At 61.5% G+C, this 55877-nt stretch carries 59 protein-coding genes, 1 tRNA gene and 1 pseudogene (1 of these 61 running past the window's edge); 25 read left to right on the forward strand and 36 right to left on the reverse strand.

Going from position 1 to position 55877, the window contains the following annotated elements; all coding sequences use genetic code 11:
- Positions 1-84 precede the first annotated feature (84 nt).
- Positions 85-660: an S-type pyocin domain-containing protein gene (locus tag HU766_RS19035; RefSeq protein ID WP_186659725.1), complete on the forward strand. Its 576-nt coding sequence runs from the start codon at positions 85-87 to the stop codon at positions 658-660.
- Entirely contained in the window at positions 657-908 is a 252-nt protein-coding gene (locus tag HU766_RS19040) for a bacteriocin immunity protein (RefSeq protein ID WP_186659727.1), read from the forward strand. The genes HU766_RS19035 and HU766_RS19040 overlap by 4 nt, the downstream gene beginning before the upstream one ends.
- Positions 909-1140: 232 nt before the next feature.
- On the opposite strand, the gene HU766_RS19045 is transcribed toward HU766_RS19040, so the two are convergent.
- From HU766_RS19045 to HU766_RS19055, 3 genes are read right to left on the reverse strand one after another with little or no spacing between them, the layout of a single operon-like run.
- Positions 1141-2163, reverse strand: a complete 1023-nt coding sequence (locus HU766_RS19045) for a histone deacetylase family protein (RefSeq protein WP_186659729.1) — start codon at positions 2161-2163, stop codon at positions 1141-1143.
- On the reverse strand, positions 2163-3404 hold the full coding sequence (locus HU766_RS19050; protein WP_186659730.1) for a Zn-dependent hydrolase: 1242 nt from the start codon (positions 3402-3404) through the stop codon (positions 2163-2165). The genes HU766_RS19045 and HU766_RS19050 overlap by 1 nt, the downstream gene beginning before the upstream one ends.
- A 30-nt stretch (positions 3405-3434) precedes the next feature.
- Positions 3435-4739 carry an MFS transporter gene (locus HU766_RS19055; protein ID WP_186659732.1) on the reverse strand — a complete coding sequence of 435 codons (1305 nt, stop codon included), beginning with the start codon at positions 4737-4739 and terminating at the stop codon, positions 3435-3437.
- 167 nt (positions 4740-4906) lie between these two features.
- Here HU766_RS19055 and HU766_RS19060 point away from each other — a divergent pair, with 167 nt between their 5' ends.
- On the forward strand, positions 4907-5827 hold the full coding sequence (locus HU766_RS19060) for a LysR family transcriptional regulator (RefSeq protein WP_186659734.1): 921 nt from the start codon (positions 4907-4909) through the stop codon (positions 5825-5827).
- A 76-nt stretch (positions 5828-5903) separates the two neighbouring features.
- On the opposite strand, the gene HU766_RS19065 is transcribed toward HU766_RS19060, so the two are convergent.
- Complete coding sequence (locus tag HU766_RS19065) at positions 5904-6149, reverse strand: type II toxin-antitoxin system Phd/YefM family antitoxin (RefSeq protein WP_033697101.1); 246 nt, start codon at positions 6147-6149, stop codon at positions 5904-5906.
- Positions 6150-6318: 169 nt separating this feature from the next.
- On the opposite strand from HU766_RS19065, the gene HU766_RS19070 reads away from it, so the two are divergent.
- Positions 6319-6861, forward strand: a complete 543-nt coding sequence (locus HU766_RS19070; RefSeq protein WP_186659891.1) for a WYL domain-containing protein — start codon at positions 6319-6321, stop codon at positions 6859-6861.
- A gap of 13 nt (positions 6862-6874) precedes the next feature.
- On the opposite strand, the gene HU766_RS19075 is transcribed toward HU766_RS19070, so the two are convergent.
- Complete coding sequence (locus tag HU766_RS19075) at positions 6875-7609, reverse strand: hypothetical protein (RefSeq protein ID WP_186659736.1); 735 nt, start codon at positions 7607-7609, stop codon at positions 6875-6877.
- A 201-nt stretch (positions 7610-7810) separates the two neighbouring features.
- Here HU766_RS19075 and HU766_RS19080 point away from each other — a divergent pair, with 201 nt between their 5' ends.
- The gene (locus tag HU766_RS19080; RefSeq protein ID WP_186659737.1) at positions 7811-8434 is read left to right on the forward strand and encodes a glutathione S-transferase; all 624 of its coding nucleotides are present in this window, start codon (positions 7811-7813) and stop codon (positions 8432-8434) included.
- A 54-nt stretch (positions 8435-8488) separates the two neighbouring features.
- Here the strand turns inward: HU766_RS19080 and HU766_RS19085 are convergent, their stop codons facing one another.
- Both HU766_RS19085 and HU766_RS19090 read right to left on the reverse strand, forming a co-directional pair.
- Complete coding sequence (locus HU766_RS19085; protein ID WP_047582014.1) at positions 8489-9253, reverse strand: hypothetical protein; 765 nt, start codon at positions 9251-9253, stop codon at positions 8489-8491.
- Positions 9254-9359: 106 nt separating this feature from the next.
- Complete coding sequence (locus tag HU766_RS19090; protein ID WP_186659739.1) at positions 9360-10535, reverse strand: MFS transporter; 1176 nt, start codon at positions 10533-10535, stop codon at positions 9360-9362.
- 94 nt (positions 10536-10629) lie between these two features.
- Between HU766_RS19090 and HU766_RS19095 the strand changes: the two genes are divergently transcribed.
- The 5 genes from HU766_RS19095 to HU766_RS19115 all read left to right on the forward strand — a co-directional run bounded on the left by HU766_RS19095 (position 10630) and on the right by HU766_RS19115 (position 16662).
- Positions 10630-11559: a LysR family transcriptional regulator gene (locus HU766_RS19095; protein WP_033699968.1), complete on the forward strand. Its 930-nt coding sequence runs from the start codon at positions 10630-10632 to the stop codon at positions 11557-11559.
- 114 nt (positions 11560-11673) lie between these two features.
- Complete coding sequence (locus HU766_RS19100; RefSeq protein ID WP_033697094.1) at positions 11674-12405, forward strand: helix-turn-helix transcriptional regulator; 732 nt, start codon at positions 11674-11676, stop codon at positions 12403-12405.
- A 246-nt stretch (positions 12406-12651) separates the two neighbouring features.
- Positions 12652-14007, forward strand: a complete 1356-nt coding sequence (locus HU766_RS19105) for a TolC family protein (RefSeq protein WP_238338637.1) — start codon at positions 12652-12654, stop codon at positions 14005-14007.
- Positions 14004-15158 (forward strand): HlyD family secretion protein, encoded by a 1155-nt coding sequence (locus tag HU766_RS19110; protein ID WP_186659743.1) that lies wholly within the window; start codon positions 14004-14006, stop codon positions 15156-15158. Before HU766_RS19105 ends, HU766_RS19110 begins: the two co-directional genes overlap by 4 nt.
- Entirely contained in the window at positions 15148-16662 is a 1515-nt protein-coding gene (locus tag HU766_RS19115; protein ID WP_186659745.1) for a DHA2 family efflux MFS transporter permease subunit, read from the forward strand. The genes HU766_RS19110 and HU766_RS19115 overlap by 11 nt, the downstream gene beginning before the upstream one ends.
- Before the next feature lie 61 nt (positions 16663-16723).
- Here the strand turns inward: HU766_RS19115 and adhP are convergent, their stop codons facing one another.
- The 9 genes and pseudogenes from adhP to HU766_RS19165 form a co-directional block, all read right to left on the reverse strand.
- Positions 16724-17734: an alcohol dehydrogenase AdhP gene (adhP, locus tag HU766_RS19120; protein WP_186659747.1), complete on the reverse strand. Its 1011-nt coding sequence runs from the start codon at positions 17732-17734 to the stop codon at positions 16724-16726.
- 123 nt (positions 17735-17857) lie between these two features.
- Positions 17858-18625 (reverse strand): annotated as a pseudogene (locus HU766_RS26230) (HipA domain-containing protein).
- The gene (locus tag HU766_RS19135) at positions 18600-18851 is read right to left on the reverse strand and encodes a helix-turn-helix domain-containing protein (protein WP_047582004.1); all 252 of its coding nucleotides are present in this window, start codon (positions 18849-18851) and stop codon (positions 18600-18602) included. Before HU766_RS19135 ends, HU766_RS26230 begins: the two are co-directional and overlap by 26 nt.
- 62 nt (positions 18852-18913) lie before the next feature.
- Complete coding sequence (locus tag HU766_RS26585) at positions 18914-19417, reverse strand: hypothetical protein (protein ID WP_309475612.1); 504 nt, start codon at positions 19415-19417, stop codon at positions 18914-18916.
- A 495-nt stretch (positions 19418-19912) separates the two neighbouring features.
- The gene (locus HU766_RS19145) at positions 19913-21394 is read right to left on the reverse strand and encodes a GIY-YIG nuclease family protein (RefSeq protein ID WP_186659749.1); all 1482 of its coding nucleotides are present in this window, start codon (positions 21392-21394) and stop codon (positions 19913-19915) included.
- 132 nt (positions 21395-21526) lie between these two features.
- A complete protein-coding gene (locus HU766_RS19150; protein WP_033697085.1) occupies positions 21527-21856 on the reverse strand; it encodes a hypothetical protein in 330 nt (109 codons plus the stop codon).
- Between the two features lie 85 nt (positions 21857-21941).
- Positions 21942-23612: a hypothetical protein gene (locus tag HU766_RS19155; RefSeq protein WP_033697082.1), complete on the reverse strand. Its 1671-nt coding sequence runs from the start codon at positions 23610-23612 to the stop codon at positions 21942-21944.
- A gap of 273 nt (positions 23613-23885) precedes the next feature.
- Positions 23886-25373, reverse strand: a complete 1488-nt coding sequence (locus tag HU766_RS19160) for a hypothetical protein (protein WP_186659751.1) — start codon at positions 25371-25373, stop codon at positions 23886-23888.
- 52 nt (positions 25374-25425) lie between these two features.
- Complete coding sequence (locus HU766_RS19165; protein WP_033697079.1) at positions 25426-26304, reverse strand: WYL domain-containing protein; 879 nt, start codon at positions 26302-26304, stop codon at positions 25426-25428.
- A 359-nt stretch (positions 26305-26663) separates the two neighbouring features.
- Between HU766_RS19165 and HU766_RS19170 the strand changes: the two genes are divergently transcribed.
- Both HU766_RS19170 and HU766_RS19175 read left to right on the forward strand, forming a co-directional pair.
- Positions 26664-26909: a hypothetical protein gene (locus HU766_RS19170; RefSeq protein WP_033697075.1), complete on the forward strand. Its 246-nt coding sequence runs from the start codon at positions 26664-26666 to the stop codon at positions 26907-26909.
- 59 nt (positions 26910-26968) lie between these two features.
- Positions 26969-27976 (forward strand): 5'-nucleotidase, encoded by a 1008-nt coding sequence (locus HU766_RS19175; protein ID WP_186659754.1) that lies wholly within the window; start codon positions 26969-26971, stop codon positions 27974-27976.
- Here HU766_RS19175 and HU766_RS19180 read toward each other — a convergent pair.
- From HU766_RS19180 to HU766_RS19190, 3 genes are read right to left on the reverse strand one after another with little or no spacing between them, the layout of a single operon-like run.
- Complete coding sequence (locus HU766_RS19180; RefSeq protein ID WP_186659756.1) at positions 27963-29009, reverse strand: hypothetical protein; 1047 nt, start codon at positions 29007-29009, stop codon at positions 27963-27965. The genes HU766_RS19175 and HU766_RS19180 overlap by 14 nt on opposite strands.
- Before the next feature lie 22 nt (positions 29010-29031).
- Positions 29032-30195: a hypothetical protein gene (locus HU766_RS19185; protein ID WP_186659758.1), complete on the reverse strand. Its 1164-nt coding sequence runs from the start codon at positions 30193-30195 to the stop codon at positions 29032-29034.
- An 18-nt stretch (positions 30196-30213) separates the two neighbouring features.
- Positions 30214-33729: a hypothetical protein gene (locus HU766_RS19190; protein ID WP_186659760.1), complete on the reverse strand. Its 3516-nt coding sequence runs from the start codon at positions 33727-33729 to the stop codon at positions 30214-30216.
- Between the two features lie 237 nt (positions 33730-33966).
- Between HU766_RS19190 and HU766_RS26240 the strand changes: the two genes are divergently transcribed.
- The gene (locus HU766_RS26240) at positions 33967-34137 is read left to right on the forward strand and encodes a hypothetical protein (RefSeq protein WP_238338634.1); all 171 of its coding nucleotides are present in this window, start codon (positions 33967-33969) and stop codon (positions 34135-34137) included.
- Between the two features lie 114 nt (positions 34138-34251).
- On the opposite strand, the gene HU766_RS19200 is transcribed toward HU766_RS26240, so the two are convergent.
- Positions 34252-34890 carry a hypothetical protein gene (locus HU766_RS19200; protein ID WP_186659762.1) on the reverse strand — a complete coding sequence of 213 codons (639 nt, stop codon included), beginning with the start codon at positions 34888-34890 and terminating at the stop codon, positions 34252-34254.
- A 79-nt stretch (positions 34891-34969) separates the two neighbouring features.
- Positions 34970-35443, reverse strand: coding sequence for an anti-virulence regulator CigR family protein (locus HU766_RS19205; protein ID WP_186659771.1), 474 nt, complete (start codon positions 35441-35443; stop codon positions 34970-34972).
- Positions 35444-35552: 109 nt separating this feature from the next.
- On the opposite strand from HU766_RS19205, the gene HU766_RS19210 reads away from it, so the two are divergent.
- Complete coding sequence (locus HU766_RS19210; protein WP_186659773.1) at positions 35553-35921, forward strand: hypothetical protein; 369 nt, start codon at positions 35553-35555, stop codon at positions 35919-35921.
- A 79-nt stretch (positions 35922-36000) separates the two neighbouring features.
- On the opposite strand, the gene HU766_RS19215 is transcribed toward HU766_RS19210, so the two are convergent.
- The 4 genes from HU766_RS19215 to HU766_RS19230 form a co-directional block, all read right to left on the reverse strand.
- Positions 36001-37074, reverse strand: a complete 1074-nt coding sequence (locus HU766_RS19215; protein WP_186659775.1) for an aldo/keto reductase — start codon at positions 37072-37074, stop codon at positions 36001-36003.
- 60 nt (positions 37075-37134) lie between these two features.
- The gene (locus HU766_RS19220; RefSeq protein ID WP_186659777.1) at positions 37135-37362 is read right to left on the reverse strand and encodes a hypothetical protein; all 228 of its coding nucleotides are present in this window, start codon (positions 37360-37362) and stop codon (positions 37135-37137) included.
- A gap of 41 nt (positions 37363-37403) precedes the next feature.
- Positions 37404-37733 carry a hypothetical protein gene (locus HU766_RS19225; protein ID WP_186659779.1) on the reverse strand — a complete coding sequence of 110 codons (330 nt, stop codon included), beginning with the start codon at positions 37731-37733 and terminating at the stop codon, positions 37404-37406.
- A 366-nt stretch (positions 37734-38099) separates the two neighbouring features.
- Entirely contained in the window at positions 38100-38816 is a 717-nt protein-coding gene (locus HU766_RS19230) for a hypothetical protein (RefSeq protein ID WP_186659781.1), read from the reverse strand.
- A gap of 363 nt (positions 38817-39179) precedes the next feature.
- On the opposite strand from HU766_RS19230, the gene HU766_RS19235 reads away from it, so the two are divergent.
- Together HU766_RS19235 and HU766_RS19240 are read left to right on the forward strand one after the other, a co-directional pair.
- Complete coding sequence (locus HU766_RS19235; protein ID WP_186659783.1) at positions 39180-39422, forward strand: hypothetical protein; 243 nt, start codon at positions 39180-39182, stop codon at positions 39420-39422.
- Positions 39423-39832: 410 nt separating this feature from the next.
- Positions 39833-41878 (forward strand): TonB-dependent receptor, encoded by a 2046-nt coding sequence (locus HU766_RS19240; RefSeq protein WP_186659792.1) that lies wholly within the window; start codon positions 39833-39835, stop codon positions 41876-41878.
- A gap of 72 nt (positions 41879-41950) precedes the next feature.
- Here HU766_RS19240 and HU766_RS19245 read toward each other — a convergent pair whose 3' ends face one another.
- Entirely contained in the window at positions 41951-44116 is a 2166-nt protein-coding gene (locus tag HU766_RS19245; protein WP_186659794.1) for a methyl-accepting chemotaxis protein, read from the reverse strand.
- A gap of 458 nt (positions 44117-44574) precedes the next feature.
- Here HU766_RS19245 and HU766_RS19250 point away from each other — a divergent pair, with 458 nt between their 5' ends.
- From HU766_RS19250 to HU766_RS19270, 6 genes are all read left to right on the forward strand, one after another.
- Complete coding sequence (locus tag HU766_RS19250; protein ID WP_186659796.1) at positions 44575-45399, forward strand: AraC family transcriptional regulator; 825 nt, start codon at positions 44575-44577, stop codon at positions 45397-45399.
- Between the two features lie 72 nt (positions 45400-45471).
- Positions 45472-45858, forward strand: a complete 387-nt coding sequence (locus HU766_RS19255) for a cupin domain-containing protein (RefSeq protein WP_047581975.1) — start codon at positions 45472-45474, stop codon at positions 45856-45858.
- 138 nt (positions 45859-45996) lie between these two features.
- The gene (locus HU766_RS26250) at positions 45997-46233 is read left to right on the forward strand and encodes a hypothetical protein (RefSeq protein WP_238338635.1); all 237 of its coding nucleotides are present in this window, start codon (positions 45997-45999) and stop codon (positions 46231-46233) included.
- 178 nt (positions 46234-46411) lie between these two features.
- A complete protein-coding gene (locus HU766_RS19260) occupies positions 46412-46663 on the forward strand; it encodes a hypothetical protein (protein ID WP_186659798.1) in 252 nt (83 codons plus the stop codon).
- Complete coding sequence (locus HU766_RS19265) at positions 46660-46902, forward strand: hypothetical protein (protein ID WP_047583051.1); 243 nt, start codon at positions 46660-46662, stop codon at positions 46900-46902. The genes HU766_RS19260 and HU766_RS19265 overlap by 4 nt, the downstream gene beginning before the upstream one ends.
- Positions 46899-47204 (forward strand): hypothetical protein, encoded by a 306-nt coding sequence (locus HU766_RS19270; RefSeq protein WP_238338636.1) that lies wholly within the window; start codon positions 46899-46901, stop codon positions 47202-47204. Before HU766_RS19265 ends, HU766_RS19270 begins: the two co-directional genes overlap by 4 nt.
- Positions 47205-47288: 84 nt before the next feature.
- Here HU766_RS19270 and HU766_RS19275 read toward each other — a convergent pair whose 3' ends face one another.
- Positions 47289-47759: a lysozyme inhibitor LprI family protein gene (locus HU766_RS19275; protein WP_186659800.1), complete on the reverse strand. Its 471-nt coding sequence runs from the start codon at positions 47757-47759 to the stop codon at positions 47289-47291.
- A 276-nt stretch (positions 47760-48035) separates the two neighbouring features.
- On the opposite strand from HU766_RS19275, the gene HU766_RS19280 reads away from it, so the two are divergent.
- The 3 genes from HU766_RS19280 to HU766_RS19285 all read left to right on the forward strand — a co-directional run bounded on the left by HU766_RS19280 (position 48036) and on the right by HU766_RS19285 (position 49955).
- Complete coding sequence (locus HU766_RS19280; protein ID WP_186659802.1) at positions 48036-48254, forward strand: hypothetical protein; 219 nt, start codon at positions 48036-48038, stop codon at positions 48252-48254.
- A gap of 250 nt (positions 48255-48504) precedes the next feature.
- Entirely contained in the window at positions 48505-48906 is a 402-nt protein-coding gene (locus tag HU766_RS26590) for a hypothetical protein (RefSeq protein ID WP_238347530.1), read from the forward strand.
- Positions 48828-49955 carry a tyrosine-type recombinase/integrase gene (locus tag HU766_RS19285; protein WP_346656696.1) on the forward strand — a complete coding sequence of 376 codons (1128 nt, stop codon included), beginning with the start codon at positions 48828-48830 and terminating at the stop codon, positions 49953-49955. Before HU766_RS26590 ends, HU766_RS19285 begins: the two co-directional genes overlap by 79 nt.
- Before the next feature lie 69 nt (positions 49956-50024).
- Here HU766_RS19285 and HU766_RS19290 read toward each other — a convergent pair.
- The 9 genes from HU766_RS19290 to thrS form a co-directional block, all read right to left on the reverse strand.
- Positions 50025-50101, reverse strand: a tRNA-Pro gene (locus HU766_RS19290).
- 98 nt (positions 50102-50199) lie between these two features.
- On the reverse strand, positions 50200-50556 hold the full coding sequence (locus tag HU766_RS19295) for a MerR family transcriptional regulator (protein ID WP_186659806.1): 357 nt from the start codon (positions 50554-50556) through the stop codon (positions 50200-50202).
- On the reverse strand, positions 50537-50839 hold the full coding sequence (gene ihfA, locus HU766_RS19300) for an integration host factor subunit alpha (RefSeq protein ID WP_003250679.1): 303 nt from the start codon (positions 50837-50839) through the stop codon (positions 50537-50539). Before ihfA ends, HU766_RS19295 begins: the two co-directional genes overlap by 20 nt.
- Positions 50840-50843: 4 nt before the next feature.
- Positions 50844-53225, reverse strand: a complete 2382-nt coding sequence (gene pheT / locus HU766_RS19305) for a phenylalanine--tRNA ligase subunit beta (protein ID WP_186659808.1) — start codon at positions 53223-53225, stop codon at positions 50844-50846.
- 33 nt (positions 53226-53258) lie between these two features.
- Positions 53259-54275, reverse strand: a complete 1017-nt coding sequence (gene pheS, locus HU766_RS19310; RefSeq protein WP_047581971.1) for a phenylalanine--tRNA ligase subunit alpha — start codon at positions 54273-54275, stop codon at positions 53259-53261.
- A 109-nt stretch (positions 54276-54384) separates the two neighbouring features.
- On the reverse strand, positions 54385-54741 hold the full coding sequence (gene rplT / locus HU766_RS19315) for a 50S ribosomal protein L20 (RefSeq protein WP_009394046.1): 357 nt from the start codon (positions 54739-54741) through the stop codon (positions 54385-54387).
- A 28-nt stretch (positions 54742-54769) separates the two neighbouring features.
- Positions 54770-54964 carry a 50S ribosomal protein L35 gene (gene rpmI / locus HU766_RS19320; RefSeq protein WP_028696462.1) on the reverse strand — a complete coding sequence of 65 codons (195 nt, stop codon included), beginning with the start codon at positions 54962-54964 and terminating at the stop codon, positions 54770-54772.
- 60 nt (positions 54965-55024) lie between these two features.
- Positions 55025-55576, reverse strand: coding sequence for a translation initiation factor IF-3 (gene infC, locus HU766_RS19325; protein WP_177326478.1), 552 nt, complete (start codon positions 55574-55576; stop codon positions 55025-55027).
- On the reverse strand, positions 55576-55877 hold the final stretch of the coding sequence (thrS, locus tag HU766_RS19330) for a threonine--tRNA ligase (RefSeq protein WP_033696945.1). The gene runs 1621 nt beyond the window's last position; only the last 302 of its 1923 coding nucleotides appear in the window; the start codon falls outside the window, past its right edge; its stop codon occupies positions 55576-55578. The genes infC and thrS overlap by 1 nt, the downstream gene beginning before the upstream one ends.

Consider the following 55877-nt stretch of genomic DNA (forward strand, 5'->3'; position numbering starts at 1 on the left):
ACTTTGCTGTCGGGACGCATCATGGCGGACTGGCTCCAGAAAGAAATCGGGAGCGCAGCATCGGGCTTCAGGTAGTCGCTTGGAATGTGGGCTTCATGGAGCGGACACGATACACCTATTTACAAAGGGGCAACGCTCAAGCCCATAGAAATCAGGATCGACAGCTATCCAGGCGTTGCCGATGCAAGCTGGGATGACTACGTCATCATCTTTCCGGCAGACTCCGGATTGCCGCCTATCTACACGATGTTTCGGGATCGTCGAGAGGAAATGGGAACAGCCAGCGGCTTAGGCGTTGAGGTCGACGATCATTGGGCCACGAGTGTTGAAACACGTGAGGGAGCGCCCATACCCAGGCAAATTTCTGATTTATTGAGAGGGCAACAGTTTCGAAACTGGAGAGCCTATCGAGAAGCACTGTGGAAGGCCGTGAGTAGTGACGCTTTCCTCGCCGCTCAATTCGACCCTGTCAGCATCGGGAGGATGAGGAAAGGCTTTGCTCCTTTTGCGCGTTTGCATGAGCGCGTTGGAGCGCTCGCCTCTCTTCAAATTCATCATAAAACTCCTATATCCGAGGGCGGAGATGTATATAATTCAGAAAACATTGTAATTGTTACACCAAAGCAGCACATCAACATTCATCACGGAGAAATCGAATGAAAAAGACAATCACTGATTTTACCGAAGCTGAATTTTTAAATTTTGTAAAGCGCATTTATGAAGTAGATTACCCAACTGACAAATCCCACACTGACGCGATATTTGAATTCGAACGACTTTCTGAGCACCCTAAGAAATCAGATTTGATATTTTATCCGGAGCCCGGAAAAAGCGGCCCGACGACAATTGTAGAGGAAGTGAAAACTTGGCGACAGGCTAATAACAAACCTGGATTCAAAGCCGAGTAGCACAGAGAAGGCTATCAAACAAAGCTCCGTACAAATGCTACGGAGCTTTGCGCCTCTCTTTTCAGGGATTATCTGTTGCGTTCGCCGCGGTTTGTTGTCGGTATTTCTGCTTTCTTTGCCGTCAAAACGGACGGGGAAACCATACCCTCACGGGTGCGATTCCTCACCGTTTCATACTACGCACAACGAAACATATATACCGCCACTACTGCGGCTACCGGCCTTTACAGGCTTACAGCCATTGCGCTTTCTCAGCAAAAAACGCCTGCGCATTCGCCTCCAAACTCTTCAGGTGATACCCCCCCTCCTGCACTATCACACACGGCAAGCGCAGCGCCCGAACCCGCTCACCCAATGCCGCAAACCCGTCGGTGGTCACCGCCACCTTGCTCTGCGGGTCCAATTCGTAGATATCGAACCCCAGCGACAACACCAGCACCTCGGCACCAAAGTCCTTCACCGCACTCAGCGCAATCTCAAGCTGATTCATGAAATCCGCCTCACTGGCCCCATGCGCCATCGGCAGGTTGAGGTTGTAGCCCTCCCCCACACCCTCGCCGCGCTCGTCCGCGAACCCGGCCACCCCCGGGTAGAAGTTGGTCGGGTCACCGTGCACCGACACATACAGCACATCACTACGGTCGTAGAAAATCTCTTGAATCCCCTGCCCATGGTGCATGTCGGTATCGAGGACCGCCACGCGGCGATAACGGCTGCGCAAGGCCTGGGCCGCGACGGCGGCATTGTTCAGGTAGCAGAAGCCGCCGGCCGCATCGAAACGCGCATGGTGCCCCGGTGGGCGGCATAGCGCATAGGCCGCAGGCTCCCCCCCGAGAATGGCCTTGGCGGCGGCCACTGCGCTTTGCGCCGACCAGTAGGCCGAGCGCCAGGTGTTCTCACCCACGGGGCAACTGCCGTCGGCCAGGTAGCGGCCAGCCTGGGCGAGAATGCCGCGCAGGGCATTGGGCTCGCGCACGAAAATGTTGGACATGACCTCGTCGCCCCACTCCTCGGGCACCTCCTTCCAGCGTGCATGGGCCTCTTCGAGGAACGTCAGATAGGCCTCACCGTGTACCGCCATGAGCGGGCCCAGGCCGGCATCTTCGGGCTGACGAATGTCGAAGCCAAGGTCCTTGGCCGCCTGCAACAGGCGCTGGGCACGCTCAGGGACTTCCTGCGGGGTACGCATGGCGCCGCGCGAGTAGTAGCTGCGCGGGTGATGCAGCAACTGTTCGGGGTGAAAGTAGCAACGCATCAGGCTTCTCCTTGTTCGACCCGGCCGGCACGGGCCAGCACGGCGTTGAGCAGTACATCGGCGCCCTGGCGGGCATCGTCGGGCAGCACGTCTTCAGCCTCGTTGTGGCTCAGGCCACCGACGCAGGGGATGAACACCATGGCTGTCGGGCAGTAACGGGCGAGCATAATAGCGTCGTGGCCAGCGCCACTGACAATCGCCTGCTGGGCATAGCCCAGGCCGTCCACGGCCTGTTGCACGGCGGCCACACAAGCGGCGTCGAAGGGCGTCGCCGGGCTCATCCAATGGCGCTCGATGCGTACCTGCAGGCCACGCTGCGCGGCGATGGCCTGCAGTTTCAGACCAAGCTCTTGCTCCATCGCCTCAATGGCCTGGTCACGGTGGTGGCGCAAGTCGACGGTGAAGCGCAGTACACCTGGGATGGTGTTGCGCGAAGACTTGGCAATCGACAGCTCGCCCACCGTGGTCAGGCCTTCGGGGGCGAAATCGGCGGCCAGTTGCTCCACCGCCTGGATCATTCGTGCCGCGCCGTACAGGGCGTCCTTGCGCAGCGGCATCGGCGTGGTGCCGGCGTGGGCGGCCATGCCTTCGACCGTCACGTCGAGCCAGCGAATCGCCTGGCCACCACTGACCACACCAATGCATTTGGCGTTGTCTTCAAGGATCGGGCCTTGCTCGATATGCGCTTCAAAATAAGCATCGACCTTGCCGCCCAAGGGGCGCTGGCCGGCATACCCCGTGCGTTGCAGCTCATCGGCGACGCTGATGCCCGCAGCATCGCGAATCGCCAGCGCCTGCTGCAGGTCAAGGGTACCGGTGAACACTGCCGAGCCGAACATGGCCGGCGTGAAACGTGCGCCTTCCTCGTTGGTCCACACGGCAATCTCCAGCGGCTTGCGAGTGCGGATGCCGAGGTCGTTGAGCCGGCGTACCACCTCAAGGCCCGCCAGCACACCGTACACACCATCGAAACGGCCGCCTTCGGGCTGGGTGTCGAGGTGGCTGCCCATCATCACCGGTGCAGCCTGCGCATCGGTGCCTGCGCGGCGGGCGAACAGGTTGCCGATGGCATCCACCGACAGGGTCAGGCCGGCCTCGCGGCACCAGTGGCTGAACAGTTCTCGGCCGGCCTTGTCTTCATCGCTCAGGGCCAGGCGGCAGCTGCCACCACGGGCCGTGGCACCGACTTCGGCCATGGCCATCAGGCTCGCCCACAGGCGTTCGCCATTGCTTTTCAACATGTACAGGTACTCCAGATCGAATCGGGTGGATCAGGCCATTTCCAGCTGCTGACTACGGGTGTACTGGCGCGCCAAGGCCAGCACGCAGAGCAGCGAAATGGAGGCGATCAAGGTGTAGAACACCGCCATCGGCCACCACTGGCCGCTGAAGGTGTGGGCCAGCCAGGTGCCGATCAGCGGCGTCAGGCCCCCGGCAATTGCACCGCAGATCTGGTAGGCCAGGGAGATCGCGGTGTAGCGCACGCGGGTTGCGAACATGCCGCTGACGTAACCGGCGATCACCGCATAGAACGACGCCATGCAGGCCGCCGCCAGGGCGATGCCAAGCACGATCAACGGGCCCTGGCCCGAGCTGACCAGCACGAACATCGGATACGGCGAGGCCATCGCCAGCAGTGCGACCAGGGCCAGGAAGCGGGTAGCGCCGACTTTTTCGGACAACCAGGCGGCCAGCGGTTGCAGGCAAAACTGGATGACCGCCACGAAGAACAGGCATTCAAGGATCAGCGAGCGATCCAGGTGCAACTGTTGGGTGGTGTAGCTGATCATGAAGGTGTTGGTGAAGTAGACCCCGGCAATGCCCAGGGTATTGGCACCGATGCACAGCAGCAGCGAGCGCCAGGCGGTGCGCAGCACTTCGAACACCGGCGCCTGCTCCTTGCGGTGGGCCTTTTCGGCCTGCTCGCGGCTGGCGATGAATTCCGGCGATTCGTTGACCCCGAGGCGGATGGCCAGGCCCACCAGCAGCAACAGTGCGCTGGCCAGGAACGGCACACGCCAGCCCCAGCTCATCAGTTGGTCTTCCGGTAGCCGGGTTACGGCGCCGAAGGCCAGCAGCGAGAGGATCAGGCCCGCCGGGCTACCCAGCTGGGCAAACGAGGCAAAGAAGTTGCGTCGGCCCTTGGGCGCGTGCTCACCCGCCATCAGCACCGCCCCGCCCCACTCCCCGCCCACGGCGATGCCCTGGACGATACGCAGCACAATCAGCAGCACCGGCGCGGTGGCGCCGATCTGCGCGTAGGTCGGCAGCAGGCCGATGCAGACGGTGACGATGCCCATCATCAGCAAGGTGATGACCAGCGACTTCTTGCGCCCGATGCGGTCGCCCACATGGCCGAAGATGACGCCGCCCAGCGGGCGGGCAAAGAAACCGACGGCAAAGGTGCCAAAGGCGGCCATGGTGCTGAACAGGCTGTCGTCGGAGGGGAAGAACAACGCACCGAACACCAGTGCAGCGGCGGTGGCGTAGATGTAGAAGTCGTACCACTCGATCATGGTGCCGATGAACGCGGCGGCGGCGGCACGGCGCGGCTGGGGCGAAGCGGTGGGCTTCATGCTGGGCTCCTTTGCTTGTTTTTCTGGCAGGAGTTATCGGGAATCACGGGGCGCTCTGGTGGCGCCTGGTCGATGCATGGCTGCGATTTATCGTCCCAGGGCTATGATTAGTCAATTTTCTATTTATTATTCGCACTATTAGCCACGCTTATCATTCGAGCCCGACCATGTCTGACCGCCTGCTCAACGACCGCCTCGACTGGAACCTGCTGCGCACCTTCCGGGTCATCGGCCAGGAGCTGTCCATCAGCCGCGCCGCCGCCCGCCTGCACCTTACCCAGCCGGCGGTGAGTCAGGCGCTCAAACGCCTGGAGGAGCAGCTTGGCCGGCAACTCATCGCCCGCCGCGGGCCGCGCTTCGTGCTGACCGAAATGGGCGAGCAGTTGTTCTTGCTGGCTGGCGAAGTGTACGGGCAGATGTCGCAGATCGGCGGGCTGCTGGAGCAACCGGCTGACGAACTGGTGGGCAAAGTGCGCCTGCTGATCATCAGCCGCATCGTCAGCGAACGCTTTGACGACTTTCTCGCCGACTTCCACCGCCAGCACCCCCGAGTAGAGCTGGAAATCGACGTGATGCGCAGCTCCGACATCGTCGCCGCCCTGCAGGAAAAGACCGCCACGGCAGGCCTGAGCCTCAACCGAAGGCCTCAACCGCGGCTGGAGCAGCGGCTGTTTCTGCGCCAGCGCTATGCGTTTTTCTGCGGCAAGCACCATGCCTTGTTCGGCCAGCTTGAGGGCGACCTGCAGCGTGAGAACTTCGTCAGTTTTACCAGCGACCAGATTGGCGGGATGCTCTCGCCGCTGACCATTTTCCGTGACCAGCAAGGGTTTTCCGGACGCATCGTGGCGTCCTCGCCCAGCCTTGAAGAGGTGCGCCGCCTGGTGATAGCTGGGTTCGGCATCGGCTGCCTGCCAGAACACGTGGTGGCGCCGGATGTGGCCGCCGGGCTGTTATGGAAGCTGCCGCCGCAGGAGGGGATCGCGGATGTGGATATACACCTGTTGTGGAACAGGGAGCAGCGGCTGAGTCGGGCGGAAGAGGTGTTTATCCAGGCGTTGCAACAGTGTTTGGAGAAAGGGCATCTGTAGATTTGGGTTGGTTGATCATCCGCGCACTATGAAGCTGTGCTTGCGACGAACCTTCCTCTACCGCTTTTTGGATGACTTATAGCTCATCCAAAGACACCGATACGCCTTTTTCACCTAGTCGAGACTTTGCCAGTTCGCTTAGCTCGATATCTTCGAGCCGCTCCATCATGGCTTCATAAAGCTCAGCCGGCACCATGTACCCCATCACCCGATTGTGATTGAGCACGGCGATGGGCATCCCTGCGGCACCGGACATGACCGCAGTTGGATTCTTTTTCAGTTCCGACACGCTTACCGCTACATCGGCGAAGATATTCTGCATATTTATCGACCTCAATTAAGACCTATATTTTGGTCAATGCCTCGGGCAATGACATGCCATGGCCTGCTAAAAGTTTGGATCCCATCCTCTGGCGAGGTATGCTCTGCGAGATAGCCAAATGCCACCACCCAGGAGCGCCAAGCGCCTGGCATTCATGGACGAGCCTCCTTTGCCCAGCCACCCTACCCGCCACACCATCGCCCGCCAATGGCAGCTGCTCAAGCTACTGCCAGGCCGCCACCCCGGCATGAGTTCCACGCAGTTGCAGGCTGCTCTGTCATCCGTGGGCCACAGCACCAGCAAGCGCACCGTCGAGCGCGACCTGGTCGAGCTGTCGGCGCTGTTCCCACTGCATTGCAACAGCAAAGGCATGCCCTACGGCTGGTACTGGCAACCTGGCTTGAGCCTGGGCGAGGCGCGGCACCTGCAACCGGATGCCCTCAGCCCGGTACGCCAGGTCGTGCTACGTGCCTGGGTCGACGATGCACTTGCCCGTCGTCTTGAACACCAGCCGCTGTCCACAGACATGCAACTCACCCCGCAGCAGGACGGCGGCGCCTCGCTGCAAGCGACCGTCGACGACGGCCGGGCGTTGATGGGCTGGTTGCTTTCACAGGCGGGGTCGATACGCGTGCAGGCCCCGCAAGCGCTGCGCGAGGCCTTGCTGGAACAAATGCGCCAGAGCCTGGCGCTGCACGATGACTGTCAGTGATTGGGCACATACGTCAGGACGGCAACACCGGCATGCGGCGGCGTGACAGGCAAGCGTAGGCCAACGCCAGCACGCCGAACCCCAGCACCCCCAATAGCACCATCAGCTCACGGCTGTAGCGCGCCACCAGCGCGGGAAAACCGCTGAACTCGCGGTACACCTGCACATCGGCCACGCCGTCGGCGTGACGGATGCTGACGCCGCCCTGGCGGATCTGCGAGTAGTCCGCATCGAAGTACACCCACACCTTGCAGGCGCCACCCGGCTCAATGGCCGGTATTTCGACCACGGGCGTGGCGGCCTCGATGATGGTGTCGTTACCCGCGGCATCGCGCACTTGCACCAGGCCCTTGGCCGGCAGGCGGATGGTTACCTGGCGCACCGGCGCATCACCCGTGTTGCGCAGGTCGATGAGCAGACCGGTGCGGTGGTCCACCAACCCCGCCTCGAACGGCTTGGCGAACAGTTGGGCATAAGGCGCCTGGGCCAGTTCGATCAACCGGTCGACCTGCTCATGGCTCAACTCGCCCTGGCCGATACGGTTGATGCGCCCTTGCAACTGCTCGTACTTCAGCAGCTCGCTGGCCTTGCTGATCCGCTCGCTGAACTGGCTCGGGTAGGTGAGATAGGCATAGGTCAGGGAGGCTTCCAGGCGAGGGCGGCCTTTGATCACCACATAGGCCACCAGTATGACCATCAGGCCCATCAGCAGCGCTACGAGGCATTTCCCGACTTTGTCCCAGCTCAACACAAACTTCCTTCTGTCGTGGTACTGACGATTCAAGCGGCCCAAGGGTGCCAATTTCGTGGCGCCCAGGCAAGCATTCAACGCCCCAGTAGTACGGGCAGTGACGCTACCAGCATAGGCCTGATCACAGTATTCGCTTTGTCCTTGACCGTGGTCATGCCGTGAACGAGGATCAGGCTTCCACAGACAAGGACGCAAACCATGTTACGGATACTGGGCAGAGCTTCTTCCATCAATGTGCGAAAAGTCCTTTGGGCCTGTGCCGAGTTCGATATCCCCTTCGAGCGGGAAGACTGGGGTTCGGGCTTCCAACCCACCAACACGCCCGCATTTCTGGCACTGAACCCCAACGCCATGATCCCGGTGATCCAGGACGGCGATTTCACCCTGTGGGAATCCAACACCATCATCCGCTACCTGGCAACGCGCCATGACCAGGGCGCCACCTACCCGGCCGAGGCACAAGCGCGGGCGCGCATCGATCAATGGATCGACTGGCAAGCATCGGACCTCAACCGGTCGTGGAGCTACGCGTTCATGTCGCTGGTCAGGCACTCCCCTGCCCACCAGGACCCTCAAGCACTGGCCGCCGGTTGCGCAGAATGGGGCCGCCACATGCAGATTCTGGAGCGCCAGCTCGCCGCCACCGGCGCTTATGTGGCCGGTAGCCGGTTCACGCTGGCCGACATCCCTATTGGCCTGTCGGTCAACCGCTGGTTCGAGACCCCGTTCGAGCACCCTCACCTGCCGGCAGTCAGGGCCTACTACGAGCGGCTGAGCCAGCGCCGCGCGTTTTGCCTGCATGGCAGAAACGGCACGCCCTAAGCACAGGCCTTCAACGCTGGGGCGGCCGGAGGCACTGACTGAAGCCGCCCCTGCTCAGCGTGCCTCCAGCACCTTCGCCAACACGAAGGTCACCACCACTGCCAGCAACACGCCAATGGCGATCGACATGACCGCGCCCCACTGCAACAGCGTGTGTTGCAAGGTCAGGTAAAAGCCGACCACGCCCACGGCGCCAATGCCGTTGCCGCGTATGATCGCAGCCAGCTCCTGGCGCCCGCCCTGGACGTGGGCGAACACCGCCAGCGGCCAGGCGATGACTGGGACCGGCGCCAGCATCCCGCTGACCACAGGGCCGAGCAAGGTCGCGCTGGCCGTGATCACCAGCAGCAGCAAGGTGGCGGTCATCATGCGCATCGGGATGACCCAGCGAGGCGTCGGCACGTAGCGTGCGGCACTGGCGTCTGCCGGCTTGGCGGTGGCCACGACGATGGCGATGACCAGTAGCAGCGTGGCAATGACCGACAACGCCACCCCGCCCAGGTGGCTGGTTGCCAACGCCGCCAACACAAAGAACGCCAGCGCTGCGATGCAGCCGACCAAGGCGCCTACACGTCGGGTCACCCCGTAATAGAACAAGCAGGTTGCCTGCACGGCAGCCACCCCGGCCAATGCCCCTGGTACGGCCAATGAGGCGAACGCCTCGCCTTGTTCAAGGCTGAGAAACAGCATGACCAGCGCCGAGGTAACGGGTAGCCCTGAAAGCAGCCCGCCAATTTGCGTGCCCCAGCGTTTGCCAGCCAGCGAAATGGCCAGCATCAGGGTGGGGGTCATGAAGAGTTTGAGGTAGAAGACAGTCATGCAGAGGTTCAGGTCTGAGGCGGGGGATAGCGCATGCTAGCTGAAGCGCGCTCCGCGGCACAGTGACGATGGCCGTTGCGGGCAAGCGCCATCCGCCTATCCAGATTCAGACCAGGGTTTGGAACGCATGAGCTGCGCCCCGCGCGCGCCAGGCAAACGCCAGCACCATCAGCAACCCCAAACCCGCCATCAACGCACCTGCCAGGGAAATCGCCGGGTAACCCAGCCCCGCATTGATCACCGCCCCACCCAGCGCAGCGCCTATTGCGTTGCCAAGGTTGAACGCGCCGATATTCACCGCAGACGCCAGGTTAGGCGCGTCCTTGGCCGCTTCCATCACGCGCATCTGCAGCGGCGGCACCAAGGCAAAACTGGCCGCCCCCCACACCAGCACCGCCAGTGCCGTGGGCAGCGACCAGGGCATCAGCAGCGGAAACACCAGCAGCACAGCGATCAACACCGCCAGCGAGACGATCAGCGTACGATCGACCGAGCGGTCCGCCGCCTTGCCGCCCCACACGTTACCCAAGGTCAGGCCGATACCGAACAACACCAGCATGACCGTGATGAACGTGGTGGAGGCCTGGGCCTCGCTGTGCAGAATGGGCGCAATGTAGGTGAACACGGTAAACATCGCGCTGGAGCCGACCACGGTCAGCGCCAATGCCGCCAGTACCGGCCCACGGCCGAGCACGCGGATTTCGGCCATTACCCCGTCACTTTTGGGCAGCGGCACATTGGGCAGCGCGTACCACAGCGCCGACATGGCCACCAAACCCAGGCCCGCGATGCCCCAGAACGAAGTGCGCCACCCCAGCAACTCACCGAACCAGGTCGCCAACGGCACACCGCCGATGGTCGCCAGCGTCAACCCCATGAACATCGCGGCCACGGCGCCTGCGCGTTTTTCCGGCGGCACCACACTGGCTGCCACGATCGAGCCGATACCAAAGAACGCGCCATGGTTGAGCGAGGTCACCACGCGGGCCACGAGCAGGCTGGCGTAATCGCTCGCCAGCGCCGACATCAGGTTACCGAGGGTGAAAATGGCCATCAGCCCAATCAACAGGTAACGCCGCGGCACCTTGCCGGTGGCCAGGGTCATCAACGGGGCACCGATCAGCACCCCCACCGCGTAGGCGCTGACCAGCAGCCCGGCAGCAGGTATCGAGACCCCGAGGTCTGTGGCAATACTGGGCAACATGCCCATGGGGGCGAACTCGGTGACGCCGATGCCAAAGGCACCGATGGCGAGTGCGACGAGGGGTGGATTGATGCGCATGACGGGCTCCTTATCTGTGCCGCAAATGCTACGATCCACTCCGTTAATGCACTAGACCGCATTTTTGCCAATCACCTTTGCGCACGAGGCACAAATGGACTTCAACGGCAGGTCCGGCGAGATGGAGATTTTTGCCAAGGTCGCGCACGCGGGCAGCTTGTCTGCAGCGGCGCGGGCGCTGGGGCTGACGCCATCGGCGGTCAGCCGGATCATCGCGCGCACCGAACAGCGCCTGGGCACCCGCCTGCTGTTGCGCACCACACGGGCCATTTCGCTTACCCCGGAGGGCGAAGCCTACTTGCGTGGCGCCCGGCGCATCCTCGCCGACATGGATGAAGTCGAGGATGCCATCACCGACCAGGGCGTACCGCGCGGGCGCCTGCGGGTGAGCGCCGCGCTGGGGCATGCCCGGCTCACGGTGGTGCCCTTGCTGGCGCAGTTCAGCGCCCTGTACCCGCAGATACTGGTCGACCTGACGCTAGGCGACGAACTGGTCGACATTGCCGGCGGCCAGGCCGATGTCGCGCTGCGCTTCGGCCACCTGCCGGACAGTTCGCTGAGTGCCCGTTACATTGGCGACACCGGCCAGGTGATCGTCGCCTCGCCCGATTATCTGCAACGCTGCGGCACCCCGAACGAACCTGAAGACCTGGCCCGCCATAACTGTTTGCGCTTCAACTTCCGACGTGCCGAGCCCGACTGGCCGTTTCGCCGTGACGGGCAGGCGTTTGCCCTTAAAGTCAGCGGCAACCTGGAGTGCAGCAGCGGCGAGGCGCTGGCGCAATTGGCCAGGCTGGGGGCCGGCATCGCGCGCATCGGTACGTTCACGGTGGGCGATGACCTTGCCAGCGGGCAACTGGTGCCGCTGCTGGAGGCCTACAACCCCGGCGACCGGGAGCCGATTCATGCGGTGTTCGTCGGCGGCCCGGCGATGCCGGCACGGGTTCGGGTGTTCGTGGACTTTCTGGTCGAGCATCATCAGGGTTGGCCGCTGCGCCACGCACCGCCAACATCGCAACCCTGAGCGCAATTAAAACGCATAACTCGCACTCGCCCCTGCGCACTTAGCAACCACAGCCGATTGCCTTGCGATATTATTGGATCCAATCGCGCACCATACAGGGCTGGGGAGATCGGCATGCAAGCTTTGGGGATGGACTATCGGCACGGTGAGGTGGTTGCCAGCCACTGCCACGCCGAGGATCAGCTGATCTATGCCGCCAACGGTGTGATGCGGGTGTGCAGCGATGGGGGTAACTGGGTGATCCCCCGTGGGCAGGCACTGTGGATACCTGCTGGGGTCGGCCACGAAATCCGCATGCAAGGTGAAGTGTCGATGCGCACCTTGTTGCTGGGGTCGCACGTCACGCGCTGCCATGTCATCGCGGTGTCCGGTTTGCTGCGCGAGCTGATCCTGGCGGGGTCACGGATGTTGCAGCGCGACGAGCCGCTGGGCGAGCACGCCAGGGCGCTGATCCAGCGTGAGCTGGAAACGGCCGAGCGCATCGATGCCTACGTGCCGGTGCCGCAGCATGCACGGCTGCGCGCCTGGTGCGAGGGCTTTCTCGAAGACCCGGCCCAGGACCTGACGCTGGAGCAGTGCGGCGCGCAACTGAACATGAGCGCGCGCACCCTGGCGCGGCTGTTCCAGCGTGAGGTGGGCATGTCGTATGGCGAGTGGCGAGCACGCACGCGCATGGTCCTCAGCCAGCAGTGCCTGGCCGATGGCAAGCCGATCCTGAACGTGGCACTGGACCACGGTTACCAGAGCGCCAGCGCCTTTGCCGCGATGTTCAAGCGCATCCTTGGCTACAACCCCAGCGACTGGCAGGTCAACGTGCTGGGCACGGGCGCCGCGCCAACGCCCTGAGCGCCGAGGCTGAGGTTGTCCCAGTTGCGCGCAGGGTTGTCCCGCTTGCGGCAGCGGGGCTACCCCAGCCCTCGTTAATCTGGCCTCACGACCCCTCATACGGCTTGCGTGATGCCAATTCGATCCCTTTCCAGCCCCGCCAGGCGGGCTGCCGCCATCGGCGTGTTCAGCGTGCTGTCGGCGTGCACTGGGCACCCCACAGGCGCCCTCCCCCCCAACCCCTTCCAGGCATTGCCCGGGCTGCGCCTGCCTGCCGACGTCAGCGACCAGGCGCTGCCCGCGCGCTGGTGGGCGTTGTATCACGACCCGCAGCTCAACGCCTGGGTGCAGCAGGCCCTGGAACACAACCAGGACCTGGCGCAGGCCGAAGCCAATGTGCAGGCCATGCTGGCCGGCATTGGCGAGTTCGACGCCAAGCGCTGGCCCAGCACTTCCCTCGGGTTTGCCGCCAGCTATGGCAAGAGCGCCGATGACCAGACCCTGGCCGAGGCCACCGACAGCCATGCGCCATCGCAATGGGCGTTCAACCCGGCCATCGAGCTGGCCTACCAGGTAGACGTCTGGGGCCAGGTGCGCGCGGCCATCGAACGGGCACGGGTACAGGCCGAGGCCAGCCGCGAGGCCTTGGAGCTGGTGCACCTGCAGGTGGTCAGCCAGACCACTCGCGCCTACATCGACCAATGCGTCTACGGCGCCCGCATCGCGGCAGCCAGCCAGTCCCTGGACACGTTGCAGCGCAGTGTGCAGCTCAGCGAGCGCCAGCGTCAGGCTGGCGTCGCCACCGAACTCGATGCTGTGCGCCTGCTGGGTTTACGCGAACAGGTACAGGCGCAACTGCCGATGCTGGAGGCACGCCGGCGCATGGCCCTGTACGAACTGAGCATGCTCAGTGGCCAGGAGCCGGCGGCGCTGATCGACAACGGCGCCCCCTGCCAGACCATCCCGACCCTCGCCGCGCCGTTGCCTGCTGGCGACGCCTGGCGCCTGCTCGAACGCCGGCCAGACGTGCGCAAGGCCGAACGCGAGCTGCAGGCTGCCGCTTTGGAAGTCGACATCGTCAAGGCTGACCTGTATCCGAAGGTCAGCTTCGGCGCCTCGTTGACCTCGTCGGATCACCACCTGGCCAACCTGGGCGACAGCCGTGCGCTGATGTTTGCCATCGGCCCGTTGATCCGCTGGGAGTTCCCCAATATCAAGGCCAACCGCGCACGGGTGAGCAAGGCCCAGGCCTTGCAACAGGCGCAAATCGCTCATTACCGCGGGGTGGCGTTGGCGGCACTCAAGGATGTGCGCCAGGCCCTGGCCCGTTTTGACGGTGAACGGCAACGTACCCAGGCCCTGGCAGCAGCCCTGGTGCAGGGCCAACGCGGCTTTGCCCTGGCGCAAAGCAGCTACCGCGCCGGCACCCTCGACGCACTGGCGCTGCTGGACAGTGAGCGCGACCTGATCGCAGTCAGGGCCAGCCATGTCGAGGCCCAAGGCCGCCTGGCACGTGCCCAGATCAACCTGTTCCGCGCCCTGGGCGGGCGCTGGCAATCATCACCGGCACCGGCCCCAAGCCGGGTGCGTCGCTCCACTCCCGCTACTGGAAGCCAATCATGAATGTTGCCGTTACAAAGAACGCGCTGGCGGATGACCAGCCCCAGGCGGCTGTCACTGCCCGCAGGCCCCGTCGCCGCCTGGCACTGTACGCCGGTGGTGGCCTGACGCTGCTGGCAGCGCTGGCCTTCGGCGGGTACTGGTTCACTACCGGGCGCTACCTGGAGACCACCGATGATGCCTATGTACGCGCCGACTGGGTGGCCCTGAGCGCGCGCGTGGCCGGCTATGTGGCCAAGGTTGAAGTGGAGGACGACCAGCCCGTCAAGGCAGGCGATGTGCTGGTGCGCCTGCACAACCGCGACTACCTGGCACGCCTCGACCAGGCCACTGCCGGGGTGGCCGAAGCACAGGCCGCGCTGGCGGCGGCGCAGGCCAGCCAGCAAGTGGCTGGCGAGCGTATCAACCAGCAACAGCAGGCCATCTTCCAGGCCGAATCGGCCGTGCACAGTGCCAGCGCCGAGCGCCAGCGCAGCGAGCTGGACATGCAGCGCTACCGTGGCCTGGTGCGTGACAACGCAGCCACCGTGCAGCGCCTGGAAGCGGCCAATGCCAGTGCTGTACAAGCGGGTGCCGCGCTGCAGGGCGCGCAGGCACGCTTACGAGAACAGCGTTCGCAACTGACGATGGCCAAGGCCCTGGCGCTGGCGGCCGATGCCGACATCAAGCAACGCACGGCGGCCTTGAGCCGTGCTCAAGCCCGCCAGGCGCTGGCCGAACAGGATGAACAGGACACCGTCATCCGCGCGCCCATCGATGGCGTGGTCGGTCAGCGCCGCGTTCGCGCCGGGCAGTATGTGGTGCCAGGCCAGCCGTTGCTGGCGGTGGTGCCGTTGCAGCAGACCTACGTGGTCGCCAACTACAAGGAAACCCAGCTGGCCCACATGCGTCCGGGGCAACCGGTGCAGGTGCGTATCGACAGCTTCGCCAGCCAGCCTGTGCAAGGCCGCGTGGCGAGCTTCTCGCCGGCGTCCGGCAATGTTTTTGCGCTGCTGCCTTCGGACAACGCCACCGGCAACTTCACCAAGATCGTCCAGCGTTTTCCGGTGCGCATCGTGCTCGACCAACCCGTAGACGGCGTGCAGATACTGCCCGGCATGTCGGTGGTGACCACGGTCGACACGCGCCCCGTGGAGCCGGCCGATGAGCACTGAGCAAAGGGTACCGTTGCGGGCCTGGGTGGCGGTGTTCGGCGGCTTGCTTGGGTGCTTCATGGCCGGCATGAACGTGCACGTCACCAGCGCGGCGCTGCCTGAAATCCGCGGTTCGCTGGGTGCCAGCTTCGAAGAGGGCTCGTGGATTTCCACCGCGTACCTGGTGGCAGAGATTGTCATGATTCCGCTGACGGCCTGGCTGGTCGAGGTGTTTTCCATGCGCCGGGTGATGTGGACGGGGTCGTTCATCTTCCTGCTGGCATCGATCGCCTGCTCGTGGGCGCCCAATCTGGAGGCAATGATCACCCTCAGGGTGATCCAGGGCGCAGCCGGCGCAGTGCTCATCCCCCTCTCCTTTCAGTTGATCATCACCGAACTGCCCGCCAGCAAGATGGCCATGGGCATGGCGCTGTTCAGCCTGGCCAACAGCGTGGCCCAGGCGGCGGGGCCTTCCATTGGCGGCTGGTTGACCGATGTCTATTCGTGGCGCTGGATTTTCTACCTGCAGCTGTTTCCCGGCGTCGCACTGCTGCTCGCCATCGCCTGGTCGATCGAAGCCAAACCCATGCAACTGGCCCTGTTGCGTCGGGGCGACTGGGTGGGCATAGCGGCCATGGTCCTGGGCTTGGGCGGCTTGCAGATCGTGCTGGAGGAAGGCGGCCGGCTGGACTGGTTCGGCTCGACGTTCATCGTCGGCATGTCGATCATCGCAGGCTTGGCGTTGGCGGTATTCGTGTTCACCCAGTTGTACGGCCAGCGCGCATTCATCAACTTGCGCTTGCTGGGGCGCTACAACTTCGGGGTCGCCAGCATCGCCATGTTCATCTTTGGCGCCGCCACCTTTGGCCTGGTGTTTCTGGTGCCCAACTACCTCTCCCAGCTGCAGGGCTACAGCGCCCGGGATGTGGGGGTCGCGTTGATCGCCTATGGCGTGGTGCAACTGCTGCTGGCGCCGTTGATGCCAAAATTGATGGCCTGGACCAGCGCCAAGTTCATGGTGGCCAGTGGTTTTCTGATCATGGCTGCAGGCTGCTGGCTGGGCGCGAGCCTGAACATCGACAGCGCCGATAACGTCATCATCCCGTCCACGGTGGTGCGCGGCATTGGCCAGCCGTTCATCATGGTCGCGCTGTCGGTACTGGCGGTGGCAGGGTTGGAAAAACGTGAAGCGGGCTCGGCCTCGGCGGTGTTTTCGATGCTGCGCAACTTGGGTGGCGCCATCGGCACCGCCACGCTGACGCAGATCGTGGCAACGCGCGAGCGCTATCACAGTGAGCGCATTCACGAACATGTCACGGTGTTCGCACCCAGTGTGCAGGAGCGCATCAGCCAGACCGTGCAGAGCTGGCTGCCGGCCCAGCAACAGGCGCTGGAAGGGTTGGCCGCGACCATCAGGCGCGAGGCTTACCTGATGGCCTACAGTGATGCCTTCTACCTGGCGTGCCTGGCATTGATCGGCTGCGCAGTAGCGGCACTGTTACTGCGCACCCGGCAACCGGCATGAGCATGTGTGTAACCCGCTGCGCCGGTATAAAAACGGCCCGCGAACGCGGGCCGGCTTTGGGCTAATCGGCGAAGTGGATCACCATGCGGCCTTTGATCTTGCCTTCCTGCATCTCTTCGAAAATGTCATTGATGTCTTCGATCGGGCGCAGCGTTACCTTCGGCACCACCTTGCCTTGCGCGGCAAATTCGAAGGCTTCTTGCAGGTCCTGACGGGTACCGACCAGCGAACCCACCACCTCGATACCGTCGAGCACAAGGCGTGGAATGTCCAGGCTCATGGCTTCAGGTGGCAGCCCAACCGCGACCAGCCGACCGCCAGCACGCAGCGCATCGACCGCCGAGTTGAAGGCGCTTTTGGCCACGGCCGTGACCACCGCCGCATGGGCGCCGCCGGTCTTGGCCTGGATGACTTTGGCTGCGTCCTCATCGCGCGGGTTGACCACCAGGTCGGCGCCCATTTCGCGGGCGAAGGCCAGTTGTTCATCATTGACGTCGATGGCGATGACCCGGGCATTGAAGACGTTCTTGGCGTACTGCAGGGCGAGGTTGCCCAGGCCACCGAGGCCGTAGATGGCAAGCCATTGCCCAGGGCGGATATTCGACGACTTCACCGCCTTGTAGGTGGTCACACCGGCGCAGGTGATGCTGCTGGCGGCCGCCGAGTCCAGCCCGTCCGGCACTTTTACCGCATAGTCCGCCACCACGATGCACGCCTCGGCCATGCCGCCATCGACCGTGTAACCGGAGTTCTTCACCGCGCGGCACAGTGTCTCGTTGCCGCTGTTGCAGTATTCGCAATGCCCGCAGCCCTGGAAGAACCAAGCAACGCTGGCCCGGTCACCTGGCTTGAGCGAAGTCACGCCCGGCCCCACTTCCACGACCACGCCAATCCCTTCGTGGCCCAGGATCACACCGGTCTTGTCGCCGAAATCGCCATTCTTGACATGCAGGTCGGTATGGCAAACGCCACAACACTGCATCTTCAGCAACGCTTCCCCGTGCGCCAGCGGCCGCAGTGTTTTTTCCACCACGTCCACGCGACGCCCTTTGGTAACAACAGCAGCTTTCATAAATACCTCCGTGTCTGGCTGAGTGAGCTTGAGAGAGTGCCCGGGTCAGCATAGTGGCGGATTGATGAAGAGGCGTTGCTGCAGGTCAGGTTTTGAACAGTGGGCAGTAATAAGGGTTGGACGTTAGCCAAAGGTACTGATGAACGGCCCGGCAGACTGCCGAATTGCCCTCACCACATCGGGGGCTTGCTCGCACAGTTCAGCAGAGCGAGCCAGTACTTGCTCCAACGCCTGCAACTGTTCGCAAATGATTTCCTTTGGCCGAGCCACATCACAGGTGACAGCAAAGTCCATCAAGCCCTGCCTTGAAGCAAACAACGACTTGTTACCGCCCAGGTCCAGGGCCAACACATCCTCAGGGATGTAGGCTGTGGTGGCGATAGCCGCATAGCTCTTGCTGTACTTCTGCTGCGCCGAAAGCCCCATCAATGCGGCCATGTCCTCAAAGCCGATCGGATTGAGCTGCCCGTCCCGATCAAAGCGCCGCATGACGAAAAGCTTGGCGTTATCGGACAGGTAGAATTCCGGCACTGGGATCCCTACTTCCTTGGCCACGGACATGCAGAGAAACTCGTTGATTGCCAGCCCCGGGAACTCGTCCCGCCCGCTTTTTATGATCAGGTCAGACGTTTTCGAGGTGAAACGTTGCGGCGCACCACCCGCCCAATTGGCGAGCTACTACCAGAGAGCGCCAATAGCAGCATCGGATCGACATTCACCACCTTGGCCAGACGGTTACGCAATTGCTCCAGCACATAGCCTTCAGGCAAATTCATCTGGAATATCGGGTGCAGTTCCCGGTGTCGGTATTTCATCCAGGCGTAATGGCATCAGTAGACTGATCGCTGCATGAGCCGAAGCATCATCAGTCGAATACTCCCTGAATTTCATCCAACGTGGGCATGGCTGCGGGCACTAGCGCGAACTCGCAGTCCAAAGCGCCCACCACTCGAGCATAGGCGGCCATACCTACAGATAGATCGCCTCGCTCTATCGCGATAACTTTCTGACGGGTAACACCGGCCAATGCCGCCAGCTTGGCTTGAGTGAACCCACGACTCAACCGGCGCTGCCGAACTTGTTGACCCAGGCGTGCAATGATAAAAGAGGGATCCATGTTCTGTATACGTAACAGATTTAAGTTAATGTAACGTATACCTAACCTAGGTAAATATCAAATCACCCCCGCAGGTTCAGCCCCAAGGCAAACACCGCCGCAGCCAGTGCAACCAGCGACACGGCATTGCGGCCTAGGTAGGCAACCCAACCCGGTGCGGCCAGTTGCGCCAGCTGGGCCTGGCATTGGCGCTGGTTGTCCAGCAGCGTGGCCAGCTGCGCCTCCATGCGGTCCACGCGTTGAGCCTGGGTGCTGGTGGCTAGGGCGAGCTTCTTCAATGCCGTGGTCACGGTGGTCGACAGGCTTTCCCGGGCCAGGTTGCTGGCGGTCAGGTTTTTCTTCAGCTCCTCAAGTTGCCCTTCCTGGGCGGCGAGCTTGTGCTGATGGTGCTCCAGGTTCTTTCTGATCACGGCCTCTTTCTGCACCCGGGCCAGGGTGCTGGTCACCAGCTTCTGGTGTTGCGCATCGATCTTGGCATCCAGGGCCGTCAGGTCGGTCTCCTGCTTGCCTTGGGCCCAGGCCAGCCGCTCCACCTCCTGGGTGCAATAGGCGTAGCCATCGGCCATCGCCAGCAGGTCGTCGATCTGCTGCTTGAATTCGCACAGCACCACCAGGGCCCCTTCCTGGTTGCCCTCCAGCGTCACCGCGTCGGCCTGCAGGCGTTCGATCTCACGCACCAGGGCGTCATTGAAGCCGCGCAGTACCTTGTTGTTGGCCGTGTGCAACTGGGTCAACAACTGCACCACGCTCTGGGTCACGGCCAGGCTCTCACCCACCTGCCTGACCATGTCGGCCAGGTCTTTGTCGTTTTTGCCCGTCAGGCCGCCCCAGAACGAATCCCAGGTGCCTTGCTGCTTGAACGCCTCGAGCTGCTCGCGCGCCCCCTTGTTGTTGACGATGGCCTCGTGCAGCTTGCGCAGCCCGTGCTCGAAGTCTTTGAGCTGGTCGTGCTCCTCGCGGGGCGCCGGCAGCGACGCAGGGGCGGGTACGGGCAGCGACTCGGCCAGCCTGACTTGGCCAAAGAGCTTGGCGGCGAGGTCGGTTGTAGTGTTGAACACCTGTCAGGACTCCTGGGTAATACGGTTTTTGTTCGATTGCAGCAGTGCCGAGTAGTCGATCGCCCGCACTGCCCGATGCTGCGCCAGGCGCTCGCGGTGGGCGCCGGCCTCACGGGCCAGGGCGTCGACCGACTGGGCGTATTCCATCAGGCCCTCGGCCATCAGCCATTCGTTCTCTTGTACCTGGATCAGTTGCAACGCCGCCGCGCGCTTGGCCTCCAGCGCTTCGTGCCAGCCGCTCTTGAAGTCCACCAGGAAGGCCACGATGGGCGGCACGACCTTTTGCAGGTGGTAACTGCACAGCCCGAAACCGATGGCCGCGATCACGCAGGAAATGTACGGCGCAGCCACGCCGACCAGGGGCAGCAACTGCGCCTCGATGACCGGCTCGATGCCGTCCCAGAAAATCAGCGTGCCACTGACCACCACGGTTTCGACGATCTTTTGGATGAGCTCTTCCCTTGGCATGGACTGGGCACCCTTGTAGAGCTGCCAGGCGCCATGGGCGAGGTCGAACAGGTTGCGGCTCAGGTTGTAGACCTGGCGGACCGCCTTGGACAGGGCGTTGACGATGAACTCGACCACGCCGTTGAGCAGCTTCAGGGGCGCGGCGACGATACGCTCGACCACGGCCCAGATCTTTTGCAGAAAGCGCTCGACTCGGGCCTTGAGGCGCGCAGTGCCGCCCATGAACAGGTCGACCAGTTCATCCTTGATGGCGATGATCGCGGCAGCGGTCAGTTGCTCGAATACCTGCCACCCCGAGTTCTTCAGCGCCTCCTTGCCAGCGCCCATGGCCACCTCGCCGGCACTGCCCATCGCGTCCTTCATTTTCTTGGCTTCGATGTTGCTGCGGATGCCCTGCTCTTCCTTCAGCTCTTGCTTGCGGTTGACCGGCGGCTTTTCGTTCTTGATCAGGAAGGCTTCCAGGGCGGCGGCGGTTTCGGCCGAATCCATGACCACGAACTTGACGGTGCACCCGGCCTCAAGCTGGTCCGCCAGCTTGTAGGGCTTGCGGGTTTCGCTGTTGGCCCGGCCGCGGTATTCGTTCATGTGCCCGTCCTGCCAGCGCTGACGCATGTTGGTGCTGTCACCGATGTAGGCCAGCTGGCCGCTGGCGTCGTACACCACGTACACGCCGGGCTTGTCGGGCAAGTCGTTGAGGCTGGAGGCGTCGTTGGCGCTTACCGAGAGCGCGCCGTCGAATTGCAGCGTGGCCAGCGAACCGATACCGGCCGACAGGCTTTTGAAGAGGATTTCTTTCCAGGCGACACCCCGGTTGGCAACCTGCATGGCGCTTTGCGCCGAGGTGGCAGCGAGGGTGTCCTTGCCGGCCTGCAGCGGGTCCGGTGACTTGGCGTTGGGCTGGGAATTCTTTTTGTTGCGAAAACCGGCCACGAGCTTGCGGTTGGTGTTCTCGATCGCCCGGTCGACAATCAGGTTGGCGAGCGGCGACAGCGTCCTGTGTTGGTATGGCTGGTTCATCATCCCTATCCGGATAGCTCGATCATGGGCGGCAAGCTATCAAAATGACATCATCGGATCCACTGCCGGGATGCTTGAAATGTCGAAAAACTGGCGTTTTGGAGCTGCATGGCAGCCCCAAGACGCGGGCGATCAATCCACCCGCACGAACACCTGCTTGGCCATGTTGTTGCCGCCAATCGACTCCAGACGCTTGCCGCCATCCAGCACGCGCACGTTGATCAGCGCAACGCCGTTGGCATCACGGGCCACGACCACATCGTCCTTGCGCTCCCACTCGTCGACCTTGATCTTGTTGCCCGCAGAGACGATGTAGTCACTGGAGAACTCGACCGTCTGCTTGCCTGCGCTGAAGCCCATCACAGTGGTCTCGGCCTCGTAGGTGCCATCCAGCGCATCGTTGCCGCAGCCAGCCAGTACACAGAATGGCAATGCTGCCAGCACGTATTTGAAGCGACGCATAGGTATTCCTTGTCAGTCATTCATCTAAAGAGGCGGCGGCACGCCTCGCGCCCTGGGCGAAAGTCGGGTGCCGCCAGAACGGCAATCAACCCTTGGCGGTACCCACCAGGGAGTCGATCAACATCGCCGAGGCGGTATCGCCGTTCTCCAGCACCAGCTGGCGAATGGACTTGCCGAACCCTGCCAGCGGCGTGTCGAAGGTGAAGTCGGACTTGCCCTGGTAGCTGGCAGCGAAGCGAATCACGTTGTCCGACCAGCTTACGCGGTGCCCGCCTGCAGCCAGGTTGTAACCGTCGAAGAAGGCTGCGGCCACGGGCGTGGTGCCATCGACATCCGCCGCATTCAAGTTCGCGCCAGCCGCGATCAACGCCTCGGCGTAGCTATGGTCGCGCTGGGCCATGCAGGCGTGCAGGGCCGTCTCGCCACCGTAGGCCTTGGCGTTCACGTCACTGCCCTTGAGCAGTGCCTGGAACAGCGCTTCAGGTTGCTGACCCGCGCCACGGCGACGTTGCAGCTCGCCGGCTTTTTTGCAGAAGGTCGACAGCGCGGTATCGCCATAGACGTTGTGGGCCTTGAGGTCTTCCTTGCCGGCCAGGGTGATCATGTGGGCGAAGCTGCAGCTGTTGTAGTCGCTACCTGCCAGGCAGTCGATCAGGCGGGTGTTGCCGTTGACATCCCGGCCCATCGGGTCGGCGCCAATCGATACCAGGTAGTCATAGGCATTATCGGCGGCGCCGACGATCAGCGGCTTGTTCTCATGATGGATACGTTGGTTGACGTTGATGCCGGAGCTTTTGAGCAGGTAGGCAAAGGCGTCCAGGTCCTTGATCTCTTTCGCCCAGTCCGAATTGCGCGCCTGGCCTTGTGCGGCATCCCATACGCGCATGGCCATGGGCGAGGTGTCTGGCGGGCTGTCGATATCACGCACCTGGGCATACCCAGGCTGATAACTGACCCACACGCCCACTTGCTTGTCGTCCTTGTAGCTGCCCTTCTCCGCCACCGTGCCGGCCGGCCAGCCGCGGACAAAGTACATCTCGGACAGGCCGTTCCTGTTGCCTGCGCTGTAGGTGACCTTGCTGGCCGGTACCGACGTGCCATCGGTGAACGCCGTCCAAGTCTCACGCACGCCTTCGAGCTCGCCGGCCTTGTAGGTGGCGCGGTCTTTCAGGTTGCCCTTGTAGTCATAGTGCTCCACCGGGCCATCGAGTTTGCCGGTACCGTCACTGGCAAAGGTTTCCAGCAGGGTGAGCTTCTGCTCGCCGTCGATGACCCGCCACTCGCGCTGGGTGCCGACACGGATGGAGGGCTTGCGGAAATCAACGGTCGGCAGCACCGTGCTGTCAGCGACCTGCAGGCCGGTGGCGCAGTCGTAGCTTTGCTCGCTGCGGCGGCCGCCTTCGAGGGTCAGAACGTTTTCCAGATGGTCGGCGAATTCACCCTTGCACCAGGTTTTCTTGGGGCCGACGAAGGCACCGTCCTGCAACTGGCCTTCGACCAGCAGCTTGCCATCCTGGTCGAACTCCTTCCATTCCCCGACCGCCTTGCCGTCTTCCACCTTGAACGACTGCAGTACCCGGTCACCTACCTTGTGCACCACGGTGCCATTGAGCCGCTCGCCGGACTTGCGCTCCAGGTACAGCGCATGTGGCGAACCGACAGTGCCGGTGTAGCTGGTGACTTCGTCGAAGTTGTATTCGGAGTTGCAGCCTGCCAAGGCGGACGCCAGGGCACAGAGAACGAAACGCTTTTTCATGAATATCCTTGTAGAAATGCGTGCGGGCTGGTGCTGGGCATGGCTTCGCCAACGCTCAGTACTGGCCGGGGTGTAACGGGGTTATGCAGTGGCGGGCAGTGCGGCTGGAGGGTCTCTATTAGAAGCGCATCAAGAAGCTGACCATCCCTGTAAAAACGCTCTGGGATGCGGGTTTTGGCGGGATTATACATAGCGGCCTAATAATGGCAAAGCTAATGGTCTGTTTGCTGCTGGCTTTGAAACCTGTGGGGCCACTTCGCGGCCCCAGCTGGCTCAGACAGCCATCAACTGATCGTCCAGATCCGTCAAGGCTTCGCCAAAAAAGGCCTTGAACAAGTCCGTCGGCCGCTGGTTTTCCAGTAACCCAAAATGCTCTCCCAGTGCACGGCCCGTGCGCAGAATCAGCTTCGCGGTTTCAGGTTTCGCAGTATCAGGGTTGCCTGCTAACCCTGAGCGCACCAGCAACTCGGCAGGCGATACCGAATGCTCAAGCGCCAGCTCGGCAACCTTGCCACTCAGGTACACGTTGGTCAGATAGACCTGCTCGTACTCGTCACCTGCAATGAACTGCGCAACGCCGCCACTGAGCACTTCCAACCCTGGCGCGCCCCCCTGCGCGATGCACGCGAGTTGCTCGAGGTTGAAACTGACCAGGTCGAACTCGCGTGGCTGCAAAGGTGCACAGTACGCTTGTGCAGTGTTGGCCGTGCGGCCCTTGACCTCGACCTGCCACTGCCGGAAGTCCTTCAGGCTTACGCTGTGCCCGGCAGCCTGGCTGCAGTGCAGATAGTCGATGAACACCTGCGGGAAGGTCACGCTGGTCGGCACCCAGGTCGAGCGGGTGCTGCCGCCCCCGGCGCCTTCACTGGACGCGGGCGCATAGGCAGCCTCTGGAAGCAGGCAGCGCAGGTCATAACCCAGCATGAACAACGCCGCTTCGAAGCTGTGGCTACGCGCCTGCAGCGAACCTTCGAACAGCTGCCCAGCGCCCGCCAGTGTGGCCTGGATGATCCACCCCAGCTCGACCTGGCTGCGCGCCCACGCATACCCCGGCACCGCCTTGGTGAAGAACTGCGGTGCTTTTGCAAAGCCCAGCGCCCCCGGGTCACGCACTTGGTCACCGCGTGCCCCGCCAGACGGGAAACGCAATTGCGCTGGGGTGGTTTTGCCTTGGCGGTACAGCGCATAGAGCATGGCAATGGCGGCGCCGACCCGGCTGTCGTAGATGGGCGAGCCGGTGGTGTCGATCAGCGAGTGGATCTTGGTCAGCCCCGCATCGAAGCGCTGGATGCTGCCGGCATTCAGCGCAGAGAGCGTTTGGCCTGCGCCCAGGTCGAACAACGGTCTGCACGCCTTGAGGTAACTCACCAGTTGCTGTTGCTGGCGTAGCGCCCCCAGGAACGGGATGGCCCCGCGTACACCGCCCCACTTCAGTACGGCGCAGCAGGCGTTGTAGGCCGCATCATCGCAGCCTGACGCCAACGCTGCCGCCAACCGGCTGCGCAAAAGCTGCAACGAAGCGGTGGTGCTGGCCCAGTCCATGGACGTGACCCACTGCCCGGTTTGTGCATCCTGCCAGGCACTGCCCCAGCGATACAGCGCCAGCACCTGTTCGATACCCACCACCCGCTGATTCAGGCCGCCCTTGACCTGATGGCTGGGCTTGAAGCGCAGGTGCACATCCAGTGTCGGCAAGTTGACCTGAAGCCATTCGATGAAGCCACGCACATCCGGCTGCGCAAGAAACGTGTTTCGATCCATCTGTTCACTACACCCTACAAGAAGATTTTCTGCTGTCTGCGGCACTGTGCATTCAGTCCAGGTTCAACCACGGCTTGAGCTCCGCCCTGTTCGCCAGCACCAACTGCTGCGCCTCGGGCCTTGCATCATGCACGTTGGGGTTCACCTGGAAGCGCTTGACCACATACTTCACCAGGGCCTGCGAGCTGCGCACCAGCAACTGGCCGTCGGCCATGCCAAAGTCCACCTCGATGATGGCCCGCTGCGCCTGTGTCAGGCGCTCGTCCGGCTTGAAGATCACATCGACCGGGGTGTTCCACTCAAGGTCATGCTCGATGCCGTTTTCCGTTTCAGCGTCGTGCAGCTCTGGCACACCGCGCAAACGGCTGAGGACGAAGTCGCGGTACATGCGGTTTTTTTCGCAATAGGCCCGCACATGCCAGCGCATCCCGGTGTACACCAGGGTATGCGGCGCGATGGTACGGCCTTCGGGCTCCGGGCTTTTGAACGACACGTACTCGATATCCAGGCGCCGCTTCTCGCGGCAGGCCTTGAGCAGCGGCCGCAGCACCTCGGGCTTGACCGAGCGGTCCGGAACCTTGAGCACCTCGGTGTGGGCGTAGGCCAACGCCAGGCCTTCGATGTGTGGTGCGCGCTCGTTGTTCTGGTTGAGCAGGTCGAGGTAGGCGCTGGCACTGTCGTCGATGAACAAAGGTTTGAACTGCCGCGTCGGCACGTAGCCTTTGATCTGCTTGTCGTACACCAGGTTCTTCGACGCGTAGTCGTTGATGTAGGTGTTGATGTCCTTCGAGGCCTGCTGACGACTGATGCCGAAGCTCTGCATCAGATGATTGGTGGTCAGGCGGCCTTCCCACCAGACCACCGTTTCAATCAGGCGGTAGCGCAGGGCCAGGTCCCAACGGGTTTGCTCCATGCGTTGCGTGCGTTTCATACGGTTTCCTGCGTGAGGAGCAGTAGTGCATGCTCAGCCAATTGACGTGTCGCTTAATACTACGTGTCCACCCAGTTTTAATTCAAGGCTGGCTTGATATGTAAACTAACCAGGCATATGCAGCCCAGGCCACCTTGGCGACGCGCCCCCCCCTGGTACTGCGCCCACGCCCCGCAAGCTGCGCCCATGCGGGCAAAACACACTGCCATCTCGCCTGTCATCCCCCCTTCAACTGCCCTGAATAAACCAGTGAAACCTGCACCATTCCTTTACCTGTACAAGTCTCCAATATAGACATGTAGCCAAACTAGACATATCTTCCCGCTACAGGCAAACCGCCACTACTCAAGGAAGCAACCATGGACGCCCTCGAAATCACCCTGCTTGGCACAACCGGCATCACCCTGCTGATTGCCTGCCTGACACATGCCCGCCAGGGTGAAATGTGGAACCTGCTGCAGGGCGATCGCGAACTGGAGCGAACCGCGCGCATTCACAAGCAGGAGAACAACGAGTTGCGGTCTGCCCTGCGCGCCGAGCGCGAGCATGTGAGCCAGTTGCGCCGCCAGGTGCAACTGCTGCTGGGGCTGGTGCCGGAAGGTTGAGGCCTGCCCCGCCTGCATGCCCGTATACTCGTTACCAGCACCCTTCACGGAGCACGTTCATGCCCTACCCCATCGAACACAAACTGGTCATCGGCGTGGCCTCCAGCGCACTCTTCGACCTCACCGTGTCTGACGACATCTACAAGACCGAAGGCGTCGAGGCTTACCGCCAGCACCAGGAGCAGAACCTGGATGAACCGTTCCCGAAAGGGGTCGCCTTCCCTTTCATCCGCCGCTTCCTCAGCATCAACCAGGCATTCCCCGATCAACTGCCGGTGGAAGTGGTGCTGCTCTCGCGAAATTCGCCAGAGACCGGTTTGCGGGTATTTCGCTCCATCAGCCACTACGCACTGGACATCACCCGCGCCGCGTTCATGTCCGGCCGCTCGCCCCACGAGTACATCCCGGCGTTCAACGCCTCATTGTTTCTCAGCGCCAACGAGGACGATGTGCAGCGCGCCATCGACGCCAGCTACCCGGCCGGCCTGGTGCTGCCGACGCGCATCTATGACGACGAGATCGATACCGAACTGCGCGTGGCGTTCGACTTTGACGGGGTAATTGCCGATGACGAGGCAGAGAGCGTGTACAAGCAGAATGACAACCTGGACGACTTCCAGGCCCATGAGCGAGCACGCAAAGCCATCCCCCACCAGCCCGGGCCGTTGGCCGACCTTTACCGCAAGCTTTCACACATTCGCACGCTCGAAGACCAGAAGCTGGCACAAGACCCTGACTACACACGCATCCTGCGCATTGCCATCGTCACCGCGCGCAACGCACCGTCGCACGAGCGGGTGGTAACCACGCTGAAGGATTGGGGGGTGTCGCCGGATGAGTGCTTCTTCCTTGGCGGGATGGAAAAACCCCGGGTGCTGTCGATTCTCAAACCCCATGTGTTTTTTGATGACCAGCGCAGCCACCTGCAATCGCCGGCGGGGGATTTGCCGATGGTCCACGTGCCGTTTGGGGTGGCGAACAGGGCGCCTGGCAAGACCAGTGGTGTCCGCTTGGTGGAAACACGGGCACCACTGGCTGAACGCTTAACGACACCTAGACAAAGCTGAACGTCAGTTGGCTCACAATCGCCATGGCCTTGGGCTGGATCGACGCACTGACCTTGTCATCCAGCGCACCGTGAAGGTGAAGGTTGACCAGGTTGTCGGCTATCGCCCGCTCCAGTTCCGCACCTGGGTTGATCGGGTAGCCAAAGGTCACCGACAAGCTCGCGCCCGGCTCGACCTTCTGCTTGTCCGGGTTCCAGAACTGCACGGCCAGGTTGGCCGAATAGCCGGCTGGCAGAATGAACACCGCACCGGTTTGCGTGCCATCGCTGCCAAGCGTCAGTGGCCCCAGCAGCACTGGGGTCTGTAGCGGGGTCACGGTGTCACACAATACGCTCACCCGGGTACCGGCCAGCCCCCTTGCGGACAGGGTGATGGTGATTGGCGCGGTGGTGAAGTTCGCCGGCACGCTCAGTTGCTGACGGCGTACCCACGGGTCGTCACTGACCAGCGCCTGGGAGCGAATGCCGAAGGTCGGCGTCTGGCCAATGAACTTGGCCAGGTCGAGCCAGTCCCGCACCTGCGGGAGCGGGTCAGGATGGGCACCCGCGCTCACCTGGGCAATCAGGTTGAAGTAGCTGTCAGCCGGCAAGGCCGGCGGCTTCCAGAGGAAGGCCTGCTCACCTACACCGATATGCCCTGGTGGTGCACTGGCCTGCGTGCAGTCCAGGCCATCGACCGTGGTCAGCGCGTTGCCCCTGAACGTTGCCGGCAGCAACAACACCTGGGCCGGCGCGAAGTACAGGGAAAGCGCATTGCTCTCGGTCTCGCTGCCGCCGTTCATGCCACGCAGGTAGTAGTAGTTGCGCGCGGCGGCGACCGGCTGCACGTTGTAGGCCTGCTCCCAACTGCTGACCGTGCTGAACACGCTTTGCGCGTTGTCCACCGGCTGGTCGCTCTGGATGATGTCCGGGCACAGGCCCAGCGGCCCCTTGAACGGCACACTGCCGGTGGAAGCCAGGTTGTTGCGCAGGTAGAGCGTCTGGCTGGCGGGCTGGCTGCTGCTGCTGAACAAATTGACGACTGTTTCGCTCATGACGTTTAACTCCCTGTAATCATCAAAGGACGTGCAAGCCGTCAGCACCCAGCGGCACCACCGGGCGTGGACGAATATCGGCGGCCTCGGTGCCGGCATAGGCCCGGTGCAGGGCATGCGACATGGCGAAGTCCACCAGGCCCCGGTCCAGTGCCTCTTGCAGCTCCTGCGGCGAGCCGTCGGAGAAGTACGTCGGGGTGATGTCGATCGAGGCGCCCGGCTGCGAGTCGGGCCCGTTGTTCTTGTACAGGTTGAGGGTGAGCAGCGCGCTGAAGCCCGGCGACAGTGTGCAGCGCACGCCAACGAACTGCCCCAGGGCAGGCATGGCGACGTTGTCGATGGCGATCTTGTTGCCCTTCGAGTCCAGCTGGCTGCAACTCATCGACAGGGTCCAGCCCGTGGTCGGGAAGCCCATGTTGGTGACCTGCAACGAGTACTCGCGGCTGCCTGCGGTCACGTCGCTGGGGATGATCAGCTGCGAGGCCATTTGCCGGGTGGGCGAACGCCCGGACTGCATCGACACGTTGCGCCAGCCGAACTGCAGGTTGTTGGTGATCAGCGCAGCCATGTCCAGTTGCGAGAACACATCCGGGAACGGGTTACCGGCGTTGTTCATCCAGGTGATGAAGCAATAGTGGTCACTGCCCCCGGTTGGCGGTTGCGGGTTGCTCCAGACAAAGGTGTCGGCCGTCACCCCGATACTCGACGATGCCAGGTTGACGATCGATGAGTCGTAATGCGGGTTCGTGCCGTCCGGGTGGTCGCGGTCCGTGGGGATGCCGTATTTGGCCCACTCGCTGGGCCACTGAATGGAGGCGCAGGGTACGCCGTACAGCAGCACCTTGGTCGAGCTGCTGACGGCAGCGCCATTGCGCCCGCGTACATAGATGTAATTGGGTGTGCCTTGGGTAATGGTGCCAGGCGACTGTTGCGCATAGCTGTTCGGCGTGGCCAACGCGGTCTGGAAGTTGGCCACTGGCTGGGTGCCCGCGATCCAGATATCGGGCGATGCCGACAAGGGCGAACTGGCCGGCACCGTGCCCTCGCTGTTCAGGTTGGGGCGCAGGTAGATGCCTTTGTCGTAGGCACCTTGCAAGGCGGCTATCCGGCTGGGTGCCTGCACGGACGGCCCGCGCAGCACCTGGCCATGGCCGACCACGGGTGGGTTCTTGGTTACGATCAACATTGCCAAACTCCTTTTTGACTACATCGAACGAGTACCGGTGCGCAGCGCACTGGCATCGACGAGGGTGGGTTGGGTTGCAGCAGACACCGACACCACATTGAGCACCGTGGTCGAGGTGTAACAGATCACATCGAGGGCCGCCTGGCCCGCCAGCGAAAGGCCTTCGGTGGCCAGTACCACCCGTTTCAGACGCAAGGGTTTGCACACTTCCGGCAGGCAAGGGACGATGTTCAGCGCCACGACCGAGGCGCTTTGCCCAAGCGATGCGGGGATGGCCGCACCGAGGTGGCCCAGGCCATACAGGAAGGTCGCGACCACACCCATGTCGTCGCGGTTTTCGGGCATCTTGTTGGCGCCCAGCACAAATATCCCGTCCAGCAGCACGCCTACGCAGGTGTAAATCCACAGCGTGCGGCTGGCACCGTCGGCGGTGGCGCAGCCAGGCACGCCGCTGGAGAAGATCCACGGGCAACTGCACAATTGCGCAGCAGTCTCCAGGGTGAGCGCGACGTGGGCGACGATCGCTGGCGGCCCTGCCTCCGGTGGCATGATGTCGCCCAGGGCAGTGAGGCTGCCGTAAAAGAAGTAGGCCACCGAGCCCAATACCCCGGTCAGCAGCGCGAGGTCGCGCGGCAGGCAACCGCTCCAGCCATCCTCGGTCTGCGCCAGCACCTGTCGGCCAGCCGGCTTGAACCCGGTGGCGGTGAGCAGCGTGTCAGCATTGAACGCGGCCTTGAAGCGCAGCACGCTCGCCTGGTCCGGGAACGGCGCCTTGTTTTGCAGGATCTTGAACAGCACCGTGCCCGGCACCGCCAGCACCAGCGACATCAAGTCCAGGGTGGTGAGATCCGAGCCGTTGGTGATCAGCCGGTACAGGTCACTGACAAACGGAATGTTCCACTTGGCGTTCATCAGCGTTTTGAGGCCCGCGATCAGCGTCGCGACCGTTTTCAGCATCGCATCGATCACCGCCTGCACGCCCGACAGCACCGCCTGCAGCACCCCTTCGACCACGCTCATCAGCGCTGCCAGCAGCTTGCGGAAGATCTCGTCCGGCGCCGTGCCCAGGTCTTGCAGGTACACCAGCGCCTGGGCGAACGCCTGGGACGACTCGGTAAAGTCGACCAAGTTCGCCAGCGCCTCCATGAACTGGGTGAACGGGCCGTCGGTCTCTTGGATCAGCGCCGCGGCAGCCATGCTCGACTGCGCGGCCGGTGCGTTGTTGATCAGCCCGTTGTAGACGATGTTGTTGGCCACCGCCTTGGACGTGGCCGGGTCATCCGGCGTATTGGCCTGCTCGTACCCACCCAGGCTGTAGCTGCCGGCCAAGGTGTTGCGGGCCTCGGCGAACCACTGCTGCAACTGGCTTTGCAAGGTGTTGATGCTGCCATCGACGATACGCTGGATACCCCCGGTGGCGCCGACCAGGAAGTCGAAGCCGGTGTTGACGATGTGAGCAATGGCGTCATGGGTGCGCAGAATGTCGCCCCAGTTGAACAGAAATGCCAGCCATTCGTAGAGCTGCTGGAAGAACACCTTCACCGCCGAGAACACCGCCTCGGCCAGGTCGAACGCTTTCTCGACCGTGTCCACCAGGGTTTCGAACAGGTAGGTGACGCCGTCGACCACAAAGTGAAACGCCGCCTGTATCCCAGCACTGACCGTGGTCACCACAAAATCGACCACCTTGATGATGCCCTGGGCGACCCCGGCAATAAAATCACCGATGTCGGTCAACCAACTGAACCACCCACCCGACAGCGAACTGCTGCGCAAGGCCATCAGCAGCCCCGACGCCGCATCGGCGGACAAATCGGTAAAGCGCACCTCGCCATCCTGCACACTCAAATGCCAGTGCTGCTCCGGCACCAGCGCCAGGTCGAGCAAGCGCGCGCCTGCAAGCGCATCGCTACGCAACGAAACCCCAGCGCGAGGCCGGCGCGGGTCTACATACGGCGTTGCCGCCGAAGCCTTGCGGTACAGCGGGCTTGCCAACTGCATGCTGCGGCTGACCGCCTCGGCCACCGCGTTGGCGGTTTCCTGCTTGTGGTACTGATCGCGCAGCAACGGCGCACCACCGGCCAGCTTGGCGTTCATCAACTCCTCGCCCGTGGTGACGCTGAGCCTGTCCTGCACCTCGGCATCCTGACGGATCTCGATGCGCTCGCCGGGCGACATCAACGACGGCACCGCCACCAAAATCGCCGGAGCCGCCAACGCACTGACCTGCTGCGCAATCGACAGCACCCCGGCGCTGTTGGTCAGCAACCGCACCGGCCGGCGCGGCGTGGCGTAGTAGACCCCACCATTGATGGCCAGCCGCGACGGCTCCTCGGTCCATACTTCGACCGGCGTATCGGCCAGTGGCGTGCCCACTTCACTGAACAACGTGACATCTGTGCTGTACGAAGCGAAGTCCTCGATCTTGCCGCTCGCCTGCACCTGCAGCGCCGCAATATTCCAGTTACCGCTGAGGGTTTCGCGGGTGAGTTGAGTGACGGTGTTTTGCTGCGCCTGAATCGCGAACACCGCCAGCCCGCCGTCTTCCACCGTCGCCTGAAACGACTGCACGCCGTTGTATATCGGCGTCGGCTGCGACCAGCCGGTGGCTGAAGGGGCGCTTTGGCTGGCGTGGTACAGCGTATTGTCCACGCCCAGCAAAAGCGCATTCAGCGCCGGGCGCGAAGGCAGTACGGCCACCTGCTTGAACGACGACGCCACCGTCAACTGCGCCCAGCTGTACGGCTGCTTGCCACCCCCGACCAGGCAATAGGCATTGCCATCGGAAAGAACGGCCAGCACCTGGGTATTGCCCACCTCATCGGTCGCCGCCGCCACATCCAGGCTGCGGAAGTTGGCGGCAATCGCCGGCCGGTCGAGTTGCCCGGTGCTGAGGGTGTATTCGAGGATGACCGTGTCGAACACCGAGAACGCCACATTGGCGTCGCTGTTGCCCGTCCACACCGCGTTGAGGGTCTGCAACTGCAAGGTGGTGCCATTGAGCGAGGCCGGTGCACGCCCAGCCCACACGCCCCAGCTGAAGTTGTACAGCGTGCCGACCAGGCCCTTGGCTTCGATCAGCACCCCGATGTACAGCTTGTTGTTGATGCGCGTGGTGGTGATACGCGCAATGCGGATGGCATTGGAAGGCAACGGCACGTCGATCATTTTCACCGCCGACCAGCGCGACGCCGATGTGGGCTGCTCGACGCAGTACAGCAGGTTGGTGCCTTGGGCGGCGAACAGCACGATGTCGCCGCTCGGTGTCAGGCCGGTGGCGATCACCTCACCGGTCAGGCCGGTGGCTGTCGCGCTGTTGGCCGTGGTGCTTTGCGGGTCGGGGTAGATGTTCCAGACCTCGGTATTGCTGCCGCTGGTGAACAGCTCCACATCGCCACGGCCATTGACGATGGCCGATGCCGAGCTGCCACCGTGCACCGCACTGGCCACGCGGTAGTTCTGCATGAAGCGCGATTCTGGGACGACGGTGACGGGGGTACGGGCGTGCGGGGGCGACGACGCTAATCTTTCCATGATTTGCTCCGGGGGGCAGGTTGGTCCATCGACGGAGAGAGTAGGAGCGTTTTGACAGGGGGCTTCGTTTATTTTGGAATACGGAGGGTAGCGATTTGCTATCAGCTTATTCTATGGCGCTTCCACACTGCCTGTAGCAACTGCATTACGCCGGTCGAACGCAGCTGACTACGATGCCGGCACGATATTGCGCGTGGAAGGGTCCTTCAGCGCAAGCATGGGGTCGGCAAGCGGATAATGGCGGTGATCGAGAATAAAGCGATTGCTCAAGGCCTGGAGGGGTTGCGAGTGCCCTCTTCCGTTACTGCCGAAGGATTCTATACAGGGCTGGGGTTCCGCAAGGTGCGGGACGTATTTTATGGCGAGGAACGTACGATTGTGATGCAGAAGTGGTTGATAAGGGCGTAATTGAAGTGCCTGTTCTGAATGGCAAAATTGCCACCATTTAGATCAGCAGCCGTGGCTCTTCCGAGCCACTGCCAGCGCACTTGGCCTTTTGAGCCAAATGCGCCCCCCTGCCGATTAAGCCCGGTGCCGAGCGACGGCCTTGCCCATATTTTCGAGTTGAATAAGCGGTGTATGCAGGCGCTGCTCTTTCACGAGTTCTTCCGCACAGCCAATCCTCACATAATTAACCAATGAATTGACGGCCAACGTACCAAATATGGGCACGGTGACTATCAGAAGCATCAGATATTCAAGGTCATAGCGGAGAACGCCAACCACCAAGAATGGGGCAAGCGCAATGGCGGCGAGCACAACATACTTCAGGCACTCCCAACATTTACGCCACCGCCTGGAGAACGCGGTCCTGTAAGGTTGCTTGAACGCTATCTTATGATTCGACGCGTCCATATCAACATAGGCACGTGAAAAAACGTAATCCGTTAACCGTCGCTGAGGCTTATCCAGCGATATCAAGTAAGCAATATCGGTAGCGTTGATGCCTCGCGTGCCAGCTATGGCATGGTAGCCGCGTTCCACCGCCAGGGGGTGTAGCCGTTCAGCATCAAGGTCACTGAAAAACTCCTTCGCAAAGCGATAGTCGTCTTTGAGACGGGCCTTGGTACCCACCGAAAGGTCAATAATAACCTTGGCCGCAGCCATCATTGTCGTCACTGCACTCACAATACTAAATAAAACCTTCAAGTCCATTTTCAAGCATTCTCATCTAAATTTGGCACCGCCGCGGGGATGCCAATCAAGCCAGATTCCTCTCTGGCCGCTTAACTTCGGCGGCTCAATCGAACGCCCCGTTCACAACCTCGTAAATAATCCCGGTCGCGACCGCCACGAGCAGCAAGTCCACCCCCGCCTGCACCCACTCGTAGCCCTCATAATGAGGCAGTTGCCCAAGCAACCGGCCATCCAGCTTCTTGGCGATACCAGGCGGCAGCGGCTTGCCGCGCGCCAGGTTCTTTTGAATGCCAGGCGGCAATGCAAGGCCTGGGCTCCAATAGCTGCGATAGCCACTCAAGATGCCCAGCACTTCGCCTCGGTCGATTGATGGCCCGCCGTGCCAGTCACCGCCACCCGAGCTCGACTTTTTACCGCCAGCATTGCCCTGCCCTTGGGAATGCTGGCCCTGCCCCTTACCTTGTCCGTGCCCTTTGTTATTGCCGTTACCGTTTCCCGGGTCGGCATACGAAGCGCCAGGGGCCACTAACAGCGCCACTGAGGTTACTGCGGCAATCAACACGTGCAATTTGGCCATTACGACACCCTTTTCAGTGAAGCGGTTTACTGAACTTTAGGCCATGCGGCCATTGCGTAGCTGCGGGCTAAGCTAGTTTGGACATGCCCCAGCCATCCGGAGCCCGCCGATGGACCCTTCCAAACCTGCACAGCCCTCTGTCTGCGAGCCTTCCGAACACGTCGACCATCTCAGGTTTCACCGCGCCCATGCGCACATGCAACCGGTGTTTGGCAACGACGCGTTCGCCCGCAAGGCCGATCGTGACAAGGCCTCTTCCGAGGCAGATGCCCGCCACCGCGAGGCCATTGCCATGGCCAACCAACGCCGCCAGCGCGATGCTGAGACGCACAGTAAACAATTGCAGCAGCTATTGGAGGTGAATACCCATTTGACCGAAGCCACCAAGCAGATGAGCGAGAGGATTGAAATGCTGACCTCGCAATTGCACGCGCACTTATTGAGCGCAGGGGGGCGAGTAGCCGAGCACAACGACTAACCGTCAGGGAGCCCCACGGGCGTCGTGACCTGAAAGAGGTGGCACCTCTACGCCAGGCACGGCCTCATGGCGCAAGCAATTACTGTTTCTGCTGCTTCATGGTCTGCCGATGCAACTCAATGAACGGCGCCTCGGCCGGGTCGATTCGGTCCATGCCCGCCGCAATCCGGTGCCAGTACGGATACTGCGGCGCAATCCGCGTCACCCGCTCGAGCAATTGCTGGTCTTCGGCGGTCAGCAGCAGCTCCACCGCCTGCAAGTTATCGTGCAACTGCTCGGCCGTGCGCGCCGCCGTGATCACGCTGGTGATACCGGGCCGGTCCTTGAGCCAGGCCAGGCACACCCGCGCCGGCGAGCAGCCATGGCGCTGCCCCACCTCGATGAGTGCCTCGATGATGTCGTACGCGCGCTCTTGGTCGTGCACGTAGGGCTCTGGCCAGTCATTGCCCTGGCGCGTGCCGCTCGGGGTCTTGTGCCCGCGCCGTACCTTGCCGGTCAACAACCCCTCCCCCAGCGGCCCCCACACCAGTGTGGCGATGCCCTGGTCGAGCGCCATCGGCAGCAGCTCATACTCGGCCTCGCGCGCCTCGGGGGTGTAGTAGATCTGCTGGGTAACCGGCTGCTGCCAGCCCTTGAGCTGGGCGGTGCCGAGGGTTTTCATCATCTGCCACGCGGTGTAGTTGGAGGTGCCGAAATATCGCACCTTGCCGCTTTGCACCAATTGCTCCAGCGCCGACAGCGTCTCTTCAACTGGCGTGATGCCATCCCAATTGTGAATCTGGTAGAGGTCGATATGGTCGGTGCCCAGGCGCTTGAGGCTCGCCTCGCAGGCGCGGATCAGGTGATAGCGCGAAGCCCCGCTGTCGTTGGGGTTGTCGCCCATCGGGCTGCGCGCTTTGGTGGCCAGTATGATCGACTGGCGCCGCTGCCCCAGCGCCTGGCCGACGATTTCTTCGGCCAGGCCGTGGGAGTAAAGGTCCGCTGTGTCTACCAGGTTGACCCCAACGTCGAAGGCCATGTCGAGCATACGCCTCGCCAGCGTTACATCCACGCTGCCGGTTTTTTCGAATGCGCCCCGGCCGCCGAACGGGACTGTGCCGATGACCAGTTCCGAAACCAGCAGGCCGGTATTGCCAAGTGCGCGGTATTTCATGGTGAGTACCTCCAAATGCAAACGACTTGGAAGTACCGACGGTACAGCGTGCTGAAACGTTCAATCCGATCGTTTACGAGGGGCTTGATACTCATAGGGCTGTTCAACGCTCTGCCGTTCCTCGTCCGTGGCGTCATCACGCGCTGGCCAATCTGCGCCCTCTTGCTCATTCATCAGCGGGTCGTCATCAGGGTTCGGGACTGTAGGGCTGTCCGGGTTCACGGCAGGGTCGGGCGAAGTGGGCAGGTCACGGTTGCTGCCGCCTTGCGCGGTGTGATCACTGTTCATCGCTGTACGCCTCGGAAGAAACGCTGGGTCACCCAGCGAGCTTACGGATGCTCGCTGGACACTGAATTGTTGGCGTCGACATCCCTCATCTCTTCCTCAATCGGCGACTCATCGTCCGCCGGCAATGGTACTTCGCCTTCATCAGGGCCAGCCTTTTGCGCCGCGTCATCCTGGGCGTCCTGACCCGAGCCTGGGTCGCCGGGTGGAGGGTTCCAGTCTTCCGGTCGTTTCTCGGACCATTTTTCGCCCGCGCCCTGTTTGGGTTCAGACTCAGTCTGCTCCAGCCCTGACCCATGGGCCGCGCCGACGTCAGGTGCTTTTTCTTCTGGGCCTGCATAGGGCGCATCGGGGCCGTTGTGATCAATTGCCATGATAGTTCTCCAGTTTGCGTGCCAACGCCTCAATAGAGAGAGCGTGCCCCCGCAGCGCCTATTGGCGCTTCAAACCGGGGTGCACGACTACACCGAACGCCCCGGCCTCATTCAGCGCCCGGGGGGATACCGTCCTTGTTCTTGTCCTTGAGCTTGGCCTTTTCCTCTTCCGTGGAATGCGCCGGTACCTGGCTTTGTTGCGTATCGTCTTTGCGCTCAGTCATCGTGCTGCCCTCAGGTTGATGAACGTTAGGCACCCCTGCAGTTGGACAGTTCAAGCGAATGTACGACGCTGGCCGCTCACGCCTGCGCGGTGAAGACCGGCTCGCCGTACACAGGCTTTGCATTGTCGGTCAATGCATTACTTCATGGCCGCATCAAAGGCTCGATACCGATCCACTTCTTCACGGGGTGGTAGCAGAGCTCGATGGGTGGGATCGGCAGTTTGCGGCCTTGGGCCTCTAATGCGCCCAGGTGAATGGTCCACTTGGCATCGGCGTTGAACTTGTCCGTCTGGAAAATCACATAGGCGGAGCCGTAGCGTTTGTTGTTGGTGATTTTAGGGATGTTGCGGTGCACTTCGTCGCTGTTGATGTCGTAGGGCGACGGGCGTGCTGAGGACGGGTACACGAGCGGAAAGTCGTAGGTCTTGTCGATGCCCAGGTAGACCTCTGGCCGCGCATTCAGACGCGAGCCGTCTTCGACCGTGATATAGGCCTGGCGGCTGTCGTACAGGATCGGGATCGGCGGCTCGCCACGGTTGGAGGTGGATGAGGGGCGCTGGCGGTTTTTGTTGTAGGCGATGAGCTGTACGTAGAACTCCGGCCGCGAGTATTTCTCGCCGGGGTAGTTGACGTGCAGGCCTTGCGAAAATGGCCGGTCGCTCCACTGGGCGGCGTGGTCGTAGAGGTACGTTTCCAGGTAGAGGGTGGTCTCGCCTTGCGGGCCAGGTACTTTGAACTGGAACTCGGATTGGCAGAGGTCCGCGTAGGCGGCGCGTTCGCGCTTCAAGGGGACGCACGCGGCCAGGGTGGTCATGGCCAGCAACAACAAGAGCGAGCTTGCGGATTTTAAGTTAGTCATGACCTTCCTTGGTTTGAATGCCTGTCACGGGTTAGTTTCGAAGCCCGAGCGTTGCGAGTTGTTGCGGCGAACGGCCTAAGAATCAGATTTAAACCCTATCTTGTAGTCCATTTCCCAAAGATACTCGCTGCGCCTGTTTTTCGTTGCGGTCGTTTTATCAGCATTTTAGTCTCGCCCGGTCGTTGCACATCAACGACTAGCTTTGACAGGCTGATGACGACCAAACACCCAGCTGTGCCTATGGCGGCTGTGTGTGGGGCACCTCGTGTGCGCCGGTTTGGTCTTCACCGGTCTGTCAACCCATACACAGCTGCCTCCACTTGTTTGACAGCAAGCGCTGGTCGCTCCATTGAGGACCAAATGATGCTGAAGATAGTCCCCGATCCACCCTACAATTTTCACTCCCTGGAAGACACCCTCATGATGGCCGCGGACTACGCACTCTGTGCCGAAGCCGTTGCCCAGCAGGCGATGTTGATGCAACCCAAGTCGCCCTCCTCCTTGTTGATCATGACCTCGATGCACGAGCTTGAAACCTTGCGCAGACTGCTTGAGGTGGCATTGGCGCAGGTGCAAATGCCGACTGAGCCGGGAACGCGGCACTAAGGGCATCTACGCCCGCGACCTGTCCATCGACGGCCTGATGGAAGACAAACCCCAGTTGCTTTGGGCCTCGCACTACCTCTGCGCCCTGGCCAAGGCCCTGCTCGACGATGCCGAGCTGGGCATGCTGAAAACTCAAAAGTAACCACTTGTGGGAGCGGGCTTGCCCCGCGAAGGGCCGCAAAAGCGGCCCTGCAACTCAATTACCACCACGGACTCATACAGCGCCCAGGAATACAGGTACCCGCCTGGCGATCCCCTGCCTGCAAGCCCCCTCCCCACAGTCAATTTTTGTAAATTCTAGGTAAATTATTATTCACATTTTCTTTTAAATGATTCTCGTTTGCGTTAATGTCCCGCCCCGATTGCATTCTGCCCCTGGAATCCAACCGCTCGACAAGGACAGTTACACGATGCCATACCCACCTTTTTCCCGTGCCCTGCTCACCGTCGCACTGCTCGCCGCGACTGCGGTGCAGGCCGAGGAAATTCACGAGCTTGAACCGCTCCCCGCCACAGAACTGCAAGCCTCGTTCGTCACCGCCACGGGCGGCGGCACTGATGTGCGAGACGCACCGGCTAGCGTCAGCGTTATCACCCGGGAAGAGATCGAGCGTCAGCCGGTCTACGACCTGAACACCCTGCTACGCCGCATCCCCGGCGTTACCGGGGGTTACGGCCCAGTGGGCGAGCAGTCGAAGATAAAACTGCGCGGCCTTGACGACAAATACACCTTGATCCTGGTGGACGGTAAACGCATCGGCAGCTCCGCCGACACTAACTACCGCCGTGATCTGGGTCGCCAGGACATCAACTGGATCTCGCCGAACATGATTGAGCGGATCGAGATCGTGCGCGGGCCGATGTCGTCGTTGTATGGCTCTGACGCCATGGGCGGCGTGATCAATATCATTACCCGCAAGGTATCCCGTGAGTGGAGCGGCTCGCTCAACGTCAATACCACGATCCCAGAAGACTCCGACCGCGGTCAGACCAACCAGACCAGCGTTAACCTCTCTGGCCCTGTCACCGACTCCCTGGGGCTGCGCCTGGGCGCCAACCTTACTCGGCGCGCTGCCGACGAAGCCGAGCCGCGCCTCGATGCACTAGGTGACTTCGTTTACAACGACGGCGCCGGCGGTTCCAAAGACCACAGCGTCAATGCCTTGCTTAACTGGCAGATCAACGACAACCATGAGTTGTCCTTCGAGGCTATCCAAGGCGTGGAGCGTTCGTGGTCGTCGAAGAAAACCTTCGGCGACTGGGGTGATACGGTCGGTGAGGGCTTTGGTGCCGGGCGCCTGACCCGTGATAGCTTCGTGGTCTCTCACCACGGCGACTGGGGCTTTGGTACCTCGCGTATCGACGCTTACCTGAACAAGTTCGACAACGAACTCAGCGAGGGCAAGGCCAACTCCGAAGAAAAAATCGTCGAGGGTAGCCTTAACATCCCGTTTGAACTGCTGGTAAACCAGCGCCTCACCGTTGGCGGCCAATGGAAACGCGAGCAACTGACCAACACCGACACGCTGGGCACCGTACCGGTTGATTACCAAGGGGCAGCGGTGGGCGGCGCGGACCTTGAAGGCGACTATTCCGCGCTGTTTATCGAGGACGAACTGTTTCTGCTCGACAACCTATCGCTGACGTTGGGCAACCGCTTCGACCACAGCGACGAGTACGGCAACCACAACAGCCCACGTGCTTACGTGGTGTATCACCCTCACCCTGACTGGACCGTACGTGGTGGCGTGTCACGCGGCTTCCGTGCCCCCAGCCTGAAAGAAGGCAGTGCTGGCGCGGCGACCAACTCTGGCGGTCGCGGTTGTACATCATTGCGCCCGCTGGGTTATGTGACCGGCAGTTGCTGGATGGCAGGCAACCCGAACCTGCGTCCGGAAATCAGCACCAACAAAGAGATTGGCGTCTCCTTCGACCACGACGGTTGGGAAGCCAGCCTCACTTACTTCCACACCGACTTCAAAGACAAAATCGAGTATGCGCCGCTGGGGTACTTCCAGGGCCGCTGGTGGACCATGCTGGAAAATGCTGACAAAGCCCGCACCCGCGGCTGGGAAGGCAGCACCAAAGTGCCGTTGTGGGAAAACGCCAGCTGGCGCACCAATGCCACCTACATGCTCGAAAGCCGCAACCTGTCGACCGGTGAAGACCTGATCAGCTCGCCGAAGCTGTCGTTGTACAGCGCCATCGACTGGCAGATCACCGAACGGTTCGGTACCGAATTGTCAGCTCAGCACGTGGGTAAGCAACGCGGCCTGGGTACCGACTTCGTCAAGCCGTACACCACGTACGATCTGACCGCCAACTGGGCAGCCACCCACTGGCTCACCCTGAATGTCGGCGTGCAGAACCTGCTGGATGAAGACCCGCGTGATGACTCGACCAGCTATTACGTGCCTGGCCGGGCGTACTTTGCAGGGATAACTACTTACTTCTAATTGGCAGCGGACAACCCGGAATTCGCGCTTTTACGCGAATTCTGGGTTACTTGTGTGAGGCGCCGTCGGCACTCAAGCAGCAGCGACCCGTTCGCCATCACCGCTGACCTCGAATTGCCCCACCAGCTTCTGCAGCTTGCCGGCATCCACCTTTACCTTCTGCGCGCTGTTTTGCAGCACCACTGCGGTCTGGCGCATCTCGCTGGAGGAGTGGTTAACCTGTTCGATGGTCTTGCCGTACTCGATGCTGCGGCGGTTGAGCTGCTGGATGATGGCGAACATGCCCTCCACCGCCTGGTGAAGTTGCACGTTCTCCGACGACGCATCCTCGGCCAGGCGCAAACTATCATCGACATTCTGCACGCCCTCCTCCATAAAACTCACCGCTTGCTGCGTTTCGTTCTGCAGGCCTTCGACCATGTGCCGGATATCGTCGGCCGCCCGTGCGGTGCGGGCCGCCAGACTGCGCACTTCATCGGCCACCACCGCGAACCCACGGCCATGCTCGCCCGCCCGTGCCGCCTCAATGGCGGCATTTAACGCCAGTAGGTTGGTCTGGTTGGTAATGTCGCTGATCAGCCCGGTGATATTGCCAATCTGCGCCATGCGGCTGTCGAGCAGTTGCACACTAGAGGCCGAGCGGGCCACCACATCGCGAATCGATTGGGTGCCCGCCTGCACAGCCAGGTACTGCTCGCGGGCGCGGCTGACCACCTCGTCCATGGCCTGCTTCATGTGTTCGGCGCTGACCGAAGCCTGCTGCAGCTCACCGAGCTGTTCCTCCATGATGATCATCATCTGGTGCACCGCATCGGCCACCTCGACAGAGCTCACGCTCGCTTCCTGGCTGCGCCCGAGCATCATCTGGTTGGTGCTGCCAACCGTGCGGCTGGCCTTGACCACCTGCCCCACCACGGCGTCCAGGCGGTCGATGAAACTGTTGATCCAGCGCGCCATGTCGCCACTCTCGTCATTGGCCAGGGCGCCAGTGTCCAGGCGCTGGCGCAGGTTGCCCTCACCCTCGGCGATGGTACGCAGCACACCGCTCATGCCGTTCAACCTGGCCGCCAGGCGCCTGGGCCCGAGCACGCCGAACAGCAGCGTAGCACCGACCATGCTGAGGGCCTGGATGGCGTCGTTCACCCCCTGTGGCAATCCGGCGTAATGCTGCACCAGGTAATTACAGCCGAACAACCCAACCATGGTCGCCACGTAGGGTTTCATCAACCGGTAGCTCAGCGAACGGCGGCGATAGACCTCCTCCAAGTCGGCCTCGCACATCATACCCCAACGGTCGGGCGACCCTGGTAACTGGAAGGTCACGCCCTTGCCGATCACCGGCACATGGCGGTAGTCCGAATAACCCGGGTAAGTCACGAACAGGTTGGTACCACGCCGGATGGTTTCCCGCACGCCGGGGTGCAGTTCACGCGTCGCGGGGTCGGTGAAGCGCAGCTCCAGCTCGGTATGGCGCTGCACCTGCACCGTGCTCCAGGGCGTACGCACGCCGCTCTTGAGGTTTTCGCCATGGGTAAACGTCCCGTCCTCAAAGCGCGAACGGGACAAGGCGGTGCCTGGTTGCACGGTCGGGTCGAAACGCGATTGCACCATAAACAGATAGTTGTCGCCCGACTCGGCATAAATATGCCCGGCCTCGCGCTGAATCAGGTCGCCCAGCACATCATTGGGGACCCGGCCACACAGGCAGCCCAGGACGTTGCCCGCGTGCCTGATCGGCTGGTAGAACATCAGCGTCACCTCATCGTGAAAACGCGACGAAGATGGGCCGATCTGCAAGGTCATCGGGTCGCTGTAGGGCCCGTGAAGAAATGGCGCTTTCAGGCCTTGGGCCAACGCCGCGAGCTGCTCGCACTGCGTACTGCCACGCTTTGGCCAGGTGGATACCCTGACGTTGCCCGTGCAGTCAATCACACTCAGTTCCGAAAAATCTTCGGCCTGTGCCAGCTTGTCGAGTAATGCCGAGGGCTGAATATGAGCGAAGTCTGCTGCCAGGCATTCCGCCAACTCTGCCAGGTGATCCCATTGTTCGCGCGCCCAGTTGTGCAGCAATTGCACCCGCGTCTGGGCAATGGCTTCGAACGTCTGCTCGATTTCTACATAGTTCGAACGATTGAGGCGGCACGCCCACCTCATGCTGAACTTTCCGGCTTTGCCGAACCAGGGCAGCCAACCCCGCTCGCTCGATGACAACTGCATGGAACTACTTGAAAGCGACATTAAGTTCACCATAAGCGACACAGATATCAAAATGCCAGCAAATTCCACGCCAACTGTAATCCAAGCGGAATGCCGGGTAGTGGCTACCACTAGACGCTCACTACTGGTGCATGAAGGCTGTTATTCCCGGCCACTTCGCACCCTGAAGGGGCGCGGAGAGAATGAAGCGATCGTACGCGGGCAGCCAGGCTGGACCAGTGGGATGTTGACCCAAGGAGATGTTCGGCTGGCTGAAAGAAAGCCACCGAAATGTCACACACTTCGACAAGCTTGCATAAAACTACACCGCCATGGTCTCGTTGGCGTGTTCCATGCGCTGTCTGCGACACCTTGTTTCAGACAGCGCATGGGACCGCCGATCTGCTTTAGAGGTTCAGGGCCTCTGGCTGAGCGGCCTTACAGAAAGCGACCGTTTTCATGTGACCATCACGCGAGGTAACTCGCAGGAAAGCCCCTTCATGGTACGAAAAGCAAGCCCCGCTGCCACCTCGGACTGGGTCATACGTAGCGCTCAACCCGGCAGCGTGGAGCGGATCGAAGCATGGTTCGGCAGCCATGGCTACGACCCGCATCGTCACGATACCTACTCGATCGGCCGCACCCTCGCCGGCGTGCAGAGCTTTCACTACAAGGGGGCGCTGTGCCACGGCGTACCGGGTAATACGCTCGTCCTCCACCCTGACGAAGTCCATGATGGTATGGCCGGTACGGATGCGGGCTTTCGCTACCGGATGGCCTACATCGACCCGGCGCTGATTCAAAACGTGCTCAGCGGTGAGCCATTGCCCTTCATTGCCGGCGGGCTGACCCGCGACCCGCGCCTGTACCGCGCCAGTGAAGCCTTCGTGCAGGCACTGGATCACCCATTGGAAACGCTGGAGGAGCAGGACGCCGTCTATGACCTGGCCATGGCGCTGCGTGCGGTCGGCGGCAAGCCCCGCGGCCGCAAACGCCTGGACTACCGCTCGGCCGAGCGCGCCCGGGCATTCATCATGGAACACCTTCAACAGGGCATCACCCTGGAGATGCTCGAACAGGCCAGCGGCCGCGAGCAATGGAGCTTGTCACGCGACTTCCGCGCCCTTTACGGCACCAGCCCCTACCGCTTTGTCACGCTGCGGCGCCTGGACATTGCTCGGCGGCTGATGCTGGATGGCTTCACGCTGGTCGATGCAGCACTGGCTGCGGGCTTTCACGATCAGAGCCACATGACACGGCACTTCACCCGCAGCTATGGCGTGTCGCCATTGAGCTGGCTGGAACGCTTGCGGCCTTCCCGCTGACTTGCAGGATCGTACAAGAGCGGCGTGCGTTGGGTTGGGTAGGCTGATCACCTCAACTACAGAGGATCCGTCATGTCCGACGCCAACACGCAACGCGCATCATGCCCTGTGAACCTGACCCAGAAGGCTTCACTGATTGAACAGCAGTGGAGCCCCAGGGTGGTCGCGGAAATGAACGACTACCAGTTCAAGGTTGTGCGAATCGAAGGTGAATTCATCTGGCATTCGCACCCGGAGACCGATGAAGCGTTTCTTGTGCTTGAAGGCACCTTGCGCATCGATCTGCCAGAGGGCTGCGTGTATGTGAACCCCGGCGAATTGTATGTCGTGCCACGTGGGGTGGAACACAGGACAGCGGCGCAGGGGGAAGCGAAACTGATGATGATCGAGCCACGCGGCGTGGTGAATACCGGCCATGAAGGGGGTGAGCGGACGGCTTTGAACGACGTCTGGATCTGAGTTGATCGTCTCAATAGACGATACCGGGATGCGCGTAGACCCGCGAGCACACTATGCATATATGGAACTAAGATCCTCAATGCTGTAGAACTTCGTGAATCCGGCGCTTTAATAGCTATCGCTTCAGAGGACCGCTATATGGGCATCCGCAGCTTAGCGAAAAACCTGCCTCCAGACCCCGCCAAAGAGGGCTGGGTGCTTGGGTGGGGGGTCCTGCGGGATAGACATCCATGGCATTTTGTCGACGTCTATGCAGACCAGAAGACAGCCAAGGCGGAGGCGGAGCGCCTTGGTGATGAGTACGTCGTTGAGTACGGGTCGCACCGCCTTGGCTCGAAGGAATTCATATGCGGTACCACCCTGCCTGAAGGCTAACGGCAGCCCATCTGTCCGCCTGGCCAAGCATCCAGCGTGGATGGAGCGCCCGCAAAGGTGCCGCTGTAGAAATGGCCTGGGTCAAAGAAGCCAAGTTCATCAAGGTCACAGGCGTGCAGAAGCGTGTCATCAAGACCTACACGTTCGAGGAAATCCCCGAGGCTGCTGAGGTGGCGCCATGACCCGCCTTCCCCTCTGCCTCCTGCTGCTGACCACCGGCGCCAGCGCAACCGAGAACGTCATCGACGTGCAGCACGACAGCAAGCGCGGCGTCACCTGCTACACCCTCAACGGCGTCGGGATCAGTTGCATCCCCGACAGCCAGCTCCGGGCCGGCAACGAGCGCCAGCTCTCCCCGCACGAAACCCAACCCGAACCTACACCCGCTCTGGCGCCTGGGCGCTGGATTGATGAGAGGTATCAGCTGTGAGCGCAGTAACTGATCAAGATGTTGAATTTGCGCAGGCTGTGGTCGCCCTGGCGCGCCAGCACGGCATGACCGGTATTTCCATGGAGTTTCGGCAGAACTTCGACCTGGCCCAGGTGACCGGCTGCTACTGCGGCAAGCGAATCACCTGGTCGGAAGGTCGCCACGGTGACTCCAGCGATATCAAGTTCCGCACCGAAGCTGAAGCCTCATTCCCAGAGCTTCCCGAGGTGCAGCCATGACCGACCTGATCGAAGCAAAGACGTCCACCTACTTCCTGCAGACCGCCATCGACGTACAGGCCGAGCGCGGCAAGCAGTACGACGCACCGGACGGCACTCGCAGCATGGTGAAGACGGTCCAAGCCTTCAACGCCAAAACCGGCCGCGATCTCACCGAAGCAGAAGGCTGGCTGCTGATGCAGATCGTCAAGGACGTGCGCCAGTGGCAGAACCCCGACAAATACCACGAGGACAGCGCGTTGGATGGCGTGGCGTACGCCTCACTGAAGGCTGAGGCCCTGGCCGCTGGAAACAAGCCATGAAAACTTTCGGAGAAATCATCGAGGCGGCGAAATCGGGCGACCGGCCTGACTACGACGACCTGCGCCTATCAATCACCATCAAAATCACCATTGGTCCAGGTCGTGGAGACGTTGTATCTGGTGCTTGTACTCGCACACTATCTGATAGGTAGCGCTCGCGGTCCCAGTGATGAGAGCACCTACCACACCGCAATCTGCCTCTACGAACTGCTCCCACGCTGCCTGCGCCGGGGGCATCATGGCCGGTACATTTTTCGGGAGCCTCCCTTTGTCGACGTGCTCCTGTGCGCTGGCAAGAGCCTTCTGGTACTTCTCTTTCACCGCATCCTTAGCCGCCTCCCACATTGCATATGCGCAAAGACCTGAATCATGGGTGGTTTTGGTCTCCGGCTTCCTCAAGCACTGCTGCCAATCGGCCTCCAGCTTCGCCGCGTACTGACGCACCGCTGCATCCCGTGCTGCATTCTCTGCTTCCTCCCCGTGCAGCTCGGCGTGGGCTGCGCCCACTACTACCAGCACCGCGCCTGCGATACCGGCCTTGATAGCGGTCTTCATTGTTCTCATTTCCCTGAGTGATAGCCCGTCCGGCGTGGTGCCGTTCCAGGCGGGTTTGGCTCGGCCAAAAGCCGGGCTGAGGTGATCCCTAACGCATTATATGCGTTGCCATCACCATCGAGCTGGGGCACCGCAATATTTCAACCGCAATCAAGGCCCTGATCAGAGAGCGCGATCAGCTTCGGCAAGATCGAGACGCCCTGCTGGATGCCGGAGGACATCTTCTATGACCCTACCCCTGATGTACATGGCCTACCTGATCTACAGGGGTCCGCGATGACCTGCATCCGCATCAAGCACGGTTTTGTCTGCCACTCGCCGTTCTACCGCCTGCCTCTGGCCGACGGCACCAGGGTGTTCATGAGCTGGCACAACTACCTCGGGCCCACCTTCTTTCGCGACCGCAATGAGCAGCGCGAGATCGAAGACTGGTACGAAAACCCGCTCATCTGTGACGCCCTCGACAGGTTCTGCAAGCGCGGAAACCGCGCCTAACCCCTCCCTATACAACGCAAGCCCGCCGACATGCGCGGGCGAGGATTCTCTATGTTCGATATCACCGTGAAGTGCTGCCGGTGCCGCAACAAGCATAAAGAGAGCGAGCGCGTTCCAGCCCCATGCAAGTGGGCAGAAGGCCTCAGCACCATGGTTTGCCCGCGTTGCCGGGCAACCGAGTACTACCGCGTCGAGCCTGCACCGGCAGCCTGACCACCAACCTGCCGCCACCGGCGGCGTGGAGATCTACATGGCGAATGCCACAGCAGCAAAGCCTTCAAGCATTCAGCCGCGGTTCATCCGGTTTGGCGATGCGCCTGGGTATCTCGGCATGTGTCGGGATGAGTTCAACAAGACGGTCAGGCCGAACGTGCGTGAATTCCCTATCGGAAAACAGGGCGTAGCCTTCGACCGCCAGGAGCTCGACGAGTGGGCTGACGCCTACATCGAAGCCAGGGCAATTGAAAAAGCCACCGGACAGGACAACAATCGGCCCCGCAGCGAGCGCCGAGGAGATGATACATGGCGCGAAAAACGATCACCGGCCTCTACGAGAAGGGCGGTGTCTGGCAAATCGACAAAGTCTACAAAGGGGAGCGAATTCGAGAAAGTACTGGAACTGGTGACCGGGAAGAGGCAGAGCAGTACCTGATCCATAAGCTGGAAAAACTGCGACAGCAGAAGGTGTACGGCGTACGGCAGATACGGACATTCGAGGAAGCGGCAATGCGCTACCTCCTTGAGATCAAGGATCAGCCCTCCATTCACCTGACTGCCTTGTGCATGAAGCAGCTTCACCCTTACCTGGGCCACCTGCCGCTGACGCACATCGATGACCAGGCGCTGGAGCCGTTTATCAGGGATCGGCAGACAGAAAAGGTTCTGCCGGATGGGGCCATTGAAAAGGCCGTGAGCAACCGGACGATCAACATCGCCATCGAGCGCGCGGTCCGGGTTTTGACGCTCTGCGCCAGGAAGTGGCGAGACGATGACCGCCGGCCATGGCTGGACAGTGTGCCCATGCTGAGGAAGCTCGAAGAGAAGAAGTCGAGCCGTAAGCCCTACCCAATGTCATGGGAAGAGCAGTCGATCCTCTTCAACGAGTTACCGGGCCACCTGCAAACGATGGCCCTGTTCAAGGTAAACACGGGCTGCCGGGAGCAAGAAGTGTGCAAGCTGAGGTGGGATTGGGAGATATCGGTGCCGGAACTGGGAACCAGTGTTTTCCTGATCCCTGCTGACTTCGGCGGGATACACGCCCGGTCGGGCGTAAAAAATGGCGACGAGCGTCTGGTGGTGCTGAACAACGTGGCCAAGTCGATTATTGAAAGGCAGCGCGGGATCAGCAAGGAATGGGTATTCCCATACAACGGCACCGCGATGCACCGGATGAACGACTCGGCATGGAAGAAGGCGCGGGTGAGAGCGGCGAAACTCTGGCAGGAGGAAAACCTTCGCCCCGGTCACCCTGGATATGCCTCGATCAGGATTCACGACTTGAAGCACACCTTCGGTCGACGACTGCGGGCAGCAGGCGTTACTGAAGAGGATCGGAAGTCACTGCTCGGGCACAAGAACGGCAGCATCACCAGCCACTACTCCGGCGCTGAGCTGGGAAAGCTGATTGAGGCTGCGAACATGGTATCAACAACGGACTCGCGTGGGCCGGTGCTGACAATACTGAAGAGGAAAATCGGATGATGTCCCGAAAAAGTCCCCACACGCAGAAATGAAAAAGCCACCCGTAGGTGGCTAAGTCATTGGGATTATTGGTCGGGACGGAGTGATTCGAACACTCGACCCCTTGCACCCCATGCAAGTGCGCTACCGGGCTGCGCTACGCCCCGACTCTATTCTCGATACTGCTGAGAACGATGAAGAATCTACCCTAACCTTTTGATAAATGAAAGCTTTTTCTCAAAAAATTTCCATTCGTCGGAGCAGATCACTTCTTCAACACCACCAACACATCCTCCAACTCAACAATCATCTGCCGAATCAGCTGCTTGTACTGGCTTGACTCATCCTTCAACTCATCACTGGAGAGCCTTAACCGCGCCCCGCCAATGGTGAACCCCTGATCATAAAGCAGCGCCCGAATCTGGCGGATCATCAGCACATCCTGGCGCTGGTAATACCGCCGATTCCCCCGCCGCTTCACAGGGTTCAGCTGAGGGAACTCCTGCTCCCAATACCGCAGCACGTGCGGTTTTACCGCACAAAGCTCGCTCACTTCACCAATGGTGAAGTAGCGCTTGCCCGGTATGGGGGGCAGTTCGTCGTTATGGCTTGGTTCCAGCATAGGCCTCAACCCGGGCCTTCAACTTCTGCCCTGGACGAAAGGTGACGACGCGGCGAGCGGTGATCGGGATCTCTTCCCCAGTCTTGGGGTTGCGGCCCGGCCGCTGGCGTTTGTCGCGAAGGTCAAAGTTGCCGAAACCGGACAGCTTGACCTGCTCGTTCTCTTCAAGTGCGTGCCGAATTTCTTCGAAAAACAGCTCGACCAACTCCTTGGCCTCACGCTTGTTAAGCCCCAGCTCCTCGTACAGCCTTTCGGCCATCTCAGCTTTCGTCAGAGCACCCATGCCGTTATTTCCTTAACGTGGTGTTCAACCTTTGTTCAAGCGAGGTGAGGATGTTTTGCAGGGTAGTGTTCACCTCATCGTCGTTAAGAGTGCGCGATGGATGCTGCCAGGTCAAGCCGACGGCCAGGCTTTTTCTATCAGGATCAATGCCTTTACCTTGGTAGACATCAAACAGCCTGAGGTCTGTGAGCCATTCGCCTGCATTGTCACGAATTAATTCAAGCACCGCGCTAGAAGCTACATCACGTCCTGCGATCAAGGCCAGGTCACGACGGGTTTCTGGGAACTTGGACAGTTCGCTGAACTTTGGCAGGCGGCCTTCGACCACTTCGCCCAACACCAGCTCGAACAGGAACACTGGGCGGTCCAGGTCCAGGGCTTTGGCAAGCTCCGGGTGGATGGCGCCGAGGTAACCGACTGGCTTGCCGTCGCGCTCGATGAGGGCGGTCTGGCCTGGGTGCAGGGCGGGGTGTTTGCCGGCGCTGAAGGTGAAGTCGCTCAGGGCGCCGGAATAGCCCAGCAGGGCTTCGACGTCGGCTTTGACGTCGAAGAAGTCGATGCCGTCGCGGCCGTTCGCCCAGCCTTCTGGCAGGCGGCTGCCGGTGACGACGCCGGCGATCATCGGCTGCTGCTCGAGGTTACCGAGCTGGCCGACGAAGCGCAGGCCGCTTTCGAACAGGCGGACGCGGTCTTGCTGGCGGTTGAGGTTGTGCTGCAGCGCCTTGACCAGGCCCGGCCACAGGGACGCGCGCATGGCGGCCATGTCGTTGGAGATCGGGTTGGCCAGCAGCAGTGGCTCGACGCCAGGGCTGAACAGCTCGAACAGTTTCGGGTCGATGAAGCTGTAGGTGATGGCTTCCTGGTAGCCACGGGCAACCAGCAGGCGGCGCAGGTTCGGCAGGTCACCGCGGGTTTCCGGCTTGCCCTGGGGCGCGAGGCGCGCTTGTGGGTAGCGGACCGGGAGGTTGTTGTAGCCGTACAGGCGGGCCAGCTCTTCGATCAGGTCGACTTCCAGGCTGATGTCGAAGCGGTGGCTTGGGACGTTGACGGTCCACTGCCCTTCCCCATTGGCCGTGGTGGTCAGCTCCAGGGCGTTGAGCAGTTGCTCGACCTGGGCTGGGTCCATCTGCATGCCGAGCATCTGGGTGATGCGTTCGGCGCGCAGGGTCACCGGGGCGACCTGCGGCAGGTGCTGCTCGCTGACGGCCTCGACGATCGGGCCGGCTTCGCCGCCGACCGTTTCCAGGATCAGCGCGGTGGCGCGTTCCATGGCTTCGCGGGCCAGCTGCGAGTCGACGCCGCGCTCGTAGCGGTGCGAGGCGTCGGTGTGCAGGCCGTAGGAACGGGCCTTGCCGGCAACGGAGATCGGCTCGAAGAAGGCGCTTTCGAGGAACAGGTCGCGGGTTTTCTCGGTATTGACGCCGCTGTGCTCGCCACCCATCACGCCGGCAATGGCCAGGGCGCGAGTGTGGTCGGCGATAACCAGGGTGTCGGCGCGCAGGGCAACTTCCTGGCCGTCGAGCAGGACGAGCTTCTCGCCCTCTTCGGCCATGCGCACGCGGATGCCGCCGTTGATTTCGGCAAGGTCGAAGGCGTGCATCGGCTGACCGAGTTCGAGCATCACGTAGTTGGTGATGTCGACGGCGGCATCGATGCTGCGCACGTCACTGCGGCGCAGGCGTTCGACCATCCACAGCGGGGTCGGCCTGGACAGGTCGACGTTGCGGATGACGCGGCCCAGGTAGCGTGGGCAGGCAGCCGGGGCGGACACTTCGACCGGGCGCACTTCATCGTGGGCAGCCGGCACGGCTGGCACTACCGGGCGGGTGACCGGGACGTTGTACAGCGCGCTGACGTCGCGGGCCAGGCCGGCCAGGGACAGGCAGTCACCGCGGTTTGGGGTCAGGCCGATTTCGATGCTGGCATCGTCCAGGCTCAGGTACTGGCGTATGTCCTGGCCAACCGGGGCATCGGCAGCCAGTTCGAGCAGGCCGTCGTTTTCTTCGCTGATCTGCAGCTCAGCCGCCGAGCACAGCATGCCGAACGACTCGACGCCGCGCAGCTTGGCCTTCTTGATCTTGAAGTCGCCTGGCAGTTCGGCGCCGATCATGGCAAACGGGATCTTGATGCCCGGGCGCGCATTGGGGGCGCCGCACACCACCTGGAAGGTTTCCTGGCCGTTGCTGACCTGGCAGACGCGCAGTTTGTCGGCGTCCGGGTGTTGTTCGGTGGCGAGGATTTCGCCCACGACGATGCCGCTGAACTGGCCGGCAGCGGGGGTCACGCTGTCGACTTCAAGGCCGGCCATGGACAGGCGGGCGACCAGTTCGTCACGGGAGACTTGCGGGTTTACCCAACCGCGCAGCCACTGTTCACTGAATTTCATGCTGTTCTCCTGAAAGTTGCGTCGGGCATTGACCTAGCGGAATTGCGCGAGGAAGCGCAGGTCGTTGTCGAAGAACAGACGCAAATCGTTGACGCCATAGCGCAGCATGGCCAGGCGCTCGGCGCCCATGCCGAAGGCGAAGCCCTGGAACTCTTCAGGGTCGATGCCGGACATGCGCAGCACGTTCGGGTGGACCATGCCGCAGCCCATGACTTCGAGCCAGCCGGTCTGCTTGCACACGCGGCAGCCGTTGCCGGAACACATCACGCACTGGATATCGACTTCGGCGGACGGCTCGGTGAAGGGGAAGAACGACGGGCGGAAGCGCACGGCCAGTTCTTTTTCGAAGAACACGCGCAGGAATTCTTCGATGGTGCCCTTGAGGTCGGCAAAGTTGATATCGCGATCGATCAGCAGGCCTTCGACCTGGTGGAACATCGGCGAGTGGGTGATATCCGAGTCGCAGCGGTAGACGCGGCCCGGGCAGACAATGCGGATGGGCGGCTGGGTGGACTCCATGGTCCGCACTTGCACCGGCGAGGTGTGGGTGCGCAGCAGCATGTTGGCATTGAAATAGAAGGTGTCGTGCATCGCCCGGGCCGGGTGATGGCCGGGGATATTGAGCGCTTCGAAGTTGTGGTAGTCGTCTTCGACCTCTGGGCCTTCGGCGATGCCGTAGCCGATGTGGGTGAAGAACTGCTCGATGCGCTCGAGTGTACGGGTAATCGGGTGCAAGCCACCGGTGGTCTGGCCACGGCCTGGCAGGGTGACGTCAATGCATTCGGCAGCCAGGCGAGCGCTGAGCTCGGCTTCTTCAAAGGCGGCCTTGCGTGCGTTGAGCACCACGGTGACGCGTTCCTTGGCGTCGTTGATCAGCGCACCGACTTTCGGCCGCTCTTCGGCTGGCAGGTTGCCCAGGGTCTTCATCACCTGGGTCAGCTCGCCTTTCTTGCCGAGATATTGAACCCGGATCTGTTCCAGGGCATTGATGTCTTCAGCGCGCTCTACGGCCTCAAGGGCTTGGGAGACCAGCGCATCCAGGTTTTCCATGTACAGACTCCAGATACGAAAATAGGGGAAGAGCTTTGAAGGCTCTTCCCCTATCGATGACGTTCAATGCCCGACGGCGCAAGCGCCGCCGGGTGATTGTCGCGGGTACTTAAGCCAGAACGGCTTTAGCTTTCTCGACAATCGCAGCAAACGCCGCTTTTTCGTTCACTGCCAGATCGGCCAGAACCTTACGGTCGATTTCGATCGACGCTTTTTTCAGGCCAGCAATCAGACGGCTGTAAGACAGACCGTTGTTGCGTGCACCAGCGTTGATACGAGCGATCCACAGTGCGCGGAACTGACGCTTCTTCTGGCGACGGTCACGGTAGGCGTATTGACCGGCCTTGATGACAGCCTGCTTGGCAACACGGAATACGCGCGAACGTGCACCGTAGTAACCTTTAGCCAGTTTCAGAATTTTTTTGTGACGCTTACGAGCGATAACGCCGCGCTTTACACGAGCCATGAGTAACTTCCTCTATCTTTGACCAGAATTAACGAACGCGCAGCATGCGCGCGACTTTCGCGACGTCAGACGGGTGCAGCATGCTGCTACCACGCAGTTGACGCTTACGCTTGGTCGACATTTTGGTCAGGATGTGGCTCTTGAAAGCGTGCTTGTGCTTGAAGCCGGTAGCCGTTTTCAGGAAACGCTTCGCAGCACCGCTTTTGGTTTTCATTTTTGGCATGTTGGAACTCCGCATTCGATAAAATTACACATAATCATCAGGCCTGCCGTGCCCGGGAGATTACTTCTTTTTCTTGGGGGCGATGACCATCATAAGCTGGCGTCCTTCCATCTTAGGATGCTGCTCAACGGTGCCGTATTCGGCGAGGTCAGCTTCGACCCGCTTCAACAGCTCCATGCCCAGCTCCTGGTGGGCCATCTCACGACCACGGAATCTCAGAGAGATCTTGGCCTTGTCCCCATCGGTAAGGAAACGTACCAGGTTGCGTAGTTTTACCTGGTAATCCCCATCCTCCGTCCCTGGACGAAACTTGATTTCTTTGATCTGGATGATCTTCTGGTTCTTCTTCGCCGCAGCCTGCTGCTTTTTCTTCTCGAAGAGGCTTTTGCCGTAGTCGAGGACCTTGCAGACAGGAGGTACGGCGTCGGCAGAAATTTCTACCAGATCCAGCTTCGCTTCTTCAGCGATACGAAGCGCTTCGTGGATCGAGACGATGCCCAGCTGCTCACCGTCAGCACCGATTAAGCGAACCTCTTGAGCCGAGATATTCTCGTTGATCGGGGCCTTCGGTGCAGCACGTTTATCGTTTCTCATTTCACGCTTAATAGTCATTACTCCGATTCTTGGCGACCACGCCGGGAAACCGCTTGTGTCAGCAGCTCAGCGAATTGCGCGACGGGCATGGAGCCCAGGTCTGCGCCTTCGCGAGTACGCACAGCGACGGTTTGCGTTTCGACTTCGCGATCCCCTATAACCAAAAGGTACGGGACCTTGAGCAAAGTATGCTCGCGGATTTTAAAGCCGATCTTCTCATTTCTCAAGTCCGACTTGGCACGGAAACCGCTACCGTTCAGAGATTTCTCTACCTGAAGGGCGAAATCGGCCTGTTTGTCGGTGATGTTCATGATCACCG

It is taken from the genome of Pseudomonas sp. SWRI77, from assembly GCF_014269105.1.
GTDB lineage: Bacteria > Pseudomonadota > Gammaproteobacteria > Pseudomonadales > Pseudomonadaceae > Aquipseudomonas > Aquipseudomonas capeferrum.

Bases quoted from the DNA above. Each gene is read 5' to 3' on its own strand.
- HU766_RS19035 (WP_186659725.1), top strand. From the start codon at position 85: ATGTGGGCTTCATGGAGCGGACACGATACACCTATTTACAAAGGGGCA.
- HU766_RS19040 (WP_186659727.1), top strand. From the start codon at position 657: ATGAAAAAGACAATCACTGATTTTACCGAAGCTGAATTTTTAAATTTT.
- HU766_RS19045 (WP_186659729.1), bottom strand. From the start codon at position 2,163: ATGCGTTGCTACTTTCACCCCGAACAGTTGCTGCATCACCCGCGCAGC.
- HU766_RS19050 (WP_186659730.1), bottom strand. From the start codon at position 3,404: ATGTTGAAAAGCAATGGCGAACGCCTGTGGGCGAGCCTGATGGCCATG.
- HU766_RS19055 (WP_186659732.1), bottom strand. From the start codon at position 4,739: ATGAAGCCCACCGCTTCGCCCCAGCCGCGCCGTGCCGCCGCCGCCGCG.
- HU766_RS19060 (WP_186659734.1), top strand. From the start codon at position 4,907: ATGTCTGACCGCCTGCTCAACGACCGCCTCGACTGGAACCTGCTGCGC.
- HU766_RS19065 (WP_033697101.1), bottom strand. From the start codon at position 6,149: ATGCAGAATATCTTCGCCGATGTAGCGGTAAGCGTGTCGGAACTGAAA.
- HU766_RS19080 (WP_186659737.1), top strand. From the start codon at position 7,811: ATGTTACGGATACTGGGCAGAGCTTCTTCCATCAATGTGCGAAAAGTC.
- HU766_RS19085 (WP_047582014.1), bottom strand. From the start codon at position 9,253: ATGACTGTCTTCTACCTCAAACTCTTCATGACCCCCACCCTGATGCTG.
- HU766_RS19090 (WP_186659739.1), bottom strand. From the start codon at position 10,535: ATGCGCATCAATCCACCCCTCGTCGCACTCGCCATCGGTGCCTTTGGC.
- HU766_RS19095 (WP_033699968.1), top strand. From the start codon at position 10,630: ATGGACTTCAACGGCAGGTCCGGCGAGATGGAGATTTTTGCCAAGGTC.
- HU766_RS19100 (WP_033697094.1), top strand. From the start codon at position 11,674: ATGCAAGCTTTGGGGATGGACTATCGGCACGGTGAGGTGGTTGCCAGC.
- HU766_RS19110 (WP_186659743.1), top strand. From the start codon at position 14,004: ATGAATGTTGCCGTTACAAAGAACGCGCTGGCGGATGACCAGCCCCAG.
- HU766_RS19115 (WP_186659745.1), top strand. From the start codon at position 15,148: ATGAGCACTGAGCAAAGGGTACCGTTGCGGGCCTGGGTGGCGGTGTTC.
- adhP (WP_186659747.1), bottom strand. From the start codon at position 17,734: ATGAAAGCTGCTGTTGTTACCAAAGGGCGTCGCGTGGACGTGGTGGAA.
- HU766_RS19135 (WP_047582004.1), bottom strand. From the start codon at position 18,851: ATGGATCCCTCTTTTATCATTGCACGCCTGGGTCAACAAGTTCGGCAG.
- HU766_RS26585 (WP_309475612.1), bottom strand. From the start codon at position 19,417: ATGGCCGATGGCTACGCCTATTGCACCCAGGAGGTGGAGCGGCTGGCC.
- HU766_RS19145 (WP_186659749.1), bottom strand. From the start codon at position 21,394: ATGAACCAGCCATACCAACACAGGACGCTGTCGCCGCTCGCCAACCTG.
- HU766_RS19150 (WP_033697085.1), bottom strand. From the start codon at position 21,856: ATGCGTCGCTTCAAATACGTGCTGGCAGCATTGCCATTCTGTGTACTG.
- HU766_RS19155 (WP_033697082.1), bottom strand. From the start codon at position 23,612: ATGAAAAAGCGTTTCGTTCTCTGTGCCCTGGCGTCCGCCTTGGCAGGC.
- HU766_RS19160 (WP_186659751.1), bottom strand. From the start codon at position 25,373: ATGGATCGAAACACGTTTCTTGCGCAGCCGGATGTGCGTGGCTTCATC.
- HU766_RS19165 (WP_033697079.1), bottom strand. From the start codon at position 26,304: ATGAAACGCACGCAACGCATGGAGCAAACCCGTTGGGACCTGGCCCTG.
- HU766_RS19170 (WP_033697075.1), top strand. From the start codon at position 26,664: ATGGACGCCCTCGAAATCACCCTGCTTGGCACAACCGGCATCACCCTG.
- HU766_RS19175 (WP_186659754.1), top strand. From the start codon at position 26,969: ATGCCCTACCCCATCGAACACAAACTGGTCATCGGCGTGGCCTCCAGC.
- HU766_RS19180 (WP_186659756.1), bottom strand. From the start codon at position 29,009: ATGAGCGAAACAGTCGTCAATTTGTTCAGCAGCAGCAGCCAGCCCGCC.
- HU766_RS19185 (WP_186659758.1), bottom strand. From the start codon at position 30,195: ATGTTGATCGTAACCAAGAACCCACCCGTGGTCGGCCATGGCCAGGTG.
- HU766_RS19190 (WP_186659760.1), bottom strand. From the start codon at position 33,729: ATGGAAAGATTAGCGTCGTCGCCCCCGCACGCCCGTACCCCCGTCACC.
- HU766_RS26240 (WP_238338634.1), top strand. From the start codon at position 33,967: ATGGCGGTGATCGAGAATAAAGCGATTGCTCAAGGCCTGGAGGGGTTG.
- HU766_RS19205 (WP_186659771.1), bottom strand. From the start codon at position 35,443: ATGGCCAAATTGCACGTGTTGATTGCCGCAGTAACCTCAGTGGCGCTG.
- HU766_RS19210 (WP_186659773.1), top strand. From the start codon at position 35,553: ATGGACCCTTCCAAACCTGCACAGCCCTCTGTCTGCGAGCCTTCCGAA.
- HU766_RS19215 (WP_186659775.1), bottom strand. From the start codon at position 37,074: ATGAAATACCGCGCACTTGGCAATACCGGCCTGCTGGTTTCGGAACTG.
- HU766_RS19220 (WP_186659777.1), bottom strand. From the start codon at position 37,362: ATGAACAGTGATCACACCGCGCAAGGCGGCAGCAACCGTGACCTGCCC.
- HU766_RS19225 (WP_186659779.1), bottom strand. From the start codon at position 37,733: ATGGCAATTGATCACAACGGCCCCGATGCGCCCTATGCAGGCCCAGAA.
- HU766_RS19230 (WP_186659781.1), bottom strand. From the start codon at position 38,816: ATGACTAACTTAAAATCCGCAAGCTCGCTCTTGTTGTTGCTGGCCATG.
- HU766_RS19235 (WP_186659783.1), top strand. From the start codon at position 39,180: ATGCTGAAGATAGTCCCCGATCCACCCTACAATTTTCACTCCCTGGAA.
- HU766_RS19240 (WP_186659792.1), top strand. From the start codon at position 39,833: ATGCCATACCCACCTTTTTCCCGTGCCCTGCTCACCGTCGCACTGCTC.
- HU766_RS19245 (WP_186659794.1), bottom strand. From the start codon at position 44,116: ATGTCGCTTTCAAGTAGTTCCATGCAGTTGTCATCGAGCGAGCGGGGT.
- HU766_RS19250 (WP_186659796.1), top strand. From the start codon at position 44,575: ATGGTACGAAAAGCAAGCCCCGCTGCCACCTCGGACTGGGTCATACGT.
- HU766_RS19255 (WP_047581975.1), top strand. From the start codon at position 45,472: ATGTCCGACGCCAACACGCAACGCGCATCATGCCCTGTGAACCTGACC.
- HU766_RS26250 (WP_238338635.1), top strand. From the start codon at position 45,997: ATGGGCATCCGCAGCTTAGCGAAAAACCTGCCTCCAGACCCCGCCAAA.
- HU766_RS19260 (WP_186659798.1), top strand. From the start codon at position 46,412: ATGACCCGCCTTCCCCTCTGCCTCCTGCTGCTGACCACCGGCGCCAGC.
- HU766_RS19270 (WP_238338636.1), top strand. From the start codon at position 46,899: ATGACCGACCTGATCGAAGCAAAGACGTCCACCTACTTCCTGCAGACC.
- HU766_RS19275 (WP_186659800.1), bottom strand. From the start codon at position 47,759: ATGAAGACCGCTATCAAGGCCGGTATCGCAGGCGCGGTGCTGGTAGTA.
- HU766_RS19280 (WP_186659802.1), top strand. From the start codon at position 48,036: ATGACCTGCATCCGCATCAAGCACGGTTTTGTCTGCCACTCGCCGTTC.
- HU766_RS26590 (WP_238347530.1), top strand. From the start codon at position 48,505: ATGGCGAATGCCACAGCAGCAAAGCCTTCAAGCATTCAGCCGCGGTTC.
- HU766_RS19295 (WP_186659806.1), bottom strand. From the start codon at position 50,556: ATGCTGGAACCAAGCCATAACGACGAACTGCCCCCCATACCGGGCAAG.
- ihfA (WP_003250679.1), bottom strand. From the start codon at position 50,839: ATGGGTGCTCTGACGAAAGCTGAGATGGCCGAAAGGCTGTACGAGGAG.
- pheT (WP_186659808.1), bottom strand. From the start codon at position 53,225: ATGAAATTCAGTGAACAGTGGCTGCGCGGTTGGGTAAACCCGCAAGTC.
- pheS (WP_047581971.1), bottom strand. From the start codon at position 54,275: ATGGAAAACCTGGATGCGCTGGTCTCCCAAGCCCTTGAGGCCGTAGAG.
- rplT (WP_009394046.1), bottom strand. From the start codon at position 54,741: ATGGCTCGTGTAAAGCGCGGCGTTATCGCTCGTAAGCGTCACAAAAAA.
- rpmI (WP_028696462.1), bottom strand. From the start codon at position 54,964: ATGCCAAAAATGAAAACCAAAAGCGGTGCTGCGAAGCGTTTCCTGAAA.
- infC (WP_177326478.1), bottom strand. From the start codon at position 55,576: ATGACTATTAAGCGTGAAATGAGAAACGATAAACGTGCTGCACCGAAG.